The 57,671-nt window shown below is 31.1% G+C and carries 50 protein-coding genes and 1 other RNA gene (2 of these 51 cut by a window edge); 9 read left to right on the top strand and 42 right to left on the bottom strand.

From position 1 onward, the window contains the following. Positions 1–180: the 5' end (the start) of a response regulator transcription factor gene (locus tag RSA29_RS08585; RefSeq protein ID WP_346943229.1), read on the bottom strand. 489 nt of this gene lie to the left of the window's left edge; the window shows 180 of its 669 coding nt (coding positions 1–180); it begins with the start codon at positions 178–180; its stop codon lies off the left edge, out of view. A gap of 440 nt (positions 181–620) precedes the next feature. Between RSA29_RS08585 and RSA29_RS08590 the strand changes: the two genes are divergently transcribed. After that, positions 621–1,874, top strand: a complete 1,254-nt coding sequence (locus tag RSA29_RS08590; RefSeq protein ID WP_346943228.1) for a hypothetical protein — start codon at positions 621–623, stop codon at positions 1,872–1,874. Positions 1,875–1,895: 21 nt separating this feature from the next. On the opposite strand, the gene RSA29_RS08595 is transcribed toward RSA29_RS08590, so the two are convergent. The 3 genes from RSA29_RS08595 to RSA29_RS08605 form a co-directional block, all read right to left on the bottom strand. Beyond that, on the bottom strand, positions 1,896–2,846 hold the full coding sequence (locus RSA29_RS08595) for a DMT family transporter (protein WP_346943227.1): 951 nt from the start codon (positions 2,844–2,846) through the stop codon (positions 1,896–1,898). A 95-nt stretch (positions 2,847–2,941) separates the two neighbouring features. After that, the gene (locus RSA29_RS08600; protein WP_346943226.1) at positions 2,942–4,291 is read right to left on the bottom strand and encodes a TrkH family potassium uptake protein; all 1,350 of its coding nucleotides are present in this window, start codon (positions 4,289–4,291) and stop codon (positions 2,942–2,944) included. A 276-nt stretch (positions 4,292–4,567) separates the two neighbouring features. Further along, a complete protein-coding gene (locus RSA29_RS08605) occupies positions 4,568–5,059 on the bottom strand; it encodes a CarD family transcriptional regulator (RefSeq protein WP_346933462.1) in 492 nt (163 codons plus the stop codon). A 278-nt stretch (positions 5,060–5,337) separates the two neighbouring features. Between RSA29_RS08605 and RSA29_RS08610 the strand changes: the two genes are divergently transcribed. After that, positions 5,338–5,685, top strand: coding sequence for a hypothetical protein (locus tag RSA29_RS08610; RefSeq protein WP_346943225.1), 348 nt, complete (start codon positions 5,338–5,340; stop codon positions 5,683–5,685). A 374-nt stretch (positions 5,686–6,059) separates the two neighbouring features. Here the strand turns inward: RSA29_RS08610 and RSA29_RS08615 are convergent, their stop codons facing one another. The 6 genes from RSA29_RS08615 to RSA29_RS08640 form a co-directional block, all read right to left on the bottom strand. Continuing rightward, positions 6,060–7,091 (bottom strand): hypothetical protein, encoded by a 1,032-nt coding sequence (locus RSA29_RS08615; protein ID WP_346943224.1) that lies wholly within the window; start codon positions 7,089–7,091, stop codon positions 6,060–6,062. 12 nt (positions 7,092–7,103) lie between these two features. Then, entirely contained in the window at positions 7,104–7,784 is a 681-nt protein-coding gene (locus RSA29_RS08620) for an RNA polymerase subunit sigma (protein ID WP_346943223.1), read from the bottom strand. Positions 7,785–7,920: 136 nt separating this feature from the next. Then, the gene (locus RSA29_RS08625) at positions 7,921–8,313 is read right to left on the bottom strand and encodes a hypothetical protein (protein WP_346943222.1); all 393 of its coding nucleotides are present in this window, start codon (positions 8,311–8,313) and stop codon (positions 7,921–7,923) included. 269 nt (positions 8,314–8,582) lie between these two features. Next, the gene (locus RSA29_RS08630; RefSeq protein ID WP_346943221.1) at positions 8,583–14,450 is read right to left on the bottom strand and encodes a S8 family serine peptidase; all 5,868 of its coding nucleotides are present in this window, start codon (positions 14,448–14,450) and stop codon (positions 8,583–8,585) included. Between the two features lie 434 nt (positions 14,451–14,884). After that, positions 14,885–15,118, bottom strand: a complete 234-nt coding sequence (locus RSA29_RS08635) for a TIGR04540 family protein (RefSeq protein WP_346943220.1) — start codon at positions 15,116–15,118, stop codon at positions 14,885–14,887. A gap of 160 nt (positions 15,119–15,278) precedes the next feature. Beyond that, on the bottom strand, positions 15,279–16,322 hold the full coding sequence (locus tag RSA29_RS08640; RefSeq protein ID WP_346943219.1) for an AEC family transporter: 1,044 nt from the start codon (positions 16,320–16,322) through the stop codon (positions 15,279–15,281). Between the two features lie 181 nt (positions 16,323–16,503). On the opposite strand from RSA29_RS08640, the gene RSA29_RS08645 reads away from it, so the two are divergent. Next, positions 16,504–16,773 carry a DUF1294 domain-containing protein gene (locus RSA29_RS08645; RefSeq protein ID WP_346943218.1) on the top strand — a complete coding sequence of 90 codons (270 nt, stop codon included), beginning with the start codon at positions 16,504–16,506 and terminating at the stop codon, positions 16,771–16,773. An 84-nt stretch (positions 16,774–16,857) separates the two neighbouring features. On the opposite strand, the gene RSA29_RS08650 is transcribed toward RSA29_RS08645, so the two are convergent. From RSA29_RS08650 to ord, 8 genes are all read right to left on the bottom strand, one after another. After that, the gene (locus tag RSA29_RS08650; RefSeq protein WP_346943217.1) at positions 16,858–17,367 is read right to left on the bottom strand and encodes a flavin reductase; all 510 of its coding nucleotides are present in this window, start codon (positions 17,365–17,367) and stop codon (positions 16,858–16,860) included. A 137-nt stretch (positions 17,368–17,504) separates the two neighbouring features. After that, positions 17,505–18,665: an ornithine racemase Orr gene (gene orr, locus RSA29_RS08655; protein ID WP_346943216.1), complete on the bottom strand. Its 1,161-nt coding sequence runs from the start codon at positions 18,663–18,665 to the stop codon at positions 17,505–17,507. A 35-nt stretch (positions 18,666–18,700) separates the two neighbouring features. Continuing rightward, positions 18,701–20,029 carry a GlmL-related ornithine degradation protein gene (locus RSA29_RS08660; RefSeq protein ID WP_346943215.1) on the bottom strand — a complete coding sequence of 443 codons (1,329 nt, stop codon included), beginning with the start codon at positions 20,027–20,029 and terminating at the stop codon, positions 18,701–18,703. A gap of 50 nt (positions 20,030–20,079) precedes the next feature. Continuing rightward, entirely contained in the window at positions 20,080–22,254 is a 2,175-nt protein-coding gene (gene oraE / locus RSA29_RS08665) for a D-ornithine 4,5-aminomutase subunit OraE (RefSeq protein ID WP_346943214.1), read from the bottom strand. Continuing rightward, positions 22,254–22,616 carry an ornithine aminomutase subunit alpha gene (locus RSA29_RS08670; protein ID WP_346943213.1) on the bottom strand — a complete coding sequence of 121 codons (363 nt, stop codon included), beginning with the start codon at positions 22,614–22,616 and terminating at the stop codon, positions 22,254–22,256. The genes oraE and RSA29_RS08670 overlap by 1 nt, the downstream gene beginning before the upstream one ends. 167 nt (positions 22,617–22,783) lie before the next feature. After that, positions 22,784–24,196, bottom strand: coding sequence for a 2-amino-4-oxopentanoate thiolase subunit OrtB (gene ortB / locus RSA29_RS08675; RefSeq protein WP_346943212.1), 1,413 nt, complete (start codon positions 24,194–24,196; stop codon positions 22,784–22,786). A gap of 29 nt (positions 24,197–24,225) precedes the next feature. Next, positions 24,226–24,525, bottom strand: a complete 300-nt coding sequence (gene ortA / locus RSA29_RS08680; protein ID WP_346943211.1) for a 2-amino-4-oxopentanoate thiolase subunit OrtA — start codon at positions 24,523–24,525, stop codon at positions 24,226–24,228. Positions 24,526–24,544: 19 nt separating this feature from the next. Further along, the gene (ord, locus tag RSA29_RS08685; RefSeq protein ID WP_346943210.1) at positions 24,545–25,594 is read right to left on the bottom strand and encodes a 2,4-diaminopentanoate dehydrogenase; all 1,050 of its coding nucleotides are present in this window, start codon (positions 25,592–25,594) and stop codon (positions 24,545–24,547) included. 442 nt (positions 25,595–26,036) lie between these two features. On the opposite strand from ord, the gene RSA29_RS08690 reads away from it, so the two are divergent. After that, a complete protein-coding gene (locus tag RSA29_RS08690; RefSeq protein ID WP_346943209.1) occupies positions 26,037–26,858 on the top strand; it encodes a hypothetical protein in 822 nt (273 codons plus the stop codon). Between the two features lie 90 nt (positions 26,859–26,948). Here the strand turns inward: RSA29_RS08690 and RSA29_RS08695 are convergent, their stop codons facing one another. The 3 genes from RSA29_RS08695 to RSA29_RS08705 all read right to left on the bottom strand — a co-directional run bounded on the left by RSA29_RS08695 (position 26,949) and on the right by RSA29_RS08705 (position 30,844). Next, a complete protein-coding gene (locus tag RSA29_RS08695) occupies positions 26,949–27,983 on the bottom strand; it encodes a helix-turn-helix domain-containing protein (protein WP_346943208.1) in 1,035 nt (344 codons plus the stop codon). Between the two features lie 87 nt (positions 27,984–28,070). Beyond that, entirely contained in the window at positions 28,071–29,033 is a 963-nt protein-coding gene (locus RSA29_RS08700) for a phosphotransferase (protein WP_346943207.1), read from the bottom strand. Positions 29,034–29,203: 170 nt separating this feature from the next. Further along, positions 29,204–30,844, bottom strand: coding sequence for a M20/M25/M40 family metallo-hydrolase (locus RSA29_RS08705; protein ID WP_346943206.1), 1,641 nt, complete (start codon positions 30,842–30,844; stop codon positions 29,204–29,206). A gap of 283 nt (positions 30,845–31,127) precedes the next feature. On the opposite strand from RSA29_RS08705, the gene RSA29_RS08710 reads away from it, so the two are divergent. Further along, positions 31,128–32,306, top strand: a complete 1,179-nt coding sequence (locus RSA29_RS08710; RefSeq protein WP_346943205.1) for an AbrB family transcriptional regulator — start codon at positions 31,128–31,130, stop codon at positions 32,304–32,306. Between the two features lie 191 nt (positions 32,307–32,497). Here RSA29_RS08710 and RSA29_RS08715 read toward each other — a convergent pair whose 3' ends face one another. Then, complete coding sequence (locus tag RSA29_RS08715; RefSeq protein ID WP_346943204.1) at positions 32,498–33,859, bottom strand: sigma 54-interacting transcriptional regulator; 1,362 nt, start codon at positions 33,857–33,859, stop codon at positions 32,498–32,500. Positions 33,860–34,096: 237 nt separating this feature from the next. On the opposite strand from RSA29_RS08715, the gene RSA29_RS08720 reads away from it, so the two are divergent. Both RSA29_RS08720 and RSA29_RS08725 read left to right on the top strand, forming a co-directional pair. Continuing rightward, positions 34,097–34,864, top strand: coding sequence for a threonine/serine exporter family protein (locus RSA29_RS08720; protein ID WP_346934344.1), 768 nt, complete (start codon positions 34,097–34,099; stop codon positions 34,862–34,864). 1 nt (position 34,865) lies between these two features. Then, the gene (locus RSA29_RS08725) at positions 34,866–35,327 is read left to right on the top strand and encodes a threonine/serine exporter family protein (protein WP_346943203.1); all 462 of its coding nucleotides are present in this window, start codon (positions 34,866–34,868) and stop codon (positions 35,325–35,327) included. Positions 35,328–35,515: 188 nt separating this feature from the next. Here RSA29_RS08725 and ssrS read toward each other — a convergent pair. The 20 genes from ssrS to RSA29_RS08825 form a co-directional block, all read right to left on the bottom strand. After that, a non-coding RNA gene (gene ssrS, locus RSA29_RS08730) (6S RNA) lies at positions 35,516–35,695 on the bottom strand. A 151-nt stretch (positions 35,696–35,846) separates the two neighbouring features. Beyond that, positions 35,847–37,634 (bottom strand): aspartate--tRNA ligase, encoded by a 1,788-nt coding sequence (gene aspS / locus RSA29_RS08735; RefSeq protein WP_346943202.1) that lies wholly within the window; start codon positions 37,632–37,634, stop codon positions 35,847–35,849. Between the two features lie 209 nt (positions 37,635–37,843). Further along, the gene (locus RSA29_RS08740) at positions 37,844–39,283 is read right to left on the bottom strand and encodes a coproporphyrinogen III oxidase (protein WP_346943201.1); all 1,440 of its coding nucleotides are present in this window, start codon (positions 39,281–39,283) and stop codon (positions 37,844–37,846) included. A 259-nt stretch (positions 39,284–39,542) separates the two neighbouring features. Beyond that, positions 39,543–40,145 carry an MBL fold metallo-hydrolase gene (locus tag RSA29_RS08745; RefSeq protein ID WP_346943200.1) on the bottom strand — a complete coding sequence of 201 codons (603 nt, stop codon included), beginning with the start codon at positions 40,143–40,145 and terminating at the stop codon, positions 39,543–39,545. A gap of 130 nt (positions 40,146–40,275) precedes the next feature. Continuing rightward, positions 40,276–40,725, bottom strand: coding sequence for a D-aminoacyl-tRNA deacylase (gene dtd, locus RSA29_RS08750; protein ID WP_346943199.1), 450 nt, complete (start codon positions 40,723–40,725; stop codon positions 40,276–40,278). A gap of 18 nt (positions 40,726–40,743) precedes the next feature. Continuing rightward, positions 40,744–42,915, bottom strand: a complete 2,172-nt coding sequence (locus RSA29_RS08755; RefSeq protein WP_346934338.1) for a bifunctional (p)ppGpp synthetase/guanosine-3',5'-bis(diphosphate) 3'-pyrophosphohydrolase — start codon at positions 42,913–42,915, stop codon at positions 40,744–40,746. A 103-nt stretch (positions 42,916–43,018) separates the two neighbouring features. After that, positions 43,019–43,537, bottom strand: a complete 519-nt coding sequence (locus tag RSA29_RS08760; protein WP_346943198.1) for an adenine phosphoribosyltransferase — start codon at positions 43,535–43,537, stop codon at positions 43,019–43,021. A gap of 118 nt (positions 43,538–43,655) precedes the next feature. Then, entirely contained in the window at positions 43,656–44,501 is an 846-nt protein-coding gene (locus RSA29_RS08765; RefSeq protein ID WP_346943197.1) for a DHH family phosphoesterase, read from the bottom strand. A gap of 127 nt (positions 44,502–44,628) precedes the next feature. Then, entirely contained in the window at positions 44,629–45,513 is an 885-nt protein-coding gene (gene secF / locus RSA29_RS08770) for a protein translocase subunit SecF (protein ID WP_346934335.1), read from the bottom strand. Further along, positions 45,506–46,777 carry a protein translocase subunit SecD gene (gene secD, locus RSA29_RS08775; RefSeq protein ID WP_346943196.1) on the bottom strand — a complete coding sequence of 424 codons (1,272 nt, stop codon included), beginning with the start codon at positions 46,775–46,777 and terminating at the stop codon, positions 45,506–45,508. Before secD ends, secF begins: the two co-directional genes overlap by 8 nt. A gap of 338 nt (positions 46,778–47,115) precedes the next feature. Further along, positions 47,116–48,480, bottom strand: coding sequence for a thioether cross-link-forming SCIFF peptide maturase (gene scfB / locus RSA29_RS08780; protein ID WP_346943195.1), 1,365 nt, complete (start codon positions 48,478–48,480; stop codon positions 47,116–47,118). Between the two features lie 57 nt (positions 48,481–48,537). After that, on the bottom strand, positions 48,538–48,675 hold the full coding sequence (scfA, locus tag RSA29_RS08785) for a six-cysteine ranthipeptide SCIFF (RefSeq protein ID WP_035134469.1): 138 nt from the start codon (positions 48,673–48,675) through the stop codon (positions 48,538–48,540). Positions 48,676–48,704: 29 nt separating this feature from the next. Next, positions 48,705–49,073, bottom strand: a complete 369-nt coding sequence (locus RSA29_RS08790) for a TIGR04086 family membrane protein (RefSeq protein ID WP_346934333.1) — start codon at positions 49,071–49,073, stop codon at positions 48,705–48,707. 58 nt (positions 49,074–49,131) lie between these two features. Beyond that, a complete protein-coding gene (gene yajC / locus RSA29_RS08795) occupies positions 49,132–49,419 on the bottom strand; it encodes a preprotein translocase subunit YajC (RefSeq protein WP_346934332.1) in 288 nt (95 codons plus the stop codon). A gap of 120 nt (positions 49,420–49,539) precedes the next feature. Beyond that, a complete protein-coding gene (gene tgt / locus RSA29_RS08800; protein ID WP_346934331.1) occupies positions 49,540–50,670 on the bottom strand; it encodes a tRNA guanosine(34) transglycosylase Tgt in 1,131 nt (376 codons plus the stop codon). A 115-nt stretch (positions 50,671–50,785) separates the two neighbouring features. Continuing rightward, positions 50,786–51,811, bottom strand: coding sequence for a tRNA preQ1(34) S-adenosylmethionine ribosyltransferase-isomerase QueA (gene queA / locus RSA29_RS08805; RefSeq protein WP_346943194.1), 1,026 nt, complete (start codon positions 51,809–51,811; stop codon positions 50,786–50,788). 121 nt (positions 51,812–51,932) lie between these two features. Continuing rightward, the gene (ruvB, locus tag RSA29_RS08810; RefSeq protein ID WP_346943193.1) at positions 51,933–52,940 is read right to left on the bottom strand and encodes a Holliday junction branch migration DNA helicase RuvB; all 1,008 of its coding nucleotides are present in this window, start codon (positions 52,938–52,940) and stop codon (positions 51,933–51,935) included. Between the two features lie 94 nt (positions 52,941–53,034). After that, positions 53,035–53,628 (bottom strand): Holliday junction branch migration protein RuvA, encoded by a 594-nt coding sequence (ruvA, locus tag RSA29_RS08815; RefSeq protein WP_346943192.1) that lies wholly within the window; start codon positions 53,626–53,628, stop codon positions 53,035–53,037. A 241-nt stretch (positions 53,629–53,869) separates the two neighbouring features. Further along, the gene (locus RSA29_RS08820; protein ID WP_346943191.1) at positions 53,870–54,532 is read right to left on the bottom strand and encodes a hypothetical protein; all 663 of its coding nucleotides are present in this window, start codon (positions 54,530–54,532) and stop codon (positions 53,870–53,872) included. A 213-nt stretch (positions 54,533–54,745) separates the two neighbouring features. Then, positions 54,746–55,159 carry a DUF3785 family protein gene (locus RSA29_RS08825; RefSeq protein ID WP_346943190.1) on the bottom strand — a complete coding sequence of 138 codons (414 nt, stop codon included), beginning with the start codon at positions 55,157–55,159 and terminating at the stop codon, positions 54,746–54,748. 322 nt (positions 55,160–55,481) lie between these two features. Between RSA29_RS08825 and RSA29_RS08830 the strand changes: the two genes are divergently transcribed. Both RSA29_RS08830 and RSA29_RS08835 read left to right on the top strand, forming a co-directional pair. Next, entirely contained in the window at positions 55,482–55,784 is a 303-nt protein-coding gene (locus RSA29_RS08830) for a metalloregulator ArsR/SmtB family transcription factor (RefSeq protein WP_346934325.1), read from the top strand. 184 nt (positions 55,785–55,968) lie between these two features. Next, positions 55,969–57,671 carry the 5' portion of a CoA-disulfide reductase gene (locus RSA29_RS08835; RefSeq protein WP_346943189.1) on the top strand. 796 nt of this gene lie beyond the right edge of the window, so the window shows 1,703 of its 2,499 coding nt (coding positions 1–1,703); it begins with the start codon at positions 55,969–55,971; its stop codon lies beyond the right edge, outside the window.

Here is a 57,671-nt window from a genome sequence, read left to right on the forward strand (position 1 = left end):
AAACCCATCATATATAGGAAGATTTATATCTAATAAAACAATATGTGGCTCTTCATTTAACACATAATCTATAATATTTTCAAACTCACTTGGTGCCTTTACCTCATATCCATATGTCTTCAAAAACCGCATCAGCTCTTCTCTTATTATGTCATCATCCTCAATAATAACTAACTTCATAAGTTTATCACTCCTTTATTCTTACTATTATATTACCATGACTAGTTTCTTGATTAAAAATATTCTTTGCAAATTCACAATATAATATCTCTATTACCTCAAATTTAAATCTTTGTAAACCAAGAAATTATCTTTCTTGTCTCCCCATTGTTCTTATCAAGCTCTAATTTTCATATTATAAATTATACTAATTTATTTGGTGATTACCATGATAAAAGGAAAATAATATAATTTTTATTCTAACCCTGATTACTATGAATATCTAATAGACTATAAATAAATCTCTAGAAACTTCTAATTCTAGAAAATATCCATACTCTATCGTTCCTACTAATGATACAGATGGTCACGCCACCCAAATGGTCGGCTTTTAATATTTAGAATGACTTTTAATATATAATACAATATAATTATAACTAATAGGATTGGAGGTTGATATTTTGACAGTTCTAAATATAGAAAACTTAAATTCCATGTATAGAAACATTTGGTGGAATTGTAGTACTGAATTCTCGCCTAATATGCCAATAACATCTATAGCTAAAAAGAAAATTAACGAAAAAGATTTCGATAATCTAATTGATAAAATACTAGAGGACTTGAAATCATTTCCAAAAGATATGTCAGATAGGTTATTTTGGAAAGATAAAATATCAACATCTTTAGAAAATCTAATAACTACTCAAAATATATTTGATCTTAATACATTAGATGAAGGTTTAAAGAATAAGTTTTTCAAAAGCACTAAAGATTTTTTAAGTGAAAGTAAACTATTTGATATAGATATTAGCTATGAAGACATTGGCCAAGCCTTAAGAAATGTTTGGATTATAAATATGTTTCAATTAGCTATAAATGAAGATATTAAATTTACCCCTGGAATCTTTGGATATAGCATGTTATATCCTTATACTGATAATTATTTAGATGATGTATCTATTTCAATTGATGATAAAAAAACTTTCAACAACCGATTTACCAAACGATTATATGGAGATAAGGTTTCTTTCATTAATAATCATGAAGAAAAAGTATATAAATTGGTAGAGTATATAGAGACCCAATATGATAGGTTAAAATACCCTAAAGTTTATGATGCCCTCCTACAAATTCATGAAGCTCAAAAAAAAAGCCTTTCTCAGCAAGAGATTGTTAGTATACCTTATGAAAAGGATATTCTAAGTATCTCTATTGAGAAAGGTGGTTCATCTGTTTTAGCTGATGGATATCTAATTAGAGGCACCTTGACAAAAGATGAAGAATTATTTGCTTATGGCTACGGGTTTTTACTTCAACTTTGCGATGACCTCCAAGATATAAAATCAGATTTAGAAAACAATCATATGACAATTATGTCTCAATTATCTGTATTGTGTCCCCTGGATTTAATAGTTAACAAACTAATTAACTTAACTATTTATGTTATAGATAATGCTAAATGCTTTACCTGCTCAAATGAAAAAGAATTAAGAACGTTAATAAAAAATAACTGCATAAATATGATATTATTTGCTGTTGTAAATAATAAAGACTATTTTTCAAAAGATTATATAAAAGAAGTTGTAGAACTACTCCCATTTACATTAAAATATATAGATAAAATGAAAAAAAACCTCAAAAAAAAGTTCAAAAGATTAAAGTCAGATTGCCCTGAACTTTCATTAGAAGAAATCACCTTCTATTTACCTGATTAATATTATAATCAGGTTTTTTCTTTATTCCATATTAATTTCTTTAGAATCTGATTTTTCGACTCTATATACCCAGAATATTCCTAAGCAGACTAATACTAGCGCTATAAATATCTTTATGTCAAATATATTTTCTCCTAGGAAAATTGCCGATAATACTGCTCCAAATATTGGTGTCAGAAAACTAAACATAGCTATAGTTCCCACCTTATTATATTTAAATAATTCAGACCAAACTACAAATGCTACTGAAGATAACAATGACATGTAAATTAGAAGAGATGTAGACTTTAATGTAAACCCTCTTAGCTGCCCTCCAAAACCTAATCCTAATACAGTTAAAATCATTCCTCCTATTAGCAGTTGATAACCTGTGACTGTAGCCGCATCCTTATTTTGAGTTATCTTTTTACCATATATTGATGATGCTGAAAGCATAAATGCTGAAAGCATTACAAGTCCCTCACCTTGAATTGTAAAAGAACTCTCTAGCAATGATCCTCCATTCAAATTAGCAATAACTACTCCTAAAAACCCCAAAATACAACCTAATATTTTATTAAAATTCAACCTGTCATTTTTGTAGATAAAATGAGCTATTATAATGCTAAAAAATGTTCCCGTGCCGTTAATTATTGCTCCGCTAACTCCAGTTGTATATGATAACCCTACATAAAAAAATATATATTGAAGTGTAGTTTGTGTCATTCCTAGCAACGCTACTTGTCCTACCTCACCTTTAGAAAAATTGAATATATTTTTCTTTAAATATATCTGAAATATCAATACTAAAATTCCTGCTAACATAAATCTATATCCAGCAAAAACCAATTTAGATGGTATATCATTGGTCCCTATTCCAAACAATAAATAACCACCTTTTATCGCTGGATAAGCACTTCCCCATAATGCACAACACAAGGTCGCTAGCAATACAATATTTATTCTATTTGTATAAAATTTAGTTTTATTCATATATTCCATGCCCCTTTCAAGCCTACCTTTTAAAACATTACATTAGGCTTTGTCCTATATTGTAAAAACTATACTTTTGTTTTACTATAAATTTTTTAACCTATTAATATCTTACCTTCTGGATATTTATATGGTGAAGATTTTTTATTGTTTAATAGTGCCATTACCACTGTAAGAGGACCAACGCGTCCTAAATACATTAATGTGATTATTATCATCTTCCCTGGGTTACTTAATCCAGGTGTTACTCCCATAGATAATCCAACGGTTCCAAATGCAGATGTAGCTTCGTATAATAGGCTCAAAAATTCTCCGCCTGCCTCTGTTATTGTTAATAGCATAGTTACCCCCATTACTAATCCCATACCTAACATCAATAATGTAAATGCTTTATATACTAACTCTTTGGCAATCTTTCTTTGAAAAATTTCTACATCCTCCCTTCCTCTAATAACACTTATCGCAGTACATATAACTATTCCAAATGTTGATGTTTTCAATCCCCCTGCTGTTGATCCTGGAGAACCCCCAATAAACATAAGTAGTATAGTTAAGAATTTCCCAGCTGTAGTCATACCATCTGTAGATATACTATTAATTCCTGCTGTTCTTGGACTTATTGATGCCACTATGGAGTTTACTAACTTGTCTTTAAAATTCATATTTGCTAAAGTTTCCGTATTATTATATTCTAATATTAACATTGATAATGTTCCACCCACAATTAGTATTGTAGTAATTAATAATACTACTTTTGTATGTAATGATAATTTCTTTTCCTTTTTAAACCCATACAATTCTAGTAATACTACAAATCCTAATCCACCAATAACTATTAAAGAACTTGCCGTTAATAAAATAATAGAATTATCATAATACCCCGTGTAACTATTAAAGTTACCAAATAGATCAAACCCAGCATTACAAAATGTAGATATTGAACTAAACACACTATAATATATTCCTTTTGCAGCACCAAATTCTGGTACAAGTTGTGTTGATAAAATTGCAGCCCCAGTAAGTTGTATCACAAAAGCAAATAACATTACCTTTTTAACCATTTTTACAAGGCCTTGTATAGTAAATGTATTCATAGCCTCTTGAACAAGTAATCTATTCTTCAATGTAATCTTTCTTCCAACTATTACTGCTATAAATGTAGCAAAGGACATAAACCCTAGCCCACCAATCTCAATAAGCGTCATTATTATAACTTGCCCGAATACACTCCAATGAGTACCTGTATCTAGTGTAACTAATCCTGTAACACAAGTTGCTGATGTTGATGTAAAAAGTGCATCTAAAAAATTAGTTGCCTCACCACTAGCCGAAGATATTGGAAGCGTTAGCAAACATCCTCCTAGAAATATTAAAATTGCAAATCCTAGAGCTAAAATTTGTACCTCACTTAACTTAATCCCCTTTTTATCACCTATCGAATTCATAAAACCACTCCAAAATCATATTTAATAAGCCTATAAATAAGTCATGAAATTCATTATTTTAGGCTTATATCCAAATTATACTCCATATATTTAACATATTCATCTTATATTTCAATTTATTATGATTTATTATTTCAAAGGTTATATTTCAATCCCAACTAGAATAAGGTGCTGAGCAAATAAAGTAAATTTATTTGTTCAGCACCTTATTCCAAAACATTTCACAAAACATTATGTAATTCTATTTTATTAAATAATATTTTATTAAACTATATACTAACTATTCATATAACTTTCCAATAAATCAACTGCTTCACTATTGGATATCTCCTTAGATTGACTTATCTCTGCCACTAAAACTTTTTTTGTATTATCTAATATTTGCTTTTCGTTTGTATTTAGTTTATTGTAATCTCGAAGTTTAGTAAGATTGCACACAACTTCAATATAATCCATTAATGTGCCTGCCTTTAACTTCTCTGCATTAATTGCAGCTCTTTCTTTAAAATTACACTTATTTAAATCATCTATATCAGAACTAAATTCATTAATATGCTTTAATTTATAATCCAAATCTTTCTCATCACTCACTAATCTAATATTACATTTGTCTACCCTACTAAATGGCAGCATCAATTGCATAGTATCATTTAATAAATGTATTTTGTAGTAGCTTTGAATCTTTCCATTAAACTGTCGTTCTTCTATGAAGTCTACTATTCCAACACCTTGATTGGGATAAACTACCTTATCTCCTACATTAAACAAAAAAATTACCTCCTTTTATGCCCCTTCCTATAGTATAACACATAAGTATATTTTTTTGTAATTTTTTATTTTATCATGAAAGATACTCTCAGTCAATAATTTTATTTCATTATTTTGAATAAATCTATTTACAATCGGTAAACTTATTTATATAGTTTTTTATTCATATATACTAATTTTTATTTATTAATATACAGCAAATTATTAATTGCAATTCAATTTCAATTAATGTATAATCAGTATTAAATAATATCCTTTATCTATAGGAGGTAATGAATATGTCAGTATATCAAATAACTTACTACGAAGCAGAAGTTCAAGATGACCACGAGTGTGGCTGCGGCCAAGATCATGAGCATGACGAGAACTGCAATCATGACCACGAACATGAGCACCATCACCACCATAGCAACCTACCTAGAAAAATTAAATCTTTAGGTAAATGGGCTAACATTATGCCAACAACATTTCTTTTACATACAGAAATGAATGCTGGTGATATAAAATTAGCGTTAGATGAAGTAAGAGAATCTAATGAAACTTTCTTTGTCTCTGAGATAACATCTAACAATGCAGGTTCTATGCACCCAAGTGCTTTAGCTTGGATTGAGACTCGTCTTAAATAAAAGTCTATCTTTTAAATCACTTTTACTATATGAGCTAATTAAACTATAGTAAAACAAAAACATATAAAATCAATGGATGTGATTTAAAATTTACTAAATCACATCCATTTTCTATTAGAACAGTTTAATATTTTACTATAGCTTTACTTAACACTTATAGCTTTCTATTTACTCTTTCTAAAATACTCCCACCTAAATATTTTTCCCTATTCCTCCAAGCGGCGTTACAATTGCATCTGCAATTAAATGTACATTTTATATCAGTATTAATTCTATCATTACTGTGCCCTAATAGGTTGCACCATAAAGAACTAACTACATCTACGTAACGATTATTACCTACAGTAAATTTAACCTTTTAACAAAATTTATATTTAATCATTTGTGTCATCCTCATTCGCATTTTCTTTATCTTTATTATCATTCGTGTTATCATCGCTATCACTAATATTAGTGTCATTAATATCATTAATATCATTAATATCATTAATATCATTAATATCATTAGTATCATTAATATCATTATCGTCACCACTATTAATATCATCAGTATTGTCATCCGAATCATTGCTGTCATCATTCTTATCTATTTCATAGTATTCTTCATCAATTTCATCTTCAATTCTGTCCTCTAGTTCATCTTGTAACTCTTCAATAATTTCTTCACTCCAATAAATTGTATTCCCCTTATTTTTAATTAACTGGATAATTTGTTCTGTTGTTAAAGTTTCTATTTCATCTTCTAGCAAATCCTCATCTAAATTAACTTGAGCTTCATACCTACCTAAACTAATCCCTTTTTTCTCTGCTTTCTCCAAATCTTCCTTACTTCCCTTTAGATATGCAATATTCATATCATTAAACACAGTTTTTATTGAATTTTGAATTTCCTCCTCAAGAACAGTATCTTCTTTATCTAAAAATGCAAACCCTACAAGAAGAGAATTATTTGTATCTAAATATTTATTATCACCAAGGATTTTCTTTAAGTTAACTATACCTTCTTCTATTGTTAATCCAATTAAGGTATTTAAATCCAAATTGTTTCCATCATCATTTATGCCTTTAACCTTAATTATCTTTCCGTCACTGTTCACTCTAATTTCCAAACTAGGATTAATATCTAAAGTAACCATTGCACATGCATTATTGCTTCCTTCTATAAAGTTAAGAATAGGTAACAAAACAATTGCTAAAATAGCAGCTACCATACCAATTTTCACCCATGGCTTATTTTTCCTTACAATATCTGAACCCTTAGCTTTACTACAAACATCCTCCTCGCTAAAGAAAATAGAATCCCCTATATTTAATCCATCCTTATACTGTATCTTAACCATAGTACTATCATTCTTCATAACAATAAAGTACTCATTAGTAATTTCCATAACTATACCTTTAAACATTCCATCATCTCCTCATATCTTTATCCATAACTTTAGATTTCTGAATCTTTTATGGATTATTATTACCACAGAGATTATAAATTTTTTACTTCTTTTTATTACTTTTTCTGTGACCTTAAACTTTAAAGTAATTTGTTTTATAGGTAATCTTTTCTTTTCAAATATAAATTCTACTAATAGCTTCTCTCTGCTAATTTTTTCTGAAATGTCTATTGCATTTTTCCTTGTATCCTCATGTTTTGGAGCTTCTTCCACTAAATCTTCTAGAGTAAATCCAAAACCACTTATTTCTTCTTTAAACTTATTAATTTCAAAAATTAATATTTCTTTATCCTCCACTGGACTTATATATTCATCACTTATATCAACTCCTGCTTCTATTAAAGCATCTAATGAATGGTTTTTGCTATACTTATTTTCATTTGATAAAAATGTCTTTACCCTACTACTTATAACAAGCCTGGCAAAGGAAGTAAATTCTCCCTTACTAGTATCATATTTATCCACTGCTTCTTTAAATGCTAATAGCCCTATACTAAATGAATCATCGTTATCCACAGATACATATCTCCCTGTAACAGAACTTATGGATTTTATTATAAAATTCATATGTATCTTAATGAATCCATTTATATCTTCAAGCATGTTTTCCTTTGTAAAGTTGTTATCTACGCTATTTAAACTTAATTTCATATAAGCCTCACCTTATTTCCTTTAAATTGTATGTTTTTATCTAATAAAAAAACAATTGAAAAACCCTAAGCTACAAAAGCCTAGAGTATTCATAACTACTTCTAATTTATAATATCATATTTTACATATTTATATCCTAAATATCCTCTGAATCGTCATCCTTGTCGCCATCTACATCGTCAGTATCATCTGAATCATCATCCTTGTCATCATCTATATCGTCAACATCATCTGAATCGTCATCCTTGTCATCATCTACATCGTCAATATCATACCCATAAATATCTTCTAATTCATCGTCAATTTCATCTGCCCAGTCATTACCGTACTTTTCCTTTAACTGCTGTTGCCACTGAGTCCCATATTTACTCTCTAATTTATTAGCCCAATCATCCCCAAATTCTTGCTCTAGTTCCTTCTCTAGTTTAACTGTAATATTTTCCGATATCCCATCTGTATCTGCAAATGCTACCGATGCACCTAATGTACCTACTAATGTTAATGCAATTAACATGGCTTTTATTTTCATATTAAAATCCTCCTAAATACTTAATAATCTTTTTCTCGTCCTATACTATTAAATACAAATCAGATTTTCTATTTAGGTACCTTTTTAACTCTTATAAGATATTTTCAATAAATATTTTTAAAAATATAGCTAGGATTTGATATCACCAAATCCTAGCTCCTAGTCTAATTAATACTTTATTTTAAATTTGAATTTCATGATATTAAAATTACCTTCAATTTATTTCAATTTATCACTATTACCTATTTTTCACTTTCAAGCTATTTATTTCATGAGTTTTTCCTCTTTTTTTTAAGTGATAGTCCAGCACCTGCAAGCACGATACCAGCTGACATAATTGATGTAATTCCAATACTTGCTCCAGTTTGAGGAAGTTCTGGTTTGTTTGGCTTTTCTGGTTTTTCTGGAACCTCTTCACCTTTTACTGTCACTTTACAAGTGTCAGTATATCCACCATCTTCACTTTTAACTGTAACAACCGCTTCCCCTATTCCAAGGGCTACAACTTTTCCAGCTACCACTGTTGCAACTTTTTCATCTGAAGATGACCAAGTCACATTCTTATTAGTCGCATCTGCTGGATCAAAAGTTACTGCTAATTGTGATGATTCACCTTTTTTAAGTTTAATCTTACTTTCATTAAGCTTAATAGATTTCAAACCAATATCTGTTGGTAATACAGTCACTTTACAAGTATCAGTGTATCCACCATCTTCACTTTTAACTGTAACAACCGCTTCTCCAACTCCTATTGCTACAACTTTACCATCTACTACTTTTACAATTTTTTCATCTGAAGACGACCAAGTAACGTTCTTATTAGTCGCATCTGCTGGATCAAAAGTTACTGCTAATTGTGATGATTCACCTTTTTTAAGTTTAATCTTACTTTCATTAAGCTTAATAGATTTCAAACCAATATCTGTTGGTAATACAGTCACTTTACAAGTATCAGTGTATCCACCATCTTCACTTTTAACTGTAACAACCGCTTCTCCAACTCCAACGGCTACAACTTTTCCAGCTACCACTGTTGCAACTTTTTCATCTGAAGATGACCAAGTCACATTCTTATTAGTCGCATCTGCTGGATCAAAAGTTACTGCTAATTGTGATGATTCACCTTTTTTAAGTTTAATCTTACTTTCATTAAGCTTAATAGATTTCAAACCAATATCTGTTGGTAATACAGTCACTTTACAAGTATCAGTGTATCCACCATCTTCACTTTTAACTGTAACAACCGCTTCTCCAACTCCTATTGCTACAACTTTACCATCTACTACTTTTACAATTTTTTCATCTGAAGACGACCAAGTAACGTTCTTATTAGTTGCATCTGCTGGATCAAATGTCACTTCTAATTGTGATGATTCACCTTTTTTAAGTTTAAGTGTCTCTTCATTAAGCGCTATAGATTTTAATGAAGTAGAAGTATCAGTAACATTTATTTCCCAAGTTCCAAAAACAGTATAACTATTAATGTTAACAGTAACAATCACTTTACCCGCTTTATGCGCTACTGCTTTTCCATCTACAACTGAAACAATACTATTAGATGAAGATATAAACTCTGCCGTTTTTACTAGGTGATTATATGGTTCTAAATTAAAATTAAGATCAAATTCCTCTCCAATTTTAACATCCATAATAGGTTTCTCTAAAGTAATACCAGTAATTGTTGGCACTTCACCATCTTTTGTTACATTTATAGCACATTTAAGTGAAAGTCTACCATCATTAGTCTTAACAATTACAGTCGTTGCTCCTGGTGCTACTGCAGTTACGTTTCCATTTGCATCAACTGTAGCAATCTGTTCATTTTCTGATGACCAAATCAAGCTAATTCCTGGAACATTGTTTGGTGTTAGTGTGGCTGTTAATTTTTCAGTTTTACCTAATTCTAAAGTCATATTAGTTTTATCAATCGTAATTTCATCAAGTCTTATTGTATCTTCATACCCTACTGCCTTCAATATATCGTCAAGATCTCTTCCTTCAAAACTCATTGCTGGTTCTTTTCTATCAGCAATTTGTTCATTATATCCAGTAAAGTTGTATACTATAAAATCCATATCATAAACATCAACAATACCATCAAAGTTAAAATCTACAGGATTTTTAGTATAATCTACTTTTTTCCCATAGTATTTTTCTACTTCTAAAGCATCTAGGATATCTATAACCCCATCATCATTAGTCTCTCCACCAAGTAGAGATCTATAAAACTCAGTACCTGCCATATAATATGATTTACCTAATAATTCACCATAAAAATCCCTTGATGGCACAAATTTCCCTGCCTTCTTAAAGTGGCCTGGCATACTACTAACTACTCTTAATTCCTTTGTAGATGCTGGAATATTACTAAGGTAATACTCTTGATTTCTTTCAAGATATTTTAAATCATACTTATTACCTTCACCATCTTCAACCCAAATATATTTATCTAACTCACTAGTATCTCTTCCTGTATCCAAAACATCATAAAATCCTTGTCCCATCTGTGGCACTCTTATTGATGATGTTTTTTGTTTAATCATAACACCCTCATAAGTTCCATTGTATGCCATTTCAACGTAGTTTCCTTCCTTATCTTTAACCTTCATCTGTCTACATTGGATGTATTCTTTATAGAATTCATTCTCTTCATCAGATGCTAGATTAAATTCTACATCCAATAAAGCTATATCACCTGATATATTCACTGGAATACCATCTTTATCCACTACATCTAATTTTAGGTTTAAGTATCTATTAACGTCACCAGTAATTTCTTTTTGGATATTTACTCTATATTTATTAGCATCTAAAATGTGTTGAAGCTCCTCATTAATTTTTATATCATTAATCTCAAAACTATAAAAATAATCTAGCTTAGCATCGAAGCTACTTCCTGTTACATTATTAACTTTAATGGTGGCTGTTATATCTTCACCTTCTTGCATTTCATCCTTATCTAAAGTTACACTAGTATACGGTGCACCTTCTTTAACAAAGAAATATCTTGGAGGTAGGTATAGATTCTGTGAAGTTGCTATATCTGTAGGCATTGGTGAGAACTCATACACACCATATTCTATATCCATTTCTTCTATTCCAAATTTAAAATCACCATTTTCACTTACCGGTAACCCAACACTTGGCATTCCATTAGTAAATCCTGAAATTAGGATATTAGAATTATTAATATTTTTATACCCCATATCATTAAGTTCTTTAATACTATTGTCCATTGCATTTCCATGTACCCAGTAAGCTTCATAATCTTGGCCATAAAACTCTTCAGTTGTAAACATGTCCTTTGTTATTTCATAAACTCCAGGTGTTTTATCCATTTTAAGCTGAACGTCTTGATTATCAACTAAAACATTATAATTATACTTATACTTATCCCCGTTCTCTTGATCTATAGCAATAAATTCCAAAATATATTTACCATCTACCAATGCACTTCTGACGTAATCCGTATTACCATCTTTATCTACCGGAAAATATGATGCTCTTCCATCCAGTGCTTTAACAGTCAAGCTATAACCTGGTGGCAATTCCGATAAATCCTGCTGTCCCACATATCCCACTATTTCCTGTGTTTCAAAATCTTTAACGTAAACATCCATAGTACTTATTGGCGATGAAACACTTATTGTAGCAGATATTCCTGAAGCTTTTGCATAATGCATCATTTCAAGATCATTGCTTACTGCCGGCCTTGATAGTTCAATAGCGTTCATTCCTGGAGTTAAGTATTTCACAGCGAATGGTAATCTATAATCTTCTGTAGGATTTTCACTATTTCTGACTGTTATATAACCTTCATATCTACCGAGTTCTGCATTAGCTGGTATATTTATTATTGTATCTAAATCAATTGTTTTTCCTGCCTCTACTTTTACTGTTCTAGCTATATCTAATGTTACATTATTAGTATTAGCATTTTTAGCACCTACTTCTTCACCTGAGAACTTAACAGAAACATCAAATGATTTATTTGTTGTTCCGCTATTTACAACTTGTAGTTTTTTTGATTTATTTGTATCAGCTTCACGCCTTGCAATTCTGTCAAAGGATAATGAGCCTGTAGTATAATCTATTTCTATCTTCTCACCAAACTCATTAACAGATTGACATTTATCTAAAACTTGTATTGCTATATCACTATGAACTGCATTGTAAGCATTTATCCTTCCTGCCCCTTCCGCATTTACTGCATAATCTCCTACTAAATCCTCTGCAGTATTCATCATAGCAACCTTAACTTGTTCTGGTGTAAGGTTATTATTATTTTGTAGCATCAATGCAGCTACCCCAGCAATATGTGGTGATGCCATTGATGTTCCATCTATTCTTGAGTAAGCTGTTGAATAGTCTATTCCATCTTCTGGACTATTTATATACTCCGGATAAGTTGAGAATATTCCAACACCCGGTGCTACAATATCTGGTTTAATAGTTTCATCTAATGCTGGTCCTCTTGAGCTAAAGTCCGCTAATTTATCTGCTTCAGTAGTTGTCTTTCCATCAAGTGCAAGTTTAATTTTAATAGCTTCTGAGCCTACAGATACATCTTTAATTGCATCTATAAGCATTTTTCCCTCTTCCATACTCATTGAAATACCTGGAATAATATCAGTTTTTTCACCAAAATATAGATTCATTTCACCTGGTACATTATTAGCTATTATTAAGCCAATAGCTCCTGCTTTTTTTGCCGCCTCAAATTTTGCTCCAAAACTTAAATATCCACGATCTAAAATTAATATTTTACCTTTAGCATTTACATTAAGAAGCTCGTTCTCAAATCCGAACCCACCATACACAACTTCATATTCATTATTGGTAAAATCTTCAATACTCTTAAATGTTCTTGCAAGTAATTTACCATTTGCTGTTACTCCAGTTGATGTTTTAACTTTGAACTTGTCTAAGGCAATATTAGTAGTACTTGCACCAACTGAAATAGCTAATGATGATGATCCTGGTGATCCTAGTGTTGTTTCATTTGGACCTGCATTACCGTTTGCAACCACTGGAACCACTCCTGCAATTGCTGCATTATTACAAGCAATGGAGGTTGGATATAATGGATTAGGTGTTTGAATACCTAATGATAAGTTTATAACATCCATTCCATCGTCAATAGATTTCTCAATAGCCGCTATAATATCTGAAGAATTTCCTACTCCAAAAGGTCCCAAAACTCTATATCCATATATATCTGCTTCTGGTGCAATACCCTTTACTGCAAATTCACTTTCAGCATTTTTCCCATTTGCACCTATAGTCCCTGAAACATGGGTACCATGATATGTGTAATAAGAGTTTCCATTTTCATTAAGCTCCGCTTCACCACTTTGCTTCCAATCTTCATATGTTGTTTCCATTGGATCATTATCACCATCAACGAAGTCATATCCGCCCTCTTTATAATTACCCTTTAAATCTGGGTGGTTGTAATCTATACCAGTATCAATAACTCCAACTTTTATACCTTTCCCTGTTATTCCTTCGGCTCTTAACTTATCTACTTGAATTAATGGTGTACTTGTTACCATACGAGTTGATGGACCTTCCTCCATTTTTTCCATCATAATCTCTGGATCTAATCTAACTTCCTCATCCTTCCATATATATTTTACAACACCACTATCTAATAACTTTGATATATCCGTACCTTTAACTTTCATTGATACACCATTAAAGCTATTATAGTAAAAATGATCTATACTATATGTCGTAGCTAATTTTTCCTTAGAGTTATCTGATAAGAACTTATTAAAATCGCTATGGTCCTTTTCTACACCACCTTCTATTGAATATGTTTGAACCCCACTATTTAATGCATTTGACGTTATTCTCGGTAGTGATTTAAACTCAACTATTATAGATTCATACTCCTCAGTAGTAATATCAACTCCAGCATCAATTGGATTAATCCCTAATTCAAGCTCTGCGGACTTAATATCATTTTGGTACTTTTTTGCTAATCTTCTAATAGAATTTACACTTCCCCTTGTGTCACCCTCATAAGCATTTACGTCCCCTAGTGGAAATAGTGATAAAATCAGTGACAGTGATACTGTGCCACTAACTATCTTCCTCCACAATTGAGACTTCTCCCATTTTCTTCTTGCCATTTTACTTCCCCCTTTTTTTAACAATCACATTTTTAGTCATCTTTTACTGTCATAATAATTAAACAAATAATAATTTAGATTATTATTTATTTTCATTGCATTTGCATTCAAATACAACTTTAGTTGATTTACTTTTTATCCCATATTGTATACGTATCTAACTGGAAATAATTACATTTTATGAATAAAGCATTTACCCCTTTTTTATTCCATCATTTCATGTAAATTAATGTAAAGTAATGCACTTTTAAAATCTTATTAAATATAATTTTATTTTTCAAATAAATCTTAAGCTCCCCATATATATTTATACTTATAATTAGTTTTTTTTGAGCTAAAAGATTTAAATACGTCGCAATCTTTTTTAAATTTTAATACAACAAAAAACTCTAGACTATACAGCCTAGAGTTTTCACACTACTTAAGTTTCTAAATTATTTTTTATCTTTTACTATGTCATTAATTATTGCTACTCTTTCTTCTGTTAACAGATTAGCAATTTTAATTTCTACTTTTCCATTTTTAAAAACTCTACCTTGGTTAGCTTCTACAATTCCAATTATCTTTTGTGATAATTTTTCATAAGTCATTAGATCATCTCTATATAAATCTATTATATCTCTTAGACATGCTCCTAATTCCTTTGGGTTTCTATAAACTGTTCTCATTTTATAATCCTCCATCTTTTATGTTAATAATTATATTTTATCCCATTGCTCATTTACAACATACATATTATAACTCACATTATTTTCAATTGCCAACATTTATTTTTATATAAAAATATGGATTGCACTTTAAAGATTACAACCCATTTTTTTATTGTATCTAACCTACTAAATATATAAACAAAGGAATTGTTATTATAGATAATAGTGTTGTTATAAATATACATTGCGAACCATATCTTCCATCTCCACCTGAATCTGCAGCAATTACAGGTCCGACTACAGCACCTGGCATAGCTACAAGTAATGTACATATAGCTATAAGCATAGGCTCTATGTTTAATAATTTCATTATAAAGAACACTATAAGCGGAGTTACTATTAATGTCATTAAGGATACATAATATAAGCTAAAATCTCCCAGCATATCTTTTATGTTAGATCCGCATAACATTGATCCAATAATCATCATAGCAAGTGGAGTAGTTAATCCGCCAATGCTTTTTATAGTTGAATCAACTGCATATGGAAGTTTAATTTGAGCTATAAATATTACAATACCTATTATAACCGCCAATACAGATGGATTTTTTATAACACTTTTAATTGCTTCCTTAACTGATATATTTCCTGTAAATAATGATACACCTAGCGTCCATACGAATATAGTAAACATCATTGTGAAAATTGATCCATAAAATACACCTATATCTCCAAAGACACTATTCAGAATAGGATATCCCATAAATGCACAGTTAGAAAATGCCGTTGTAAATCTTAGCATTGGTTGTTTCCTACCATCAGCCTTATAATAAATGTACTTAGTTCCTACAAATAATAATATATGTATTATTGCTGAGTATAAAAGAATTTTTATTGCATTACCCATAATAGCTTTATCAAATTCCAGGCTAAAGCTATTTATTATTAATAATGGTAATGTTATATTAATCACTAAAGTACTTAATCCCTTTTCTACTCTATCATCAATGTAGTTTTTCTTTCTAGCATAAATTCCAACTAACATCATAAACGATAAAATTAAAACTTGGTTTATTGCATCCATTGTAAGTCCCCCTTGAACCTTTTCTAGTAATACACTTATTAAGCATACTACATTTTCTCCAAAGTTAATATTACTCCAATTTCCAATATTAATCCAAAGTTTTATACATATATATTTATCTTTGACTATAAACTTCATTTAACTTCCTTAGTAACTTACACCTTGTATTGCACCGCTATATCACACTATCTTTTTTGTTAAATATAATTTAAAATAAAATAAAGAACTTATAAGTAAGCCTCCAAATTTTAATTTGGTTAAGGTGCACTTACTCATTCCAATGTATATTAGACTGAGTTTCCTATTTAAAGGAGGATTTATGGATACTTTTATAACTTATTTAGCATTTATCAATTTACTTGGTTTTTTTATAATGTTAATTGATAAAAAACGTGCTATAAAAAAGCAATGGAGAATTAGTGAAAAAGCACTTATTATTATTTCTATAATTGGTGGTTCCATTGGAATGCTTTTCGGAATGAATACTTTTAGACATAAAACTAAGCATAAGAAATTTACAATAGGAGTACCTTTTATTCTTGTTATTCAATTAATAATATCAATCTTCTATTTTAAATATATAACATAAAAAACAAAGTATGAATTAAACCTCATACTTTATTTTTTATATTCATTTTAAAATATTAATATAAATTAAACAATACCAATGATACTATAACTTATAACAAGCTTCTACTTGTCCATAATATACTACATGATAATCCTCTCCTGGGTAAGCTGACGTTTTTATACCCTCACTTAAAAATTCTGGATTCATTTCTTGCTTATAAACTATTTTACATTCATAAGTTAATACATTAGGTTTATTTATTACTGGAGTGTCTACAGTTTTTGATGGTATAAGTTCTAAATCGCACTCCTTAAACTTATCATAATCTCTTCCCGATTTAATTCCACAAAATTTAATTTCATCTTTTAAGCTATCATCTAAAGGAATTGTTACAGTAAAGTTATCTACATTGTCAATCATTGAAAATGTATGCCTCTGCTTTCTTACTAACACTGTAAATATTGATTTTCCCCATTGAAAGCCAACATTACCCCATCCTATCGTCATTGTATTTACTTCTTCTCCAGATTTTACTGTTAAAAAAGCACCTTTCTCATGTAGGTTTCTTACTGCTTCATTTAAATCCTGTGTAAACTCATTAAAATCTACCATATTAAATCATCTCCCTAAAATTAATCGAATTTATTACCATTATATACATATTAGATTGAATTATAAATATGTTTTTCAATTCCTTCATTAAGCTTGTCAGCAAATACCACATCACAAGAATATATTACAACTACTATTTACTCAACTATATACTTATTTATATATGGTGAAGTCATAACTGATAAAAGCGCTCCATAATCCACACTAAAATCAACTATATCCCCAACTTTGTAACTTTTCTCACTGCTAGTTACATCAATTAGAAGATGGTCACTACTTCCCCCTAGAATTCTTATCTTCTCCTCTTTTGGCGTTATTCCATCTATTTTAACATCCTGTCTTCCCATAGAAATTATAGCTCTTTTTATTATACCCCTATCCTCAAAGGTTGGCACTTGTCCAAAAGCATCCATTCCTATATTACCCGTTGGTATTGATGGCTTATCTTTAATCTCAATAATTTCACCTTTCAACGTAAATATATCGTTGAACATTCCTGGTATATCTCTTCCATATGCAGTTTCTCTACCTAAAACTACTGATTCTCCAAGTCTTAATGAGGTTACACCTTTAGGTATATTTTTATTCATCACCATGTATAGACTACTAGAGTTACCTCCTGACACTACGGACAAGTGAATATTTAATTTCTGTTCTATTTCATTCTTAATTTCTATAAGTCTTCCTAAGTTTACATCATCAGGAATTACTCCACCATAGCAAGTTAAATTTGTACCCACACCAAGAAATTCTATATTAGGCAACTTAATTATTTCCCTAGAAATATCTAGTGCATCCTTTTCTAAAATGCCTTCTCTTAAATCACCTAAATCCACCATGAGAATTACTTTATGAACTCTATTTAGCTTCACAGCTTCCCTAGACAAAACCTTAAGTGTTGCTATTTCCGAATTCAGTGAAATATCACAATATCGAACTACACTACTTGCTTCACTAATAGCTGGTATTCTAAGAAGTAATTTCTCACAATCCAAATTCTCTAGTTTTTTCAAATTCGCTACTCTTGAATCTCCAATTGTCTTTACTCCCGCTTCTAATATACATCTTACAATCTCCGGATGAGAGCAAAACACCTTAGTAACGACAGAAATATCAATATTACTTCTTCTACAAATATTTAATGCAAACTTAGCATTATGTGTTAGTTTCCTCAAGTTCACATCTATCCGTGGATAATTTGTTGTAGTATCTTCATCTGTCAAAACATCTAGTGCAAGATTAGTATTACAAGTTAACTTTATATCGTCGAATTCTATATCTGAATTATTATTCACCATACTTTAAACTCTCCTTTTTATTAGAAACTTATTATTTATATCTTCAAGCTAGCTTTTAAGAGCTGAATTGCCGCCTCTTTATTTTCTCTACTTAAGACTCCGGCACAAGCCATTATATACATATCATCAAGAAGTACCTTCGCTTCCTTTGTTGGTCGCATGGTAATATCGCCCTTAACATCCTTAATAGTTTCTAAAATTTCTTCACCTTGTCCAAGTCTTGTAAGAGCCCCTCCAGTTCCTATGATGTACTTAACCATGGATAAATCCTTACCATAAGCACTAAACTTTCTTCCAGAGCCATAAACTCTTTTTATATATCCTACATGTCTATCAATTGCAGTATTCACAGCCTTCCTTGTAAGAACTCTACTCCAATGACGTTGTTCTTCATTTGCTGGAATAGGCTCTATAAAGGATTCTATTTCCAACTTTGTTTTCCCCTCAAGCTCATGGTCATGTAAGAGTTCTAATACATTTTCTCTATTCACATATACTCCGAGATCTCCTTCAACGGTACGCTTTGCCTTTGGTTCTGGAGTTACTAAAATATCAAGAACCTCAACACTTCCTTCCGTAACTGAATGAACATCGGTGGTAGCACCTCCAACATCTATAACTATTACATCTCCAATTACTTCATATAATAGTTTTGTAGCTTCCATTACAGCTCCAGGTGTTGGCATTATAGATCCATCTACCATTTCCTTAATCTTATCCATCCCACCGGCCTTTACTATGTTAACTTCAAAGGCATCCTGAATTATTGACCTTGCTGGCTCAACATTTAGTTCATCCACTCTTGGATATACATTGTCAATGACATATAACTCCTGACCTTCAAAGATTTCTTTTATCTCCTCTTGGTTAGCTATATTTCCGCAGTACACCACTGGAATATTAAGATTTGCCCCCCTAATTATTTCTGCATTATCAAGGGCAGTTTCTCTCTCACCATAATCTGTACCACCGGCAATCATTATAAGATTTGGATTAATTTCCTTTATTTTTTTAATATCCATTCTTCTGAGTCTACCCGCGGTGACCATCTTTATAATCCCACCAGCCCCAAGTGCTGCTTCTCTAGCTGCTTTAACTGTCATATCTTCAACTAGTCCATGAACTGTTATCTTTAACCCACCTGCTGCACTACTAGTCCCTATCATTCTGTCATACTCTATAGTTTCACCCAAAATGCCTTCCATTTCTCTCACCGCATTCTTAAGTCCAATAGTTACATCACCTTGTAAAACTGAAGTAAAAGCCTTTCCTTGACCTACAACTTCCACTCCATTTTTAAAATTAAAAGCCGTTACCACCGTAGTTGTACTACCAATCTCAGCTATTAAATATTCAACTCTCATGGCTTCCTCCTATTTTAAAAGGCATACAAATACTTGTATGCCCTTAATATTTATTTGCTCATTAACGTTTCAATTATAAATGATGCTACATTATTTCCGTGAGTTCCTCTTCCAAAACCTGCATCCATTCCATTAGCTACTGCAACCTCATTACTTACTTGAGTTCCCCCACAGCAAATAATAAATTTATCTCTAACACCTTTTTCTATGCAAAGATCATGAATTTTCTTCATATTCTTCGTATGAATATCATTATGTGTAATAATAGTACTCATAATAATAGCTTGTGCTTTAGTCTCTATGGCTGCATCTATTAATTTTTCTACTGGACAAGACGTTCCAAGATATACAACATCTATTCCATATTTCTCTATTCCACCATGTTTAATGTCAATTATTTCTCTTAGCCCAACAGAGTGCTCATCTTCACCAACTGTAGCTGCTACAACTCTAACTGGATTCTCTTTAACATAGCCTCGCATTACATCATCAGCTAAAAGCTCTTGTTTTTCTGGAATCTTAAGCTCAGATTTTTTAACTGCAAAGTTAACCTTACCCTTGATTTCAACTAAAGTACCTTCTGCATCCTGCATTACTTGTTTATGAATAACTTCTACATCTGTTAAATTCATTCTTCTTCCTATTTCAAGAGCTGCTGCTTCTGCAGTACGCTCCTCCTGTGTAATGAATAATGTTGTAGATACATATCCATCATTTTTCCATTCTACCTCTGGTATTATTAAGTCTTCATCCTTACTATTTTTAGCCATCCTCACATTAACATTATCTTCTTCATCAAGTTCATCTATATAAACTATTTTACTGTGATCACATAATGTACACTGATTTATAGCATCGCACGCCTTGTTATATTCTTCTGGTACATTGTTATATCCGAAGTGAGCACATACTGGTGCAAAGTATTCCTTATCTCTTGGAACAACTGTATCTACAGCAATACCACCATCTATTTTTCTTGCTATACCATCGCTGTTTCTTTCTGGATATTCTCCTGAATCTACGAAGAATCCATCTTGAACAGCCTTAAAGTATCCGCCACCTTCAATCATTTCTTCTAGGAATAATACAGCTCTTTCTTTAAGCTCTCTAACTTTTTCTGGAAGATATCCCTCTTTTTTAAGCTCTATCATATCCATCAATCCATCCATACCAATTAAAGCCTGTTTTGCAGTATTTACAGCATGAATATTATTATAATGCCATGGCACGTTTCTTCCTTCATCAGGAGTAATTGTACTTTGGATATCTGCTGAAGTAAGTTCAGATATTAAAAGGTTCAATGAATGAGTTACTGTAGCTTCTCTAGTGCATGAAGCCATGTATTTTGTATTCATTTGCGCCCTCATTTTATAGTTTCTAAATAATTCCCTTAACGCTACTGCATAAGGTAAATCATATCTAAGACATGGTGCTGGTGGCGCTGTTGGCGGAACTGTAGATAATGATATATTACTTTGTTTCATTCCAACCATTTCCGAGAACTTAGAGTTTATAGCATGTTGAACCATAAGCTCTGGCATTACTTTATATCCCTTCATAGCTGTTGCATTTGCATTATGTGCTCCATCTATTTGAAGAATATCAGCCCAAGCCATTATATGTTTTGCAACTGCTGCATCAACAAAAGATCTAACCATATTTATATTTCTATAAAGTACATTGTATTGTGGATCTTGGTGAGCTCCATTTATTCCCTCTTCTGCAAACATTACAGCGATATCTGGACCTGCAACACCTGAAACATAAGAGTGGAAGTTTATTTCTCTTCCAACTTCTTCTTCTATCATATCAAGGGCTTTTCTTGTAGCTCTAACCTCTTTTCTTGTTATTGGAACTCCACCAGTTCCCTCTGGACTTCCTTCAATTAAACTATCATAATGACTTTGACCTGATGTTCTTATAACCATAATATGATCCGCACCGTGCCAAGCTGCCATTCTCATTCTTCTAATATCATCTTCAAATCTTCCTGAAGCTACTTCAGAAGTTATTACAGCTCTTGGTTGAGGATCTATGTTTGCAAAGCTTGTAGCAGATGGAAGTGCTTTACTATTTTTTAAAGGTTTTGATATTTCCATATACTCAAACTCGCCCATTGGCTCATTATATTCTTCTCTCCAATGCCATCCTCTTCTCTTTGGTTCATACTTATCTAAATCCTTAAGTATCTCTGCTACATCAATTTTTGTATTTATATCTAGCATTATTTATCCCCCCCAAACAACTTACTAACTTCATTCCAGCCCTTGCCTTCTCCTAGCTCTCTGCCTGCTTCTAAATATGGCATTTCCTTAAGTTTTCCATACTTTAATACCACATTTCCCATACCTTTTCCTAAAAGTCCAGCTCTTAAGCCCTCTTGAACTATTGCTTGAGATTCAATGCTTGAGAATCCCATTCTAAGAAGTACTGATCTTTCTATTGATGATGATGTATTTCCATATGCTAAATCCACCATTGGATTTACTATCTCTTCAGTTAATTTCCAAAATCTTTCATACAACTGCTCATCACTTAAATTTGCTAAATGCTCTCTTCTTTTATTAAAATCATCTTCTCTTTTCACTATTTATCTCCCCTTAATAGTTTATTATTTATCTATTTTTAAACCCTATTAATTCCTATTATCATAATTTTCACTCTAGATATATTTAAAATATCTAAGTAGTATTCTATTTTACATCTTTTATTTTTTGATGGTTATTATACATTTACTAAAATAACAATTTCAGTTTATTCCACACAAACCCCAAATTCTCTTAATAAATCAATAACTTGATTTTCTTGAAGTCTTGTTTCATCACAAAGAAACTTAACATCTATTTCTGAAACTACATTTTCTTTTAATAGTTTTACAGTATTTTTTATAAGTGATTTTCTATAATCATTCAAATCCTTATTATCAACTTGAATATATGATGGATGTTCTGGAAGTATGATATTTTCCCCTGGGATTTCCTCTGCTGGATTTCCCCTTAATACTTTGATTCCATTATCCTTTGCAAAGGTAAGCTGTGGAACAATATGTTTTCCAGCTCCAGTATATTCAGTTTCTTGAACTATAATAATTGCGTCATCCTCCATCTCTTGAGCTATAGCAAAAGCTGCAGCTAAGGATGTGTTTCCTGCTGGACCTCTTTCAAGTCCTTCTAACTGTGCCAAAAGCTCTGTCATATAAAATACTTGTCCTTGAGCTAATGTTACATATCTATCTAAATATCTAAGTGGTCTTGCAGCACTTCTTGGAACATCACTTCTATCTGGCCAAACCATAAATGGAATGCCAAATCCAGTGTGACCTGTTGTAAATGATTTTTTATTAAAAGCTTCATCACTAGCCATGTGAAGACCTTGTAGATTTACAGAAGCCCCAACTATTTTAGTATTTGTTGCTCCAGCTTTTATAAGACCTCTTGCAGTTCCAGTAACATTACCTCCCCCTGCATGGGTGATTATAACTGCATCTGGATCTTTTCCAAATTTTTCTCTGCACTCTGTAGCTATTTCATATCCAAGTGTTTCAACTCCCGCTATTCCATAAGCTGAATATAAGGATGCATTATAAAAATTAGTCTCTTCTAAGGTTTGTAAGTATGTGTAAAATAACTCCGGCCCTACAGTTAGTTGCAAAACTTCTGCACCTAAGTATTCACACTTTCTTCCCTTTTCAATTATCTCAGGTTGTCCCACTTTTCTCGAATCATAACATTCTTGAACAATTGTACATTTTAATCCATGGATTGCAGCTTGAGATGCCACTGCTGCACCATAGTTTCCTGAAGTTGCCGATGCTACACCTTTATAACCTCTTTGCTTTGCATCATAAACAGATACAGATGCTCGTCTATCTTTGAAACTTCCTGAAGGATTACAACCTTCATCCTTTACAAATATCCTTGCAGCTTTTCCAGTCTTAGAAGCCTTTCTTGCAAGAGCTGTAATATTTCTTAGCTCTAGTAGTGGTGTATTTCCAACTCCAACACTACTTTGAATCTTCATAATATCGCTTAAGGAATATCCTATATCTCTCATCATACCTTCATAATCAAAAGCAATATTGCCCTTCTCATATTTATCAAAATCCATACCAACAGATTTAATCATTATTTCATTTTTTCTACTCATTACCTCTTCATACTTATTCATATAAATCACCCACTTTCCTTAATATATATTTACTGAAAAAGCATTTCTTTTGCCTGCTTGCCAATATATGCTATCTCACTTACATATCTACCAAATCCATGGGAATATCCTGGTTCTACTTCCTTAACTATTCCCTTCATGATTCTTCCAACCGTAGTTGTAATCTCTACCTCTTCACCTAGGTTACAATCTGAATTTACAAAACCTCTAACCCACATTTTTAATGGAGTTTTCTTTGTATCTTCCGGAATTGCTGGTGATCTATCAGAACACTCTAGGACAACTGTCTCTACTTCAACAAATGTACCCTTATTAATCAAAATCTTCACCCCCTAAATAAATTAAAAACTAATCTCTCTCTATAAAGTTTCTGAAATCTCCCATTATAGCTCTTGGAACTGGTAAATCTATCATAGTTTTTAACCCAGCTCTTGCATTAATTACGTGTGGAATCATATTTACAACCATTGCTATTGTTCCAAGTCCACCATCAACCTCTGGTTTAATAACCATATTAACCTCTGGAGTTCCCTTTATAGTTATATAATCCCCTGTGAACGTTCCTTCCATCTCTGGTTCGATTTGTTGTGGGTGAATCATATCTATTTTAAGTTCCCCATTAACATATCCTTGTCCAGTCATATTAACACCAGCCACATCTCCAGCAGCTGCAAATCCATAAGGTGATTTTCTATCTACATTAGTTACTATTGGTGCCATTTGTTGTTCAAACTTATCAATCTTCCATCCCATTGAATCAGCTATCATATTTACAGATTCTATAAATCCAACATGACCAGCTAAGCTTCCATCAATAACCCCAGCATTAAAATCTTCAACCTTCATACCAACGCCTTGTTCTTCCATAACTGCAGGTCCAAATGGTGATAAACTATTTACTCTCTTAGCTTCCACATGAGTAACATCTGTCATACATCCGGTTAAACAAACAACAAGTAGATCCATTATTAAACCAGGATTAATTCCTGTTCCAAGTATTGTAACTCCATTCTCCTTAGCAATTTTATTTAGCTCCTCTGCAAGGTCAGGATTTTTAGCTTGTGGATAAGACATTTCCTCTGCTGTAGATATAACATTTATTTTCTTTTCTAAAACTGATTTCAATCTTGGGAATGCATTCTTAGTAAAAGAATCCGTTGCACATAAACATATGTCACAGCATTTTTCTGTTAAAACTTCATCTATGTTAGAATTTATTATTACATCTTGTCTATTGCCTCTTTCAATTTCTAAAACTTCAAAAATACTTTTTCCTACTCGAGCTGGATGCATATCACAAACACCAACTATATCTACACCTGTTTTAGTTAAAAGCATTTTTGCCATGCCGCTTCCCATAGCTCCAAATCCCCATATTGATACCTTAACGTTTTCCATTTTAAATCCCCCTATTTTTTGAATATTTCATATATTCTTAATACAGCAATTATCATGCCAAGTTTTTTTCAATAATTTGCATGACTTACTGTATTTTTTTCTAAATTAATACAAATTTTCTAGTTGTCTTCTTTTCTACTGCAAAATATTTTTCTTAATAATCTATCCATAATATAGCAAAAATGCCTATGCAAAATTATTTGCATAGGCATTGCTTGTTTTTGGGCATATTGTTACTCTTGATATTATAAGTACACTTTTTATAAGTTATGTTATAATTTAAATTATCAACTTAAATTATCAACTTAAATAATATCAGGGTGTTACAGGAGCTAACTAGACATGATATAAATTAAAATAATACTACTGTTAAACCTAAAGGAGATTCAATATGAGAATAATATCAGAGCATAACTTATGTATAAATAGACCCTACATTAATTTGAAAAAATTATCAAGAAAGGTCTCATTAAGAAAAGGTATAATTACAGATGCTGGTTTTAAGAGCACTTATATAATAAACCAAGCTACACAAGCTTTATCTAAAAATAATAATTACACAATAGAACTTAGTGAAGGAATAGAGAAAGTAATATTTGACATAGAGCAATTAAATAAAATGTTATTAGTTGAAATTAATTATGTCTCTAAAAGTGGTTCTAAATCTGCTAAATTCAAAGTTTATATTATTTTAGGAACTATTAAATATGCTATACCTTTTAGTTCCTTTGAAGATATTTATAATAATTGCATGAATATACTAACAACCGAGCTTCACGGAACTAAAGAATTGGCTTACATAAAAGAAGGCTTTAATAATTTAGAAACCGAAGAAACATTAATAAATATCGACTTAAATTTAAAAAGGTTAGCAGAATTTAAAGAAAAAGTGAACTATAAAAAAAATGCTCCATACTTTGTAATAAATAACATCGATTCATGTACTTCAAAGTATGATATAAATAACAAAACCACTAAAATAGAAGTAACTAACAATGTAAAAATTCTAAGATATGACTACAATACTAGGCTTTACACCTTAGTAGAACCCAGTAATAATGTATCTTTAATCCTATTAAAGGAAAATGATATTATTTGTGATTTAGGTAACTCCACATCTCAAAATAAATTTCCTACAGTTAGCATTTATACCGAATATGGTTTAGGAAAATTATTAGATATTGAAAATAATGTCATTCCAACAAATAACCTCTTAGCCTTATTTGCTAATATATTAGACTTAGGATTAGAAGTTCTAAATTAGTATTAACCTACAATTCACATAGAAAAGAGTTAGCATAATAAACTAACTCTTTTTGTGTTTCTTCTTAATTCTTATAACGTTCTACAACTGTCAAATTAAAAGTTTTCTTAATCTCTCAATCTCACGTTTTGGCTTATCGATTATTTCTCCTGAAAAAATACCATGTTCTTCTTGTAGAATTATAATTTCCTGTTCTAACGTATCTATCGCTTTCCCATATTCACCTAATGCTTCATGGGCATTTGCCATAAAGACAATAGGATCAATTAAACGAGGTTTTTTCTGTAATTCCATACACTTTTCATAATCCATGATTGCATCTTCATATCTTCCTAGTTTCACCATACGATCCCCGCGTGATATATAAGCCTCCCAAGCTGTTCCAAACTCCTTAACCCCTTTATTCCAAAGGTTTATAGCTCCACTTAAGTTTCCCTGTGCAAGTTCAATGTCACCTTCATACATATAATCTAAAGATGTATGCTTTAGTTTTTTAGCTTTAGTTATTACATCCTTTGCCTCATCATAATGGCCATCTCCTATGAGTTGATCTAAAAGATATAAATAACCACTCCAATACTCTGGATGTTTCTTTGTAAATTCCTTATAATATTCTATTAGAGAATCGTGTCTATTATAATAATAATCTCCATAGACACCATTTTCTGCATGAACTAGTGCACAGTGATAATCCTTTTCGTAGGGCTTATATTTTAATGCTTGCTTTGCATATTCCGCTGCTACATAATGATGGCTCTTAGATCTGTGATTATGCAATTCTGCTAAAAGATAATATGCCCTTGCATTCTTTGGTTCACTTTTTAAAACCTCATGAAGAAAGTTATCTGCATAATTAAATTTTTCATTACTAATGACTCTTTCATCCATTATCATATTTTCTATTCTTTCCATATGTGAATCCTTTGGTATTTGAAAAAACTCATCAATAGTTACACCAAAATATACAGATAAGAGCGGCAATAACTGAAGATCTGGAGACGTTACATTGTTCTCCCACTTTGATACAGCCTGATAAGAAATACCTAAATAATTTCCTAACGCCTCTTGAGTAACTCCCTTTTCCACACGTAAACTTTTAATTTTTTTCCCTATTTCCATTGTCATATACTAAATCTCCTCTTCACTACCAATCCTTTATCCTATTTTACAAATCATATTTTTAAAATTCTTTGCTATACTAAAGTTAATAATCTAAATTAATATAAAATTATCATAGCCTTTCATTATAATATCAGCTATCTTATTTGCAGTTTCATAGTAAAAGTCAAATCCTTTGTCCCTTTCTATACTTTTATCATTTAATTCTTTTTCAATAAATTCAATACACTCGTTTAACGCAGCTAAGATAATATCCCATATAAATTGCTTATAATCTGGTTTTTGTGACAGTTTTAAATAGTATTCATTTATAAATGTTTTTCTATATTCATCTGTCATATAATATGAAAATGGAAATCGGTTTTGATTTCCATGTGTTATTAATCTGCTTATGTCAAGCGAGTATGGCATAATCCCTCCAAAAGCCCAATCAATTATAGTTACTTTAGAATCATTAAAAATAGCATTCTGTTGTAAAAAATCTCCATTGCATAGTGTTCGCGGACAGATAAGTTGCCTATTAAGAAATTCTTGATAGGCTTCTGACAAATAAAATTCATTCTTTAAGCATTCAGCCCGTTTATTAATTCTTTTCCAATATTTACAAAAACGTGAATCTACTTTATCATCCTCAAAACCATCTTCTTGCCAATAATAATTATGAATTTTAGATATACTATGAGCAGTAGCTATAGCCATCTCATTATTGAATTCACGCAAATCAGTTCCCGACACATGTTCTATAAGCACCCAGTCCGTTTTATCTACTTTTATATTTTTGTAAAACCTTGGCACCGAAAAAGAGTTATTCTCAAGCATTTTACTATAAATTAATATTTCATCTATATTAGACTTCTTTAACACAAAATGCTCTTTATTGTATGTTATTCGATAAACATTATATGCACAATCATATGAACAATCTTCACCTTTTTCCTCATCGTGATATTGCTCAATTGTTATATTACTTAGATTAAAATATTTAAAATTCGATAGAACTAACTGTATTTTATTTTGTTCATCTAAATTATTTAATACCTCTAAATATATACCCATAATATTATCTCCACCCATCAAATGTATATTTATTTTCATTGATATAATTGTATAATAATGAAATATAATCTACAATAACTCATAGTTTTAGCAGACTCAACTAATAGGTGAGTTTATTCACAACTACTTTCTCAACTATCATTTTAAAATAAAAATAAGTACCTTTTTAACTATTCATCTAAACTTTTAATAAAATCAACAAACAAATATGGCAATACATTAAAGTTATAATTGAGACTTAATCTCTCACTACACTTATGTATGTCCTTCCCATAAGGTCCAAAAATAATGGACGGTATATTTATTTTGCTAATTTCCTTTTTAGGAAAATCATAAAAATCATTTATTCCTAGGATATTATTAAATAGTTCCTCATAATCATATCCTTTCCTCACCCCTGTGAAACACATATCACTCAAACCCATGAAGAAATCTTTAATTTCTATGGTTTCATCATATTTTTCAAAAGCTATCTGTTTAATTTTATCAATAGCTTGAAATAATTTTTCTACTGTTTTGTCTTTCTCATTTAGATAACTATCGGGATAGTAAGGAGGTATAAATCCCAATACAATCATAGGTGTTTTATCACGATAGTTATCTACTACTTCTTTAAACACTCTAATGGCTATATCCTGAATTTCTTTTCCTTCTTGCACACTTCTTGTTGTAAGGTTTCTAATATACAAATCAAAATCCCCCTGGAAACTTTCTTTAACATTACTATAAATCTCATTAAACATAACTACTTTAGGTAAAACTTCAATAATATTTACCTTTGAATTTGTTAATTTCATATAATTATCAGCACGTTGTTTCTCTATTTTAATAGTTTCACTAAATGCCTTCAATGCTACTTCTTTTAATCTATTTATAAGGTCATAAACCTCTAAGTTAAGTGTAATTATATTATAGTATGATGCAGTACAAATAGGTGTTGTTATTGAATAGGTACTCTTTAAATCCATCATTTTTAAACAAGCTGGTGGTGGTGTCCATACGCCCCTACTTTCTTCACAAAAATCAGCATTATGATGAAGCAACTCATGCAACTTTGATGCCATTAGATTTGAATCGAATCCATGAAAAGTATGTTCACCAGCATGTGTCCCTATACCACAACATAAAAATAATGGCATTACTTTTCCAGCTGATCCAACATGGATAAACCTTTTTTCATTTGAATCTTCAGAATTGGGTACGTATGCCTCAAGATTTATTAACGCCTTAAATATATAACCTTTTTCATACTGTAAATTATAAAGTGTTTTTACAGATTGTAACATACCTTCTGAATTAGTTTCTTCTCCTGGAACCCCTAAAAACAAAATGTTAGTATTGATTTTTTCTTCTTCTGAAAAATAACGTAATAATTCAATACATAGTGCAATTCCATATTTCATGTCCGAAGTGCCTCTGCCAAAAATCCACTCTCCAGAATGAAGGTCCTTTTGAGCCTCATCATCGAGAGTTAATTCAGAAATTCTCTTTGTTATCTCTTTCATATCAAAGGCAAAATTTTTTAGATGTCCATACTCTTCAACTCCAACAACATCATAATGCCCCGTAATAATAATTGTATCACTGGTTTTTTCTTCAGCCTCTAACATAGCAAAAACAACCTGTCTATTAAAGTTATCTTTTTCCACAGGAATCATTTTAAGATTAACTTCATTGTCTTTAAAATATTTAATTCTACCAATTAATTCATAAGTTTTTATTGCCCCCAAATTCTCATTCTCTGATCCTGAAATACTTGGTACTTTTACTAATTCATCTAGAGCATTATAAATATTTTCTTTAGATACCATCTTACTTCTCCTTTCCAGTTATACTTTACCTTAAATCTAACATTTCACTAATACTTTCCACCTTTAAACTATTCCTATGCAGCTTCCAAATAAATAATGTTAAGATAGTTTTTATCCTTACATATATATTAATATCTTATAGGTTTGACAAAATTGAACACTTTGAAATACAATCTAATTATTATGTAAGTTAAATATTTTATCGACATCTGAGTAATTGGATTATAGTAAAGTAAACTCAATTTATGAAACTCTGGTTGATAAGTGTTTTTAGGAGGATATCATGACCCTATATTTTTTTATTACAATGTTAGTAGCCTTAATTGGCGGAATGATTTTCAAAAAAATTAAATTTCCAGCAGGCCTTATGGTCGGTGCTATGCTCTGTGTTGGTGGATTAAATGTAATTACCGGTAATGTATACGTACCTAGCTCTACTAGATTTTTTGTACAAGTTATCGCTGGTTCATTTATTGGGATGACTATGGATAAGGATAAATTTAAACAACTTAAAACAGTAATGAAGCCAGCTATAGTTATGATAATAGGACTTATTATCATTAACATAACATTAGGAGTCTTTGTGTACTTTTCAACGGATATGAATCTTGTATCCTCACTTTTTTCCACTGTACCAGGTGGTATGACAGATGTTAGCATTATAAGTCAAGAAATGGGTGCTGATACTGCAAGAACAGCAATTTTTCAGTTAGCAAGATTAATTTTTGTGGTAACTTTCTTTCCTCTAATTATAAAAGCCATTAACAAAAAACTTAATGGCGACAACACACTTGAAAGTTTGCGTGAAACTAAACCCGCTGGAAATATTGATGAAGAGCTCTCTATTGCTAATGATGTGTGTGGAGATGCTAATGAACCTGATGTGAAAAATGAACTGATATCTAGTGAGTTTCTGCACAGTAGCACTAATACTAACAAAATAATTAGTGAAATCTCTAAAGATAACCACTGGAAAGAATTAATTTTAACTTTATTAGTAGCATTAATTTCCGGAAAAGTAGGTAAAGTTTTAGGAGTTCCTGCTGGGGCTATGCTATTTTCATTGATAGGTATAACCACGATGAAGGTATTTACTAATAAAGGTTATATTTCACCAATATTAAAACAAGGTGCTCAAATTTTTGCTGGCGCATACATAGGAAGTAGTATCACATTAGATGTTATACTTGGACTTAGATTTGTGATTCTTCCAATAATTTTCTTAATGATTTCATATACAGTACTATGCATGACTTTAGGATATTTAATAAGTAAATGGTTTAAAATAGACTTAATAACAGCTCTATTTGCCTGTACACCGGCTGGTGCTTCTGATATGGCCCTGATTGCCACTGATATAGGAGCAGTAGGCTCTAAAGTAGCATTATTCCAAGTAATACGGTTAATAAGTGTTATAGCTTTATTCCCTGGAATTATAAAAGTGATTGTTAGTATTTTTTAGCATATATAAATTCTAATTAAGAATGTATAATTTAAACTCTATATATCAAAATGAAATCCTTATTAGATTTTCAAAGTATCAACTGTGTAAATTAATTAAACCAGATACTAATAACATGAGAAAATTCAAACTAAAATCCAAGGTATATATACCTTGGATTTTAGTTTTAGTTTAATATTAATCTAGTATATCTAAATCAATTTATACTTCTTCAATTTATATTGAAGACTTTGTCTTGATATCTTTAACTCCTCTGAAGTTTTACTTATATTGCTGTTGCTTTTTAAATAGGCCTTCTCAATTATATTTTTCTCTATACTATCTATATATTCATTAAGTGGTAGTTCCCCATTAAATGAAAGTTCATTTGAACCTTCCACAATAAAATTAATTTTAGTTCCAAAACACTCCCTCGTTAATATTTCTCCCTCATCCACCATATTCATAGCACTTTCAATAGTATTCCTCAATTCTCTAACATTACCTGGCCAATTGTGTTTCAAAAACCCCTGAATTACATCTTCAGAAATACCTTTAACATTTTTATATAAAATTTTGTTATAATAATCTACAAAGAATTCACATAATAAATGTATGTCTTCTGGTCTTTCTCTAAGTGGTGGTATCATAATTTTTATTACACTAAGCCTATAATAAAAATCCTTTCTTAACTTTCCTTCTTTTATGAGCTTATCTGCTTCTTCATTTATAGTAGCTATTATTCTAACATCTACATCAATGGTTTTATTGCTTCCCAAAGGTCTTATATATCCATCTTGAAGCACCCTTAAAAGCTTGGACTGAAGATATGGTTCCATGGAATTAATCTCATCTAGTAAAATTGTTCCTCTATGCGCTTCTTCAAATAATCCCTTCTTATTTTCTGCCCCTGTAAAGCTCCCCTTAACTGTTCCAAATAACATTCCTTCTAAAAGTGCACTTGGTATCGCAGCACAGTTAATCGCTATAAAAGGCTCATTTCTCCTTATTCCTTCATAATGTATACTTTGAGCAAAAAGCTCCTTACCACATCCTGTTTCTCCATAAATAAGTACCGAAGAGTTTGATATGCTAGCTCTTTTGCCCTTTGTTATTTCATCTATTAATTCTTTACCATTTCCTACAATATCTTTAAAAGTATAAAAATGTTTTTCTGATTTTGTCTTGTTTTCTAGCACACAAATAGTTTCATTAAGCTTTTTTATCTGTGTCATATCTCTCGCTATCTCTATTACTGCTTCAATTTTTTTACCAATTTTAACTGGTATCGTTGAGTTTATACTTGTTATAATCTTACCTTTATCATTGCTATAATTTTGAATACTATCCTTAAATGTAGTTCCACTTTGAAGACAATTTATTATTGTTGAATCATATTCCATGCCTTTAAGATATTCATGAATCTCTTTACCCATAACATCTTCTTTTTTTACACCCTCGATATTTTCCATGGCATCATTATAATAGATTGTTTTCCCCTGACCATCTACTATATGTATTCCTTCTTTTAGATTATTAATTAAACTCTCTAATAGCACCTCAACATTTTCCATAAACATTCTCCCCCATGTATTTAAATTCCCATATTATGATATTCAACATGTAATTCTTATGTATTCAAAGATTTTATTTCAATAATTGTAATACCATTACAATTACCTATATATTAAATTTAACATACTATTGTAAATTTATAAATTTATTATTCTAACTATTACAGATTTATTATATTTTTATTGATTTTAATCTATAATATAGATAGGCGCATTTATATATAAAGGAGTACTATTATGATTAATGATAATATTGTAAATCTAGCTGCCGAAGCTGGAAAAATAATGCTACAGAATGGTGGCGAAACTTATAGAGTTGAACAAACTATAAGTATGATTTGTCGTTCATATAACATAACTAATGCGGAGAGTTTTGTATCACCTACAGCAATAATAACCTCTACTATAAATGAAAATGGAAGAAATAGTACTGTGATTAAAAGAATTACCTCAAGATCAATAGACTTGCAAAAAGTTGCTTTAATTAATAATCTTTCAAGGCAGATACAAAGAAGCCCTTTAACTCTAAATGAATTATCGGGTGAACTAGAATATATTAGAAACTATCCTAAATATAGTCCTAAGATAAAAGCTTTTTTTGCTGGTGTAAACACTGGAACTTTCACACTACTTTTCGGAGGAAATATTTTTGATTTCATGGTTGCCTTTTGTGCTGGAATACTAATCAATCTACTTGTATCCATGCTTTCAAAACTAAGCGTTAATGATTTTTTCATAAATATAGCTGGTGGTACTTTAGCTGGTACTATAGGTCTTGCCTTTGCCTCTATAAGCCCTATGTTCCATCAAGATAAAATCATTATAGGTTCTATTATGCTTTTAGTTCCTGGTCTTGTTATAACTAATGCCATAAGGGACACTATTGCCGGAGATTTATTATCTGGTCTTTCACGAAGTCTAGAGGCCATTATGATTGCCGGTGCTATTGCCATTGGAACCGCCTTTAGCTTTAAGCTATGGATGGCTTTTGCAGGAGGTATGTAATATGTTTATGGAAATAATTTATTCATTTATTGCAACCCTTGGATTTGGTATACTATTCAACGTTAGGGACAAAAATTTATTCTTTGCCGCTTTTGGTGGTGCCTTTGGTTGGTTCTTCTATAGTCTTACCCTACGACTATCAGGTTCTGATGTAGGTGCAATGCTAGTTGCTTCAATAGTAATAAGTATATATGCGGAGATTTTTTCCAGGATTTTAAAAAATCCTGTAACATTATTTTTAATATGTGCGCTTATTCCTTTAGCACCTGGAAGTGGTATGTATTATACTGTACTAGAAGCTGTTCAGGGAAATGTTTTTGAATCTTTAAACTATGGTATTCAAACCATATCCTTAGCTGGTGTTATTGCCGTTGGTATAATTTTAGTATCTACTTTAAGTAGGCTATTACAAAAAATAATTATGAGAAGAAAGCAACGCAAGCTTCATAAATTAGAGGAGTAATTCTATGAGTTCCAATTTAATTACATAAATTTAAAAGAGCATTTAACTCTCAAGAAAATGAGATGCTAAATGCTCTTTGTTTGCATCTGGATCTCATATTTATTTCATAATTTAGAATTATCAATTTATTTACACTCAGTAAAAAGGAGTAAATACAAAGTATTTACTCCTTAAATGTTAAAACTTATTGATACACCACCATGCCGTTTCCATGGGTTATTTGAACCCTGTCTACCAGGGGTGGAATCGCCTCATTACATCTGGTACCAGCTATAAATAGCCAGTCAACACTCCATAATAAGAACATCAACCACAATGTTGAAATGTTGGCTCAACATAAGCCATTTCAACGCACACAGCAGAATATTGTTTAATATTATTATATAGCAATCTTATTAAAATTGCAATTAGAATTAAAAAATAATTTAAAGTATATCAATAAGTTTATAAAGTTATTATAACCTTTTTCAACTAAATTATTCTTCTATTTTAAAATAGTTTGTAACCTAAATCTTTATTTTACTCTTTATCTATTTTCATTATTCCTACGCCAAGTTCTCTTAGTTGTTTATCATCAACTACATTCGGAGCTTCACTCATTGGACAATAAGCATTCTGGTTTTTAGGGAATGTAATAACATCTTTAATATTATCAGTTCCTGCAAGGAACATTACCATTCTATCAAGGCCATATGCAAGTCCGCCATGTGGTGGTGGTCCAAATTTGAATGCTTCTAATAAGAATCCAAATCTCTCCCATGCACTTTCGTCTGTAAATCCTAAAAGATTAAATATTCTTTGTTGAAGATTAGTATCATGTATTCTTATACTACCTCCACCAAGCTCTTCTCCATTTAATACTATATCATAAGCTTTTGCACGTGCTTTTCCTGGATCAGTTTCTAATAGATGCATATCTTCATCCATTGGTGCTGTGAACGGATGGTGAAGTGCTACAAATCTCTTCTCTTCATCATCATATTCAAACATTGGGAATTCTGTAATCCAAACAAAGTTAAATTCTTTATTATTCTCTAGTATTCCAAGTTCTTTAGCAAGTTCAAGTCTTAATGCTCCTAAGGATTGAAGTACAACACTATCTACATCAGCAACAATTAGTACTAAATCTCCAACTTCTGCGCCTGCTGCATTTAGGATGTTTTGCATTTCTTCTTCTGAGAAAAACTTAGATATAGGAGACTTTATTTCGCCTTCTTTATAAGCTATCCAAGCAAGACCTTTAGCTCTATATGTTTTAACGAATTCGCCTAGTTTATCAATTTTCTTTCTTCCCATATCACCACAGTTTTTAGCTACGATAGCTCTTACTGAACCACCATTATCTATAGCTCCTTTAAATACAGCAAAGTCTGTACCTTTTACCGCTTCAGTGATATCATTTATTTCCATTCCAAATCTTAAATCTGGCTTATCACTACCATATTTATTCATAGCTTCAGCATATGGCATTCTTTTTATTGGAAGCTGAACATCTACATCTATAACTTCTTTAAATACTTTTTTAAGCAATCCTTCGTTTAAAGCTATAATGTCTTCCATTTCTATAAAGCTCATTTCCATATCTATTTGAGTAAACTCAGGTTGTCTATTAGATCTTAAATCTTCATCTCTAAAACATTTAACTATTTGGAAATACTTATCATATCCAGATACCATTAATAATTGTTTAAATATTTGTGGAGATTGTGGAAGTGCATAGAACTTTCCTGGATAATTTCTACTTGGCACTAAGTAATCTCTAGCTCCCTCTGGAGTACTCTTAGTTAACATTGGAGTTTCCATTTCTAAGAATCCATTCTCATCTAAGAAATCTCTTACTACCTTTGAAGCTCTATGTCTAATCATTAAAATCTTTTGCATATCTGGTCTTCTAAGATCTAAATATCTATATTTTAATCTTATGTTTTCACCAGCATCTAAATCTTCTTTAATATATATTGGTGGAGTTTCAGATTCTGAAAGAATTTTAATACTTTCACCTTTAAGTTCAACCATTCCTGTTGGTAAGTTACTATTAGGGGACTCTCTTTTTATAACCTCACCAGTAACCGCGATACAGTACTCTGATTTAACTAAGTCCGCCTTCTCAAAAGCTTCTTTATTAATTTCTTCACCAAATACAAGTTGTAACAGCCCAGTTCGATCTCTTAAATCTACAAAAACTAGACCTCCCAAATTTCTTTTTCTTTGAACCCATCCCATAACAGTGATTTTTTCTGAGATATTTGATTCTCTTACTTCACCACACATTATAGTTCTTTTTAAACCGTTAAGTGATTCACCCATGTAAATTCCTCCTGCTTAATTTCATAATTTGAAAATTATTTTATAATAAATATGATCCATCAATTAAAGTAACTAATCTTTGAATATACTTCATAGCGATACTACTTATTTAATATATGGTTATACTAAATAAAACTCTCATTATAGCTTACTACTAACCTAACTTATATTTCAACCATATATGAAAATTTTTAACCTAAAATTTTAAGTTAATACAAAGTATTAAGTAAATCTATCTTTCTAGATATCATTTCATCTATTCTTCTATTATATTCTCTAACATCTTTAATATTAGCAAAGCGCTCTATCCTATTTTCATCTAAAAATACAACCTTAGAAACTCCATCTGCCCCTAATGCTATGATAGTCTGCTTTTCTTCAATCATTTGTATATTGTAAATACATATCTTTTCATCTGTGCAATAGCCCACATTTTCCATACTACCCACCATATTCTTTTGTCTATACATATAATATGGTTTCATTTTTAAATCTTGTGACAGCTTCTTCGTAGCCTCATACATTTGATTTAACTCTTGTTGCTCTGGTACTTTATATTTTTTATTATTTACCATGTTTTCATATAGCTTAGAACCTCTTTTAATAGACATCCCATGTATGGTTATGTTATCAGGTTTTAATTCAAGTATTTTCTTACAACTATTATTTATATGCGTCAGATTTTCTCCTGGTAATCCTACTATCATATCCATATTAATATCATTAAACCCTAGCTCTCTTGCCAGTTTAAAGCATCTGTCCACATCATCACTACTATGATTTCTTCCAATTGTTTTTAAAGTTTCATCATTCATAGTTTGTGGATTAATGCTAATTCTATCTACTTTATAAGTTTTCATAGACAATAGCTTTTTCTCAGTTATACTATCCGCTCTTCCACATTCCACTGTGAATTCCTTTATATCTTTCCCCTGAACAAAATTCACATAAATTTTATTCATTATATCTTCAAACTCATCTTCATTTACTGATGTTGGTGTACCTCCACCAAAATAAACACTTTCTATAGTTAAATCTTTTTCTTCTACATACTTGCTTATAGCTGTTATTTCCTTTGTAAGTGACTCTAGATAGTCCTTAACTATATTCTTACATGAACCTATTGGATTTGACGTGAATGAACAGTATACACATCTAGTTGGACAAAATGGCATTCCCACGTATATGCTAATAGTATTCTTATCTTTGTTTACTATATTTTTTTCATAACGAGCTACATCCATACAAAGCTTTGCCTTTTCAGACATAGTTTCATGTCTTTCCTTAAATTCCTCTATAACCTGCTCTTCTGTATATCCTTTTTGTAAAAGATCTAATGCTTTTTTAGAAGGTCTTATGCCTACTAGTGTACCCCAAGGAAGTACTTTTCCTGTTTCTTCTCTCAGATATACAAATATAGCTTTTTTAACTTCTTCTGAAAGCCTATGCTCATCATTCACCGTATAACTAGTATTACCATTTGCTCCATGAATTAAAATATTATCCTCTTCTATATTTATAGATAAATCTTGATCCTCATCCACGAATTGTATATCAATGAAACTAAAGAATAAACTTACCATTAGGAAAACATCATACCTAAAGTTCATATTATTAAGTTTTATCTTAATAGCTTTTATATTTTCCATAATTTATACCAAATCCTTATTTTAAATTGTTTTTTTTAAAATTCATCATATGTGTGTATCTTACATTGGTTCTTGAAAAAGGAAAACTCCTTCTCACATATGTTTCTCAAAAGGAAACTCCTTCTCACATACGTTAGAATGAGTAATTTTCACTAACCAATATAAAATTTGTTTTTCGCTTTGCTCTCAGTGACACTTCTTCTCATATCCATTCGAATGAGTAAGTTCGAATAACTAAATCATAGATTTAGATTCTCACTTATAGAAATGGGTTTTCTGCTCTTTCTTCGCCTATTGTACTACTTGGTCCGTGACCTGGGTGTACTGCAACATTATCTGAAAGCGACATTAACTTTTCTTTAATGCTAGAAATAAGTGTGTTATGATCCCCACCAGTTAAATCACTTCTTCCAATAGATTGTTTAAATAAAGTATCTCCAGTGAATACATCTGATTCTGTTAAAAGACATATTCCACCTGGTGTATGGCCAGGTGTTGCTATAACTTCTATTTTACAGTTACCAAATTTCAACACATCCCCATGTTTTAATATCATATTTGCTCCACCTTTAATAAGTGGCCCATAATACATTGACTTATTTAAAATCATATCATTATCTTCTTTAGACATAGCTACAATTGCACCTGTTGCAGCTTTTAAGCCATCAACACCAGTGGTGTGATCAAAATGACCATGGGTTAATATTATATACTTAGCATTTGCAGATAATTCTTTAAGTGCTCTACATATATCATCAATGTCTCCACCTGGATCTAAAACCACCGCTTCTTTAGTAGCTTCATCAAATAATATATAGCAATTTGCAGCGTAAGTACCTGCCATCATTTTTTTTATAATCATTATTACACCCCTATATTTATTTCATATTTATAACTTTTAAATTCTATCTCATCCTTAGGCATTTGAAAATAAATAATACCTCAACATAGCTAAGGATACTAACTTATTTATTCTTTGAAGATGTCTTACCCTAAAAATTCTTCTTGCTTTCTAGCAGTAATGTTACAGGCCCATCATTTATAATCTCAACAGTCATGTCAGCTCCAAATTCACCAGTCTGGAGATTTGGTATTTCCTTCCTAAATGCCTCTATTAGCTCGTTGTATAGTTCCTTAGCAACTTCTCCACCCTGAGCTTGCATAAAATCAGGCCTTTTGCCCTTTCTACAATCACCATAAAGGGTGAACTGAGAAATCAAAAGTAGTTCTCCCTGAACATCTTGAAGCGAAAAATTCATTCTTTCATCTTCATCCTCAAAAATTCTCATACCTAATACTTTTCTCACTATATAGTCTATATCTTCTTTTGTATCTTCTTTACTTATCCCGACAAGTAAATTGATACCCTTTCCGATTTCTCCTATAATTTTATCCTCAACTTCAACCTTTGAAGATTTAACTCTTTGAACTACTGCTCTCATAACTAACACCCCTCATCTTTAATGCTTCTTCCTATAAACTTCCTTAACATCTCTTATCTTCTTAAGTTTCGTTTGGATATCCTTTAGATGATCAATTCCTGAGATGTTCACTTTTAGACTTACAACAGCGATGTTATGTTTAGTTGTTACAGCACTTATATACAGTATGTTAGCCTTTAACATTCCTAGCACTTCTATAATATCTGTAAGCAACCCCATTCTATCCTCTGCTTTTATCTCTATATCTGTAGTATAATTTTCTCTGTTTTCTTTTCCCCAAGAAACTTCTACAATTTTATATGGTTCGTTTTTCTGCAATGTAATTATATTATTACAGTCACTTCTATGAATCGAAACACCCTTACCCCTTGTAACATAACCTGAAATATCATCTCCATGAACTGGATTACAACACTTAGCAAATCTTACTTGGATATTTCCCATTCCCTTCACTGTAATTCCTGAATAATTATTATTTACTTGTTTTTTATACTTTTCATCATTAATAATTTTAGCTTCACTTATTTTAATTCGTCTTGAATTTTCCTTGTCGTAGGCATCTTTTAACTTAGTAATCATATTTGCAGGATTAATATCTCCAATTCCTACGTACTGATACAAATCCTCAATATTTCTTAAGTTATATCTTTTGACGGTCTTTTCAATTATACTTTCATTTATAATTTGTGAGAAAACACAATTTTGCTTCTTACATTCCTTATCTACTAACTCTTTTCCCTTTGCAATTGTTTCTTCTCTATTTGCCTTTTTAAACCATAGCTTAATTTTACTTTTTGCTTGATTACTTTTTACTATACTAATCCAATCAATACTAGGTCCCTTCGAATTTGAATTGGTAATTACCTCAACAATTTCTCCAGTTTTTAGCGCATAATCCAAGCCTACCATCTTACCATTAACCTTACATCCACTACATTTATGCCCAACCGCAGTATGTATTGCATATGCAAAATCTATAGGTGTAGAATCACTTGGTAAGTTTATAACATCACCATTTGGTGTGAATACAAATACCTCATCTGAAAACAAATCTATCTTAAAGCCTTCCATAAATTCTTCAGCATCAGAAGTTTCACCTTGCCACTCAAGCATCTCTCTAAGCCAAGATAACTTTGAATCTAAAGATTTTCCTCCATCTTGAGGGTTTTCTTTATATTTCCAGTGAGCAGCAATACCATACTCTGCTGTTTTATGCATATCAAAGGTTCTAATCTGGATTTCAAAAGGTTTTCCGAAGGGTCCTATAACCGTGGAGTGAAGTGATTGATACATATTAGGTTTAGCCATTGCAATATAATCTTTGAACCTTCCTGGTATAGGTTTATACATGGTGTGTACTATTCCTAACGCTGCATAGCAATTCCCTATATCCTCTACTAAAAGTCTCACTGCTGTCAGGTCAAATATTTGATCTATGGTTTTATGACTCTTAATCATTTTCCTATATATACTGTAGAAGTGCTTTGGTCTTCCTTCGATCTCTGCTTTAATTCCACCTATACTTAGGTTTAATTTAAGTTGAGAAATAATATGATTTATTTGTTCTTCTCTCTCATTTCTCTTATCAGAAATCAATTTAACTAAATCATAATATTCTGTTGGATTTAAATACCTTAGCGAAAGGTCTTCAAGTTCCCACTTTATCTTTGATATTCCTAATCTATGGGCAAGTGGTGCGTATATATCTAAGGTTTCTTTGGCTTTTTCCTTTTGCTTACTCTCAGACATGTATTTTAGGGTTCGCATATTATGTAATCTATCTGCAAGCTTTATAAGTATTACTCTTATATCCTTTGCCATAGCAAGTAACATTTTTCTTACATTATCAACTTGCTGTTCTTCCTTAGTTTTATATTTAATTTTCTCCAGCTTGGATACACCCTCTACTAAGTCTGCCACCTCTACTGAAAAAATATTACAAACATCTTCATATGTATATTCTGTGTCTTCAATTACGTCATGCAACAACCCCGCCACTATTGTCGATGTATCTAGCCCAAGTTCTGCAAGAATACATGCAACTTCGAAGGGATGAATAATATAAGGTTCTCCTGACTCTCGTTTCTGCTCTTTATGGGCATTCACTGAGAATTCATAGGCCTTACTTACAAAATTGATATCCACATTGTTGCAATTACTATTAATTCTTTCTATCAATTTATCAATCATTAGAATACACTCCTAAAATTAAAGGCTGGTTAACAACCAGCCAACTATTTAAACTCAATAATATTATATACTACACCCCAAATTATTGCAATTTTTCTTTATTCTAAAAAGGGTAGTCTATAATGGACATAATGTCATATCCTGATATCTTTTCTCTTCCCTTAAGTTCAGTTAGCTCTATTAGAAAATCTATAGCTACAACTTCACCACCCGATTCTTCAACAAGTTTAGCTACTGCTGCTACCGTTCCTCCTGTTGCAAGTAAATCATCAACTATAGCAACCCTTTGCCCCTTTGTTATAGCATCCTTATGTATCTCTAGTACATCATTACCATACTCTAATTCATATGATGCTTGTATAGTTTCATATGGAAGTTTACCCGGCTTTCTAACAGGTACAAACCCTACTCCTAATGCATACGCTACAGGGACCCCAACTAAAAATCCTCTTGCCTCTGGTCCTATGATTACATCTATATTTTTATCCCTTAGGTGATCTACAAATACATCTATAGCTTCTTTAAATGCTTTTCCATCCTGTAATAGAGTTGTTATATCCTTAAAACTTATACCAGCCTTTGGAAAATCTTCAATTACCCTTACTTTATCTTTAAAATTCATTATTACTCCTCCTACACCATTGGTGAACATATCTTTACAATAACTAAATTATATATTAATTTTAGTATTTAATGCAATATTTATACAGCATATAAGTATTTCTATTTTTTATTATTAATTATGTTGCATTCCTCATTATCTCCTTATACAAGTACTTGGCAATTTGTTTAGCCCTATAACTATTATTAGTAGTGAACAGCTCAACAATTATCCTAGCATTATCTAATTTGTTCTTTGAAATCATTTTTGGCAGTAGCGTTTTAATTCCTTCGTCATAAAACTCCATTACATTACCATAGTTAATTTTATGTTCTTCCAAAAGCGCTATAACACCATAATTATTGGTACATAATAATTTTTTGCACCCTTCTTTAACAAAATATTTATTCTCATCCTTTATTTCTATCCCCGTTGTAATTATACCCATCATTACTAAATCTAAATACTTTTGAGTACATCTTATTTTATAATAAGATGCTATTACCTGTATGAACTTATATGTAATTGAACAAGCGGTGAAATCTTTAAAAGGATAATTACAATTTGGTTGATATGCATTTATTGTTATGCAGTTACCATCATCCATTACATAATCATGGTAATCTATTACAATTACATCAATTTTATTTTCTTTGCAAATCTTCAACTCTTCCTTTGAAGATACTCCACACCCAACAGTTATAATCAAACTAGCACCAAGGCATAACAAATTATTTTGTATGTCTTCTTTATTTAAATTTCTATTTTCTCTGTATATGCTTGGTATAAAATATTCCACATCACTGTTTACATACCTTAATACTAATCTTAGAAGAGATATTGCACATACGCTATCAAAATCATGATAGCCATATATGACTATCTTTTCTCTTTCATTGATAGCTTTAACAATTCTACTTAATGCAATTTTCATATTTCTTAAAAAAAGTGGATTACTCCCTTTTCCATTTAAATTATACTCCATATGCTCTCCTCCAAATTAATAGAAAACACATATATTATAATTTAAAACTACCAATATTACAAATAATTTCTCATAAAAATAGCGAAAAACACAATAAAATGTTTTTCGCCATTGAAATTTGTCTATATTATGCACCAGCAGCAAGTTTTTTCTTGTTTTTTCTATTCTTTAGAACAACCCATACTGGTGAAGCAATAAATATTGATGAGTACGCTCCACTAGCAACCCCAACTATAAGTGGTAGAGAGAATTCTCTAATAGATGGTACTAACACATAAACTGCAACTATAGTTATTAGTGTTGTCATTGTTGTATTTATACTTCTAACTAAAGTTTCTTTTATACTAATATTCGCAACTTCTGTCGGTGTCAACCTTCTATTTTTCTTGTTATTTTCTCTTATCCTATCAAAAACAACTATTGTATCATTAATAGAATAACCTACTATAGTTAATGCCGCCGCTATGAATGGGGTATTAACTTGAATACCTAGAATTGAATAAAATGACAGTGTTATCAAAACATCATGCATAAGAGCTATTATAGTTGCCACAGCAAAATCAAATTCAAATCTAGCCGTAACATATATTAATATAGCAATTATAGCAATCCCTAATGATAGTATTGCCTTTTTCTTTAATTCATTACCTACGGTAGCTCCAATAGTTTCTTTACCAATTAATGCACTATCTTCTAAAGAGTATTTTTCCTTAATTTTATTTACAAGTTGATTGGTTTCCTCTTCTTCTAATACTCCCTCTTGAACTATTATCTGTATTTCTTTTCCTTCATCTGCTATTTTGGTAGAATATTTATCTTTAGCAAATTCATCTATAATGGCATCAATATCAGATTTTTGAAATTCTTGATTCATTTCTAATGTTATTAAAGTACCACCCTTAAAATCTATTCCATAATTTAATCCCTTAGTTGCCATGAATCCCATACCTATTATAATTAGAGTAAGAGCTATTGCAAACCAAATTTTAGTTTTCCCAATAATATTATTCATGGCTTTTTCCTCCTCTAACACCAAAGTGTGATGGTTTATTTATCCACCCTGCATTCACAGCATTGGTTAGTAAGAACTTTGTAATTACAAGGGCATTGAATATACTTACAACTATCCCGATTAACAAAGTTACCGCAAACCCTTTTACTACACCTGTTCCTAAAAAGTAAAGCACTAAAGCCGCTATACTTGTAGTTATATTTGAGTCAAGAATTGAACTTAACGCTCTATCAAATCCTGCTTCCACAGAACTTTTCACTGATTTACCCATTTTCAATTCTTCTTTAGTTCTCTCGAAAATAAGTACATTTGCATCTACAGCCATACCAATTGTAAGTAACAATCCTGCTATACCGGCTAAGCTTAATACAACATTAAATTCACCAAAGATTATGAGAACTATGCATGTATAAAGCACCAATGATATAGATGCAACAATACCTGGTAGTCTATAGAACACTATCATAAATACCATTACACATATAATACCAATAACTCCAGCTTGTTTACTAAGATTTAATGCCTCAACACCAATAGTTGGACCTACAGTTTTAACTGAAATAGCTTCTACACTTACAGGTAGCGCCCCTGATGTAATGATATTTGCTATTGAGTTTGCTTCTTCCAACGAACTCATACCTTCAATAACAGCCTTTCCATCACTTATAACCGCATTAACTTTTGGATTAGTTAAAATTTCACCATCCATCTTAATAGCTATGCTCTGATTTAGGAATGTTTTTGTAGCCTCAGCGAATTTTATTGTACCTTCCTCATTTAATTCAAGACTAACTAAAGCTTTATTATCTTGAGAAAGATAAGCCTTTGCTTCTTTAACTTCTTTACCTGTTAAAATAATACCACCATCTGGACCTTCAAAGTTCAGTTCTCCAGTTTTACCTATGGTTTCTAAAACCTTATCGGTATTAAATTCTCCTGGAATCTCAATTCTGATTCTATTTTTACCCTCTTGCGTTATAGGAATTTCACTAACTCCATCTTTGTCAACCCTCATAGAAAAAAGTTCAATAGTTCTATCTACTACTTCTTGATCTATATTTTCATCTTTTATTTCCATTAAAAGTGATGTTCCTCCGACCAAGTCAAGCCCTTTGTCTATGTTGCTTTCAAAAGTATTAATTTTATAACTACCTAAATCTAAGCCAGCAAATCCGACATACGCAAATACGCCTATTAATATTACTGAAATTATAATCTTAATTCCACTTTTTCCACTTTTCCCATTTTTCTTCCTCTTATTCATGATTATCCCCTTTCCTGTTATTTCATTTTTTCTAAGTACCTCATTTTTATGTCTATAGATCTGATATCAACTATCATCTAATTAGGCTTAAGAGTTGCTAATACCCTAGATTCGTTCAGCTAAATTTAGTGGGAGATTCCACCCCCACTAAACAACTTTCACTTTACCACTTATTTTACAGGTATATCATGGATAAAAGCAAGTGCATAAAAGTAAATTTCAAAAATTTAACATTATATTTTCTTTTCATACATACTTTTATCCCTTTATTATAAATCATAAATATTAATGGTTTTTATCATTGACCTAGAATTAATATTTCATGTTTAATTTACTAGTTACTTATTTGTAGTTTTAGCTTTCAACGCTATTGCACACTCTACTCTCTTCTTCTGCATTTCACATCCTAATTCATAAGGTATATGAACATCACCATTGAAGTTAAAGTTGTTAGCTTGACATCCACCACTACAATAGAATTTTGCCCAACAATTCTTACATGTAGGCTTATTATATATATGTGCATCTTTAAGATTTTGAACTATAGAGTAGTCCTTAACCCCTTCATATATATCTCCCATAAGAAAATCTTTATTTCCTACGAATTGATGACAAGGATATATTTCTCCATCTGGTGTAACTGCAACATATTCATGTCCAGCTCCACAGCCTGAAATCCTCTTATATATACAAGGTCCACCTTGAAGATCTATATTGAAGTGATAGAACTTAAATGGCTTACCAACTTCAATCCTATTAACCATATATTCATATAACTTATCATACTGCTCAAAGATTGTAGGAAGATCTTCTGCTCTTAATGAAAGTTCATGGCTATCTGGCAGAACTACTGGTTCAATAGATATTTCCTCGAACCCTTCCTCCACCATATGTTTAACATCTTCAAAGAAATCTGTGTTTTCTCTAGTGAAAGTCCCTCTTACATAGTAAGTTTTAGATTTATCTCTAACATCTACCATCTTTTTAATTTTAGGAAGTATCGAATCATAGGAACCAGTTCCATCAAATCTAACTCTTACTTTATCATTAACTTCTTTTCTACCATCTATACTCAATATGATATTCCCCATATTTTTATCAAGATAATCAATTATCTCATCATTTAAAAGTGTAGAATTCGTAGTCATTGTAAATCTTATATTTTTATTATGAATTTTCTCTTGTGCTCTACCATAATCTACAATTTCTTTTATAGTATCAAATGCCATAAGTGGTTCCCCACCGAATAAATCCACTTCGATATTTCTTCTTTTACCTGAATTCTTAATAACAAAATCTATAGCGTCTTTACCTACTTGTGCGCTCATGGTCTTTCTACAACCCTTATATTCACCCTCATCTGCAAAACAATATTTGCATTTCAAATTACAATCATGAATTATATTAAGACAAAGCGCTTTAATAGCTACTTCTGCCTTTTCACTAAGCATCGCTATACCTTCATATAAGTCCTTAGAATATAACATTTCTTCATCTACCAAGTATTGTAGTTCTTCATATACTTCATCTATTTCTTCACTTGAATATTTATCCTTGTATATTTCTTTCAACTCATTTTTAGCCTTAAGCTTATCTGCGTCTAGCATGTCATAAACTAGCTCGTCCACTTCATGAACAGCCCCTGAGTTTACATCTATAACATAAAAATCATTACCTTGTTTAAATTTATGAATTAATTCCATTATTTTTCCTCCCAACTAAACATAAAGCAGTAACCTTTTGTTACTGCCTTTAAATGATTAGTTTTCACACTCTAAATTAGCTACTGTACATGAAGTTTTACAAGCTGATTGACATGAGTTAGCACACTCTTTGCAACCTGGCTTCTTTAAACTTTCTTTAATATTAGATTTATTAATTGTTTTTATGTGTTTCATTTGTATTCCCTCCCTATACCATTATTAATTTATAAATTCACTCCAAGCATACCCGACAATGAACCTGCCGCTAATGCGAGAATTAATCTAACTATATCTTTTGTACCAAATGATATCTCTTTTCCAAAACATAAAGATACTATATATAGTATTATCATATAAAATAATCCTACCAGCAATCCCACTATCCAACCTTTTTTCCCCATCTTAAGTGTGGCATATATTGAACCATACACAACACTCACTAGCGTAGCTATCACTAAAAATACTGACGTAACAGTGTTGCTAGCTGGAAAATATGCAGTCACAAGTGAATATACCAGAACGAATATCACCGTTAAAATTGATGCTCTAAACACCCCGTAACCAATAGCAGAATAATTAAACTTCTTATACATTTTATAACCCCCCTTATACTTAATAAATATGTTCATATAAGGGGATTTATGATGATTATTACTTTGTTTCTACTGGTTGATTAACTGATTCCATAACTGAAGCTATACCTAATTTACTCATTTCGATTCTAGCTCTGTCTGGGCCACTCTCTAAAATAATATAATCCTCTTGTATGTTTATTATTTTTCCTCTTATTCCGCCTTTTGTCATAATCTTATCATTTATTGATAAAGAATTAATCATGTCATTATACTGCTTTTTTCTTTTCTTCTCTGGCATGAAAATCATAAGATAAAATAATACAAATACAAGTATCATTGGAACAAACGCCATAAAGTTTTGCATAATATCACTCCTTTCATTATTAATGAAACTCTTTCTTTCATTCTTTCGAATGATTAAGCTATATACTCTAAATCATAAATTTAGAGTATCACTTATGTATATATTTGTTTAAATAAATACCTAATTATTTTGATTCCACTCCGAGAGTTTTTGTGCTTTAAACTCTTCAAAATAGTCTCCGTCGATTGCATTTCTTATATCTTCCATAAGCTTGTTATAGTAATATAAATTATGAAGCACACATAGCCTCATTGCAAGCATTTCTTTTGCTTTAAATAAATGCCTTATATAAGCTCTTGAGTAATTTCTACAAGTAGGACACTGACAGCCCTCATCTATAGGATTTTTATCAAGCTCAAATTTAGCATTCATAATGTTTATTTTACCATACTTAGTAAACACATGTCCATGCCTTCCATTTCTAGCTGGTAAAACACAATCAAAGAAATCTACACCTCTTGAAACAGCTTCTAATATATTTGCCGGTGTTCCTACCCCCATAAGGTAAATAGGTTTATCTTGTGGAAGATGTGGAACTACAGCATCTATTGTTTTATACATTTCCTCATGAGTTTCGCCTACAGCGAGTCCTCCAATAGCATACCCATCAAGATCCATCTTAGTAATAGTTTTAGCATGCTCTATTCTAATATCTTCATAAACTCCACCTTGATTTATTCCAAATAACATCTGTTTTTTATTAATTGTATTTGGCTCTGCATTTAGTTTATCAATCTCAACTTTACATCTTTCAAGCCATCTCGTAGTTCTAGCTACTGACTTTTCAACATAGTCTCTTGTAGATGGATTTGGTATACACTCATCAAATGCCATTGCTATTGTTGATGCTAAGTTACTTTGAATTCTCATACTTTCTTCTGGTCCCATAAATATTTTTCTACCATCAATATGTGAACTAAAGTAAACACCTTCTTCCTTTATCTTTCTCATACTAGCTAATGAAAACACTTGAAATCCACCTGAATCTGTAAGTATTGGTCTATCCCAATTCATAAACTCATGAATTCCACCCATTTTATTAACCACTTCATCACTTGGCCTTAAATGAAGGTGATATGTATTAGATAATTCAACCTGACATCCTATTTCTTTTAAATCCATTGATGACACTGCACCCTTTATAGCTGCTAAGGTACCAACATTCATAAATACCGGTGTCTGTATTGTTCCATGGGGAGTTACGAACTCTCCACGCCTAACTTTCCCACTCTTTTTTAATAATTTATACACGTATTCATCGTCCTTCCTCTTTAACGAGTAAATCTAAATCTTTTCTATTAAATATAATTTATTAAATTCAATAGTTTACTTCATTTACTCATTATCTTTAGTCCTCAGTTATTATTTATTGTATAAACATAGCATCTCCAAAACTAAAGAATCTATATCCATTATCAACTGCAACCTTGTAGGCATTCATAACTATATCTTTAGTTGAAAATGCACTTATAAGCATAATTAATGTAGACTCTGGCAGATGAAAATTAGTTATTATTGCATCTACAATTTTAAACTTATATCCTGGATATATAAATATACTTGTATATCCAGATTGCTCTTTAACCTGACCATCTTCGGTTGCAATACTTTCTAATGTTCTATTCGATGTAGTCCCTACAGCTATAACTCTATTTCCACTTTTCTTAGCACTATTTATAATTTCAGCATTGCTTGCATCTAGAACATAGTACTCAGAATGCATTTCGTGATCTGTTACCTCTTCTGCCTTAACAGGTCTAAATGTTCCAAGCCCTACATGAAGTGTTACAAATGCTATTTTTATCCCCTTTGTCTCTATCTCAGCTAATAGTTCTTTAGTAAAGTGTAATCCTGCAGTAGGTGCCGCCGCTGACCCAACTTCTCTTGAATATACAGTTTGATACCGCTCTCTATCCTCTAATTTTTCTTCTATATAAGGTGGTAATGGCATTTCCCCTAATGAATCTAATACTTCTTCAAAAATACCTTCATAGTAAAATTTTATCTTCCTATTTCCATTCTCTAAAACCTCTACTATTTCTCCCCTTAATTCACCATTTCCAAATATAAAGGTTGCTCCAACCTTTCCTCTTTTCCCTGGTTTAACTAGAGTTTCCCATATATCATTGTCATACCTTCTAAGTAGTAAAAACTCCATTTTACCGCCTGAACCTTCCTTTGCTCCATAAAGTCTCGCCGGCATAACTCTAGTATCATTTAGCACAAGGCAATCACCTGGATTCAAGTACTCTATTATATTTCTAAAAATCTTATGTTCTATCTCTCCAGTTTTTTTATTTAGAACCATAAGCCTTGATTCATCTCTTTTTTCTAAAGGATGTTGGGCTATTAATTCCTTTGGTAAGTCAAAATAAAAATCCTTTACTTTCAAAATCTACACCCTTTCGTCTTATCTTATTATCTATAAAAACATATTATAAATGTGAATTCTATTTTTCTTATTCTGTATAACATATATCATATCGACTTGCTTTAATTTCATAGTTTCCATCCTATAAAATGTGTTCCGGTACAACTCTTCCTAGATGATTATAAGCCTTCCTAGCCGCGATTCTGCCTCTCGGGGATCTAATTATAAACCCTTTTTGTATTAAATAAGGTTCATAAACATCCTCAATAGTATTCACTTCTTCCCCTATAAAATAAGAAAGAGTTTCTACTCCTACTGGCCCTCCACCAAAATTATCTATTATAGCCTCCAATATTTTATTATCTAATCTATCAAAGCCTTCACTATCAACTTCTAAAAGCTCTGCAGCCTCTTCTACCATCTCACTATTTATAACCTCTACACCCTTAACCATAGCATAATCCCTAACACGCTTTAGCAATCTATTAGCTATTCTTGGAGTTCCACGTGATCTCATTCCAAGACTTAATGCCCCTTCATGATCAATATTAACATCCAAAATTTCTGAAGACCTTAAAACAATCTCCTTAAGCTCCGCATTATTGTAATATTCCATGGAACACATTACCCCAAATCTATCCCTAAGTGGAGCTGTCAAAAGTCCAACTCTAGTTGTTGCACCTATCAGTGTAAACTTTGGCAAATCAAGTCTTATGGATTTTGCCGCTGCTCCCTTTCCTATTATAATGTCTAAGGCATAGTCCTCCATAGCAGGGTATAATATCTCTTCTACAGACCTATTTAGTCTATGAATCTCATCAATAAACAATACATCATTAGTATTAAGATTAGTAAGTAATGCCGCTAAGTCACCAGCTCTCTCTATAGCCGGCCCTGACGTAACCTTTAAATTTCCTCCCATTTCCTTAGCCACAATATTTGCAAGTGTGGTCTTCCCAAGACCTGGTGGTCCATATAAAAGCACATGATCTAGTGCCTCATTTCTCATCTTTGCAGCCTTTAAAAATATATCTAGCTTTCCTTTAACTTTTTCTTGCCCTATATACTCCTTAAGTCGTTGGGGTCTTAAAGAATATTCTACTTCCATATCTGCCTCTATACTATTAGAGGTGATGAACCTATCTTCCATAATACCCCTCCATTAAACTTGATTTCAGACTATCTAACACCTTAACCTTAATTGTATGTACAATATTGTATCCCTTATAAAAATAAAATTTCAACTATCCCATCAATACCTTTAAACAATATTTAATAATTTCTTCTACCGTCTTGGTTTTATCAGCTTTTTCCACCGCTTTTTCAGCTTCTTTATCAGAATATCCTAGTGCAATAAGTGCACCTACTGCTTCTGATAATTTTTCATTATGTATATCTATTACATCCATTCCACCTGTAGTTTGAATGGATTCTCCAACATTAATCTTATCTTTAAGTTCCAAGATAATTCGCTGTGCTATTTTTTTCCCAATTCCCGGTGCTTTGGTAATCATCTTTTCGTCATCAGTAATTATAGCATATTTTAGTGTTGAAACACTTGCTATTGACATTAAAGATAATGCTGCCTTTGGTCCAACTCCATTTGTTGAAATAAGAAGATTAAACATTGCTATTTCATCCTTAGTTAAAAATCCATATAACCCGATAAAGTCTTCTCTTACAATTTGATGAGTAAAGATTTTTACCGGTTCATCAATAGTAGGCATATTTGAAATAGTACTCCCTGAAGTGAATATTTTATAGCCTATATTGCCACATTCTATTACTATATATTCCTTTTGTATTGATTTAAAAATTCCTTTTATATATTCATACATTAAATTATCACCATCTTATAAATATTTACCTTTTTAATATAATTTAAATTCAAAATTTATAACATAAATTAAACTCACCTAAACTTAAGGTTGTATCTAAATTTAAGCTTAGTAAGTTGCTATGATTTTTCTAAAATTATAACTATATTATACTTTACCATCTATAATGTAACAATTCAATAAAAAGTAATCAAATAAAAAAACCTAAGAATAAATTATTCTTAAGTTTTTTATTTCATGACTATGTGCTACAAAGAGCTTGTGCATATTGAATTGCCTCTTGTATATTTAAAAACTGATAATCTTCATGACCTTCATAGAAAGTTTTGAGCAGATTACCTTTGTTTTCTATGTCTTTCACCTTCAAATAAGCTCCATTTTCAGATTTCGGATTTAGTATTGTATTCTCTGCGATGGCCAACTTTCCATCTGCTTCGTTTTTATAGATTACAACATTTTCACCCTTAACCCCAACGAAGTATGAACCTATTCCATAGTTATAGCCATCTATATGCTTTACAAAAACCACTTCTTCCTTCGTAAACCTATCTATTTTATATCCAAACTCTGATAATATTTTTTCAGCTTCGGTTTGATTTAATCCCAATAAATTGTCTGACCCTCCATCTATTGGAATTCGATCATCTAACATTTCATCAAACTCTATATTGTCCAGGCAATTTTTATAATTTAGCATAAATTTAATATTACTATCTTTCGAAATCAGCAAGTTGCTTCCTTTAAACGATCCCGTCTGTCTAGTTTCTCCAAACAATCCTAAATCTCCATCTTCAGAGTCTCTAAAAAAACTTATACTTATATTATAACTAATTAGAAATACTATGATGCCTAATGAAACCACTATCATATATATATATTTATTTTTTTTAAATTTTTCAAACATACAATCCCTCCTATTTAGGATTGTATCCAACTACTTTATAATTATACGTTAGTCTTTAATAAAGTCTTTAATAATTTCATGTGAATTATATGTATTTAAATAATATTAAAATTCACTTTAATCAAACTCCACTATGAATCATATGACAACATATCTTAAATATTACTAAAATCCATTAATATGTACATTCTATTTTAAAAAATATAATATATATTACATGTCACACTGTTCAACTTCTACACTAAATGTTTTACATTGACTACACACTACAACTGAAACTATATGGCTATCATCAATCTTCTTCTCTCTTGCCAAACTTGTATATGATGTACCTTCAAACTCTTCACTTATATTGCTTATTACATATTTATTCTCTTTAGAAAAAATATAAAAGTGGTATTCCAAAAATCCATAGTGCTTTTTATCAACTATTTTCCCTCCACCACACTCTTCACAACTATCATTATAGTATTCATAATCAAAATCTACTAAAGATTTCCCCTCATTCAATATTGTTAACACATCTTCTACTGTAAAGCCTTCAACATCTTCACTTTCCATGTAATTAAAATTTTCTTCCGTTAATATAAATTCCTCTTCATTATAAATAAACTTAAATTCCTTCATCACTATCTCCTTAAACTTCTATTTTTAGTAAACTATTTTACTTTATATATTATATATTATTTTTTACCAACTTAAACACTTTTATTTTTATTATTCCCAACATTGTCCCTTAAAGATTTTTTCTGCCCTTCCTTGTTTCCATCTTTCAATCTTTTTAGCTATTTAATATGGTGTCACCAAATATTTTCAAAGTAAATCCTTATAAATATTAAATATAGCACAATTTAACAAAGTAGATTTTGTTAATTATTATTTTAACATTGACATAACTACGAACTATATCGTATTATATGAATATAGTAATATGAGGTGATATAATAACATGATAACTAATGATACATTTCTAAATAATCCAAAACTTTTTGAAGAAAAGGCAAATATTCTGAAGGCCTTAGCTCATCCGGTAAGACTTTGCATTGTTAAAGGGCTTATAGAGAGCGGCGGCTGCAATGTTACAAATATGCAACATTGTCTAAATGTACCTCAATCTACAGTATCACAACACATAGCAAAATTAAAATCCTGTGGAATCATTGATTGGGAAAAGAATGGTTTGGAAATCACCTATAGCGTTAGTGATGATAGCATTAAAAATTTAATTGAACTTTTATTTGAAAATATCTAAATTGTTTATGTAAATCCTTACTGATAAATTTATTGATTCAAACTTTATAGAAGTCTATATTTTAGGCTTCTTATTTTAAAAAGTAAATCATATTATTTAAATATACGGATATATGAAAGTTATAATTTTAACAATAAATGTATTAATAATATACTATTTCAAATTATGAAAGGGGTCTTTAATTATGAGTAAAAAAATTATTATTGTTGGTGGTGTTGCAGGTGGTGCTTCAACTGCTGCTCGTCTCAGAAGATTAGATGAAACTTCAGAGATTATAATGTTTGAAAAAGGAGAATATATTTCCTTTGCAAACTGCGGACTACCATACTACATCGGGGAAACAATTACAGAAAGAAATAACCTTCTAGTTCAAACTGTAAAAGGTATGAGCTCTAGATTTAATATTGATATAAGAAATCTTAGCGAGGTTATAAGTATAGATAAGGCTAACAAACATGTTAAAGTTAAAAATGTTTTAACATCAGAAGTATATGAGGAAAACTACGATATATTAGTTCTATCCCCTGGAGCTAATCCAATAACACCTCCAATTCCAGGCTTAAATGAAGCCACTAATATATTTACCCTTAGAAATCTTCCAGATACAGATAAAATTAAAGGTTTTGTAGATAATAGTAAACCAAAAGAAGCTGTAATCATAGGTGGTGGATTTATAGGTTTAGAAATGGCTGAAAACCTTCATGATAGAGGAGTTAATGTAACTGTCGTTGAGATGGCTAATCAAGTTATGGCACCTCTTGACTACGAAATGGCTACTATCGTTCATGAATCCTTGACTGAAAATGGAGTTAACCTAATTCTTGAAGATGGAGTTAAATCCTTTGAGAATAATGGTAAAAAAGTTATTCTTAGCAGTGGTAAAGAACTCTGTACTGATATGATTATTTTGTCAATCGGAGTACAACCTGAAAGTAAAATTGCTATAGATGCAGGCTTAACAGTTAATAATAGAAAAGCTATAGTTGTAGATAAATATATGAAAACCTCAGATGAAAATATTTATGCTCTTGGGGATGCTGTAGAAGTTATGGATTATATAAATGGAACCCCTACAATGATTCCTCTTGCATGGCCTGCTAACAGACAAGGTCATATTGTAGCTGATATTATTTGTGGAAAAGCAGCAAAATATAATGGAACTCTAGGTTCTTCTGTAGCTAAGGTATTCAACTTAACTATAGCTACTACAGGTAATAATGAAAAAACTCTAAAAAGACTAAATATAGATTACAAAGCTATCCATCTTCACCCAAGCTCTCACGCTGGATACTATCCTGGAGCCTTCCCAGTTTCTTTGAAGTTATTATTTAGCCCAATGGACGGTAAAATTCTTGGAGCTCAGGGTGTTGGCTTAGATGGAGTTGATAAACGTATTGATGTAATAGCTACAGCTATAAAAGGAAATCTAACAGTATTCGATCTTCCTGATTTAGAACTTTGCTATGCTCCACCATATTCATCTGCTAAAGATCCTGTTAATATGGCTGGATATATAGCTTCTAATATTATGGATAATTTAGTAGATATTTTCCAATGGCATGAAGTTGATGAATTATCAAATAAGGGAGAATTTATTTTAGATGTAAGAGAGCCTATGGAAGCAGAGGTTGGTAATATATTAAACTCTGTTAATTTACCTCTAAACACTCTTAGGGATAACTTAGATAAGCTCCCTAAAGATAAGACTATTTATGTATATTGTCAGGTTGGACTTCGAGGCTATATTGCATGTAGACTACTTACTCAACATGGTTTTAAATGCAAAAACCTAGATGGTGGATATAAAACTTATTGCATAACTAAATTACCACTTAATTCAAAGGACAATAATAATTGCAGTAATACTAACACCGATGTTAAAAGCAA

Source organism: Clostridium sp., assembly GCF_036660475.1.
Taxonomy (GTDB): Bacteria; Bacillota; Clostridia; order Clostridiales; family Clostridiaceae; genus Clostridium_J.

Excerpts from the sequence above, each read along its gene's own strand:
- yajC (WP_346934332.1), bottom strand. The coding sequence starts at position 49,419 with ATGCAAAACTTTATGGCGTTTGTTCCAATGATACTTGTATTTGTATTA.
- RSA29_RS08725 (WP_346943203.1), top strand. The coding sequence starts at position 34,866 with ATGTTTATGGAAATAATTTATTCATTTATTGCAACCCTTGGATTTGGT.
- RSA29_RS08755 (WP_346934338.1), bottom strand. The coding sequence starts at position 42,915 with ATGATTGATAAATTGATAGAAAGAATTAATAGTAATTGCAACAATGTG.
- oraE (WP_346943214.1), bottom strand. The coding sequence starts at position 22,254 with ATGCTAGATATAAATACAAAAATTGATGTAGCAGAGATACTTAAGGAT.
- ortB (WP_346943212.1), bottom strand. The coding sequence starts at position 24,196 with ATGAATAAGTATGAAGAGGTAATGAGTAGAAAAAATGAAATAATGATT.
- secF (WP_346934335.1), bottom strand. The coding sequence starts at position 45,513 with ATGAATAATATTATTGGGAAAACTAAAATTTGGTTTGCAATAGCTCTT.
- RSA29_RS08790 (WP_346934333.1), bottom strand. The coding sequence starts at position 49,073 with ATGTATAAGAAGTTTAATTATTCTGCTATTGGTTACGGGGTGTTTAGA.
- RSA29_RS08700 (WP_346943207.1), bottom strand. The coding sequence starts at position 29,033 with ATGGGTATATATTTAGAGGTATTAAATAATTTAGATGAACAAAATAAA.
- RSA29_RS08650 (WP_346943217.1), bottom strand. The coding sequence starts at position 17,367 with ATGGTAGATTTTAATGAGTTTACACAGGATTTAAATGAAGCAGTAAGA.
- RSA29_RS08705 (WP_346943206.1), bottom strand. The coding sequence starts at position 30,844 with ATGGTATCTAAAGAAAATATTTATAATGCTCTAGATGAATTAGTAAAA.
- RSA29_RS08600 (WP_346943226.1), bottom strand. The coding sequence starts at position 4,291 with ATGAATTCGATAGGTGATAAAAAGGGGATTAAGTTAAGTGAGGTACAA.
- RSA29_RS08825 (WP_346943190.1), bottom strand. The coding sequence starts at position 55,159 with ATGAAGGAATTTAAGTTTATTTATAATGAAGAGGAATTTATATTAACG.
- RSA29_RS08610 (WP_346943225.1), top strand. The coding sequence starts at position 5,338 with ATGTCAGTATATCAAATAACTTACTACGAAGCAGAAGTTCAAGATGAC.
- ruvB (WP_346943193.1), bottom strand. The coding sequence starts at position 52,940 with ATGGAAGATAGGTTCATCACCTCTAATAGTATAGAGGCAGATATGGAA.
- RSA29_RS08645 (WP_346943218.1), top strand. The coding sequence starts at position 16,504 with ATGGATACTTTTATAACTTATTTAGCATTTATCAATTTACTTGGTTTT.
- scfB (WP_346943195.1), bottom strand. The coding sequence starts at position 48,480 with ATGGAATTAATTCATAAATTTAAACAAGGTAATGATTTTTATGTTATA.
- RSA29_RS08695 (WP_346943208.1), bottom strand. The coding sequence starts at position 27,983 with ATGACAATGGAAATAGGGAAAAAAATTAAAAGTTTACGTGTGGAAAAG.
- RSA29_RS08660 (WP_346943215.1), bottom strand. The coding sequence starts at position 20,029 with ATGAGAGTTGAATATTTAATAGCTGAGATTGGTAGTACAACTACGGTG.
- RSA29_RS08760 (WP_346943198.1), bottom strand. The coding sequence starts at position 43,537 with ATGAATTTTAAAGATAAAGTAAGGGTAATTGAAGATTTTCCAAAGGCT.
- RSA29_RS08640 (WP_346943219.1), bottom strand. The coding sequence starts at position 16,322 with ATGAAGTTTATAGTCAAAGATAAATATATATGTATAAAACTTTGGATT.
- RSA29_RS08765 (WP_346943197.1), bottom strand. The coding sequence starts at position 44,501 with ATGGAGTATAATTTAAATGGAAAAGGGAGTAATCCACTTTTTTTAAGA.
- aspS (WP_346943202.1), bottom strand. The coding sequence starts at position 37,634 with ATGGGTGAATCACTTAACGGTTTAAAAAGAACTATAATGTGTGGTGAA.
- RSA29_RS08720 (WP_346934344.1), top strand. The coding sequence starts at position 34,097 with ATGATTAATGATAATATTGTAAATCTAGCTGCCGAAGCTGGAAAAATA.
- RSA29_RS08615 (WP_346943224.1), bottom strand. The coding sequence starts at position 7,091 with ATGTTTAAAGGTATAGTTATGGAAATTACTAATGAGTACTTTATTGTT.
- RSA29_RS08710 (WP_346943205.1), top strand. The coding sequence starts at position 31,128 with ATGACCCTATATTTTTTTATTACAATGTTAGTAGCCTTAATTGGCGGA.
- RSA29_RS08630 (WP_346943221.1), bottom strand. The coding sequence starts at position 14,450 with ATGGCAAGAAGAAAATGGGAGAAGTCTCAATTGTGGAGGAAGATAGTT.
- orr (WP_346943216.1), bottom strand. The coding sequence starts at position 18,665 with ATGGTGAATAATAATTCAGATATAGAATTCGACGATATAAAGTTAACT.
- ord (WP_346943210.1), bottom strand. The coding sequence starts at position 25,594 with ATGGAAAACGTTAAGGTATCAATATGGGGATTTGGAGCTATGGGAAGC.
- RSA29_RS08625 (WP_346943222.1), bottom strand. The coding sequence starts at position 8,313 with ATGAAAATAAAAGCCATGTTAATTGCATTAACATTAGTAGGTACATTA.
- RSA29_RS08745 (WP_346943200.1), bottom strand. The coding sequence starts at position 40,145 with ATGATTATAAAAAAAATGATGGCAGGTACTTACGCTGCAAATTGCTAT.
- RSA29_RS08635 (WP_346943220.1), bottom strand. The coding sequence starts at position 15,118 with ATGAGAACAGTTTATAGAAACCCAAAGGAATTAGGAGCATGTCTAAGA.
- RSA29_RS08740 (WP_346943201.1), bottom strand. The coding sequence starts at position 39,283 with ATGGAAAATATAAAAGCTATTAAGATAAAACTTAATAATATGAACTTT.
- ruvA (WP_346943192.1), bottom strand. The coding sequence starts at position 53,628 with ATGTATGAATATATAAAAGGAATTTTTAAATCAATACAAAAGGAATAT.
- secD (WP_346943196.1), bottom strand. The coding sequence starts at position 46,777 with ATGAATAAGAGGAAGAAAAATGGGAAAAGTGGAAAAAGTGGAATTAAG.
- RSA29_RS08715 (WP_346943204.1), bottom strand. The coding sequence starts at position 33,859 with ATGGAAAATGTTGAGGTGCTATTAGAGAGTTTAATTAATAATCTAAAA.
- RSA29_RS08595 (WP_346943227.1), bottom strand. The coding sequence starts at position 2,846 with ATGAATAAAACTAAATTTTATACAAATAGAATAAATATTGTATTGCTA.
- dtd (WP_346943199.1), bottom strand. The coding sequence starts at position 40,725 with ATGAGAGCAGTAGTTCAAAGAGTTAAATCTTCAAAGGTTGAAGTTGAG.
- RSA29_RS08620 (WP_346943223.1), bottom strand. The coding sequence starts at position 7,784 with ATGAAATTAAGTTTAAATAGCGTAGATAACAACTTTACAAAGGAAAAC.
- RSA29_RS08820 (WP_346943191.1), bottom strand. The coding sequence starts at position 54,532 with ATGTTTGAAAAATTTAAAAAAAATAAATATATATATATGATAGTGGTT.
- RSA29_RS08830 (WP_346934325.1), top strand. The coding sequence starts at position 55,482 with ATGATAACTAATGATACATTTCTAAATAATCCAAAACTTTTTGAAGAA.
- scfA (WP_035134469.1), bottom strand. The coding sequence starts at position 48,675 with ATGAAACACATAAAAACAATTAATAAATCTAATATTAAAGAAAGTTTA.